A 53,570-nucleotide genomic window follows, 5' to 3' on the forward strand; every position below is an offset into this window, starting at 1 on the left:
TAAATCGATATCTTGCTGATGTTCCTCCGCAAGAAACCGTTGCCACTTTTTTAGCAAATCAAGCTCCTGCTTTAATTTACGATTCTCCGCCTCCAAACGCTTTACCCTAGAAAGTTTCTTTTCTTTTCTAGAGACTACATCAGTAAGCTTTCTTCGCTTATCTGCCAAAATCTTCCCTTCCTGAAACGCTTTTCACCATCATGACAGCATGAAAGGGTGAATGTCGAGAGTTTTAGCCACTTCCTTAACTTGAATGCCCTCTATCAAGCTAAGCATTACCGCTTTCACTTTGAATTCGCTTGAATACTGCCAAGTCTTTCTAGGTTTGTTATATTTTGGTATAAGACACCTCGTCTATTTGACTTTGGTGTCCGTTAAAACGGGGCAAGATCACAGTCCGAGCAGTTGCGCTTGTTAGCCATTATTGGCATCGTAGCTCCAGCTGGAATTGATTTTTATGCTCTGGACATCTAAAGAAATAAACCAGTCTAACATATTTCCACCTGATACTCGCTTCATCTTCAGCATCCACTTGAGCGTAAAATATCATCTCTGAGTTACACTCAGTACAGAAACCTTGAACGAAGCGAGGGTAACCGCCTAAAAGCGTCGCATAGTCATTTAGGCAACCGGCTCTCTCTACAGCTTCTTCATACTCTCCCCAAGACGAATCGTCATTGATCTTGCAATATAAATCACTTACTTCTTCGGAGGCAGAATCAAGTCCTTCCCGGTCAGGGAGAACCTCAACAGATGAATATTTTACCTTACAGGGTGTGGGCGCGAACTCATCATTCTTAGTTCTAGTTATTTCGTTAATTAAAGATTCATTGTACAGCTTCACTAACCATTATCCCTTTTCTTCATCGCCAAGCTCCCATGGAAAGCATTCATTGCAATAATAGAAAACGAAGAGCTGTTGTTTTGCTTCACTGTGAATTTGGGCGATAAAAGTCAGCTCTTTCTTTCAGGTCGGGCATGACGGCCTAGTATCTCTTGTCTCAGCATAGGGTAACCCATCAGACTTAGTTTGACAGGAAACAACTGAAGCAGTCTCATCAATTATTTACAGCAGGTTATATATCTTTGTCTAAATAGTAACCAGAGATAGTGAGCCATTGACTAAAATCGGCTGGTTCAACTCCCCGCTCTTGAACACATTTTACCCATAATTAAATCAATAAATTAGAGGAGGGTCTTTCTGTCGATGTCAGCCATGGCTCCATAGTTTGGTCCTTCGTACCGGCGATACGGCCATTCCACCACTGAATACGACGGCCGGAAGGGAAAGCTGGGACACAAGGGCGCCCCAGCCTGCCAGCGGTTTAAAACTTAGTCAGCACTTTTTGTGAAATGCAGGCTGTCTTTCACCCGAACCCCGGTATTTGGGTCAGTTACATACCAAGTCAGCTCATAATCTCCAGCCTCAAACCAAGCAGGTATGTTTAAATAATTTCGAGTGTAGTCCTTTGCCTCAGAATAATTCAGCACGACATCCCGTGATTTATGAATGGGATAATTATCGCCGTCAGGAAATTTGAGCACACTCCATTGCTCAAGTGTCACCAACGATTGTGAAGAGTCTAAATTACGAATACTTGCATCATAATTGACTCTTCCTCCATAGGAAGGAACTGAAAATCCGGCAGGTTCATCAAGCACAATCGCCAACTGAGTGGCAGAGACATCACCCTCTATAACCAGCTCAAAATCCCAGAACTCCACATAACCACCGGACACATTGAATGTAAATTTACCTTCTCCATCAAGAAAATTTTTCGCCAAAATGCTAGTTTCACCTTCACAGAAGCTAATGTTTACCATCTGCTTGACAGGATTGGGGTTTTCCGGAGTTGGAGCATCGATAAAATAAAGGAGTGGCTGCGCATACGCTTGAGAGATAGGCATAGTGAAAGGTCCTGCTGGTTCACTTTCTACTCTGAAAAATGCTGCGCTTGCATCTCCATCTTTAACTTCCGTGTTGATACAAATTTTTTCAATACTATCGAATTGATAGCCAACATCTAATTTAACCTCGTATTCAATTCCATCTTCCATTTTAAATGGAAACGGCTCACCCAGGTCTATTTTTGTACTAATCGCTTCTGCCTGAACTAATGTCGATGTGCAGATTAAAGTGAAGCCAGCGATGGAATTTTTAAATACAGTCCTTTGCAAAGAACTGTTCTTATTTAGTTTTTTCAAAATTACAATCCATTACATACATTATAAAGTACGACAATATTTAGGACAGTTTTTTAGGACCAAATGCTGATAAATCAATACCTGTTCCTTGACAACCTATATTTTCCGTATGTCTTGGTAACTCCAATCTGCGAAAAATTACTTTTATAGGTTTACTGGACTAATACTGTCGGAAGCATTGTATTTCACCCTTTCATACCCATCCAAAATTTTTTCCTCTTTAACCGTACCAAATAAAACAAAAATAAAGAAAACCTACTAATTAATCGGTTATTCCATTAAGAATTATTTAACGCGGATAACAATTGTGTAACCATCTCGGCTAATTCGCTAACCGTATCCCCAGTAAAACGATGCTTTTAATCACCCACTCAGATAGCCATAGCTGCAATTGAACTATATACAGCCAGACGATTTGCCACTTCGACAATGCAGTCAAATACCTGGCCTGCTACATGATCGGCAACATATACCGGCTGGCCTGCATCGGTCTGCAGAGTTTTGGTGGTTACATAAATGCTGAACATCAGATCACCGGCACCATCGGTCTGTACATTGTTCTGATCATCAATAACGGCAATGGTGCATTTAAGCACTGCATCCGCTTGAGCATCGCTATTGACGAGCTAGATGGACAGCGTTACCGTTTCGCGCACAATAGTGCCGGAACTGTGGCCGTCGCCGATGGTGTAGGCGAATTGCCAAACCTGAAGATTTTGTACGGTTATTGGGGAAAGCTGGACATTATCTATTCCTTTGCTTAATCAGATTTATGCACGCCGTGAAGTGAGCTAGCTGCCCTGAACAGCCAACCCAGATCTTTCCAGACCCGGAACCTGCGACGTAAGCACTGTACTTATGCGGCAGGTTTAAAAACTGACCTTGCGGAACATTAAAGCCGCTCTCATTTCCCTCCCGCGTTCTTGCATCCTTGACCTCGAATATGACTTCTGTCGGTGGCATGTAGGCACCGTCACTGGCTTGGTCAGGGTTTCGTTGCCACTTTTCTCTTTGCCGGTTATGAAGCCAAGCTAAGCAAGCAGTTGTATCTGGTGGATAATGCTCAGTATATTCCTGAACAATGGGGTTGCCGTTGTGCTGCATTATCTTTACAGCTTCATGGCTATAGCCGCAGGCCCTTCGAAAGAGACTCTCCGTCACGTTAGCATCTGCCAAATTTTTCCCCTTTTTATGGACTCAAAAAATTCGGAATGCTTATTCTTCCAATTGTTGATTGTTTGCTCTGTTACCTCGAAGAATTCGCCTAACTCTTTGTCAGTCAGACCCAGCTTCTCAGTCTTCTCAGTCTTCTCAGTCTTCTCAGCGAATTCCTCCCTATAACTGATTCGCCTTGCCACTACTCCCCTCTCTCAATTAACCGCTCCAACTTGCTATCAATACACTGGAGTCGGGTTCTGATTTCATCCTTGAACTCAGCTATATGCTTTTGCTCCAGGGCGAGCATGGCTGGTTCATGTTCTATTGCCTGAGTATTTGCAGTTATACCTTTCTCTACATCGGAGCCCCATATGAATAAACCAGCCACCAATAAGATAATTCTGGCTATCTGAGTAATCGATATGTTTTTACTAAGGTGTCAATATTCTGCTGCTTGGGTCATAGGCTTTACCAGGTAGAATTAATTTTTAACAAAATCTGATCGATATAAGGCTTGTTTTGGGATCAAAGAGGGCCTCAATTGCAGGCCTTCAGATGTCGAAATTTCCGGCAGCTCTCGTTCTAAAACAAATGGCCAAACTCTAAAAATTTATGTCCAATTCATAAAATCAACTAAGCAATATCCAAGTACATTCCTCATGTTAGAGCTAGGTTTGGGAAGTAAGAGAGAAAGCCTACTATTGCCACTTAGTTTTGCTTTACATAGGAGAATTACTATGCCATTCAGCGAGCCATGGAGAAGATACTGTTCCGGAGACTTTTTTTATGGATTTTCGGGAAGTAGAGCGAGGCTAATTCAGCAGCTAACGCAAAGAACCATGCAGGATTTTGCCAGTAACAACACGGTCGCATGGCTTGACCAATTACTAACCGGTACTGCTGTACACGATTGTCATTACTTAAATGAAGACTTTAATAATTTCTGTCGTAGTAAAGAGAAATATAAATGTGTTGTATCAGATGATTCCAGTATAGAGCCACCCCAAACAGGGGAGGAATCTGTAGACAACAAAAGATTCAGAAGAAAGAGCAAAGCTGGAATCGAATTCTTAGTAAAACACCATCACTTCATACATTTTGCAATTGACTATGATATGGATTGGAATGCCGTAATTACCAAACCCGGACAGGGAGAAGGTATGGTAGAAGCAAAATTTCCATTTGAAAGAAAAACAATGTATCAGTATGACTTCGGTGAAGGTTTAAAAAACCGTGTTATTACATATGCAGAAATAAGATTTATCTTTAGAAACAGGAATGACGCAGATTTCATGAAACGAATACAGTTTTGGTATCGAGATACCGCTAACCCTGATAGCGCGTTCAGTCCTGAAGCCCCTCCTTGGGAAAGATACCCTGATATCTGGCAAAACTATAAACCAAAAAGTGAAGCTTGATTAACTGACAACCCTTAAAAATCACTATTTATGGTTTGTCCGTCTGAGTACCATGCGTTTTGTGATATGAACGCATGGCACCTATCCCGAGCATGGCCGTTATCATTGAGAACAGCCCACCAGTTTCTAGCACTCGCGGTCGAGTCACCCCAGTACGTATTGAGCCCTTAGCGCTGTAAATAGCCCAGCCCCAACAGAGCAATGGATATAAAACAAACTGATAAGCGAGAGCCAAGCCCCAACCCAGCCAATACAGGGATGCCAGCCAGCGACAAATACGCTTTTGTGCTGGACTCCAGCTTTGTCGACCTCTAGCTGCCCTTTAGCTTGAGTTCCTCCAACTTCCGCACTTTCTCAGTACGTTTAACCGGGTCAGGCCATATACGCTCAATAGCCAATGAGCCGGTTTCAAGAATTGCGGTTAATGGGGCTAAAGCCATCAGTAGCTCCAGACAGTTAGTCGGGTTAGCTCGCCAGTTATTGCCTAATGGTCATCCAGGTGAAGAAGTCGCCTTTTAAACTGTCCCTTTTGCTTTACCCATATACCAGTGAAGCCTTCCCCTGGGCGATTTGAATCAACCGGTAAGCTCGACCCAAGGCCACTTGAACATCAACAGCCTGCCCAGTGATATGTGTCATGGTGGCGTTTTACCAAGCGTTATGTGCTGGGCAGCGATAACCGGAATTGATAATCATTGGCTTACCAAAACGCTTCTTTAAAATGATATCTCCACAACAACGACAATCTGATTCCGACACTGTGATGTAGCCGTTTTGGAACATGGGGCCTCAGGATTTTTCAGACACAAAAAAGCCCGCATTGAGCGGGCCTTGAGATTATAGGGATATTTAACTAGCCAAAGATTATTGCGGCCCTCCAAGCGCTGAGTAGGCGTTCGCTACAATCTTGCCATATTTTTCTCCGAGAGCCATACCAGTAAAAGTTTCCGCCACAAATTCAAGAGCATTCGTGGTCGCATATTGGCTTACATCAAAAGATGCATTTATCCATCCACAAGAGTTATAAGCTTGAGCTGTCGACTCTCTCTTCAAGTCCCAAAAAATTTCAGGATGAAAATGTTCATGCAATGCATGTCCCATTTCATGTATCACAACCGTTTTTATCATCGCAGATTCTTTAGGGTTTTTGAAAAGCTGTCGAGAAGTAACATCATACATATAGTCCGCAATACCACGAGCACGCCCCACTCCAGCGGTAACTCCACCTTTAACTGAAACAATTGGAGGTTTTTTGCTTGGCTTAGCTGCCGACATATGATTCTTGATTCTTGATCCTAGAAAAATAGTGATATTTTCACCGTTCATGAAGGCAATATTTTTTACCATTTTATGATCACTAAGATATATTATGATCTTCTTATTAAGACCTTTATGAAAATCAAATGAAGAAAGTATCTTAAAGGCATCACTGATAGCTGATACATACTGCCCCCTTGATCCTGAAATACTTCCTGTTTTTATAGTTACAGAGAAACCATGAAGGTTTTTAATTTCTGAAAGAACAGACACTCCCCCCTCATACACAAAGTGCCTCTGCTTTACAATTTCAGTAAGCTCATATTCTCGCCCACTTCTAATATCAGACAATCCTGCCATATTCACCACTTTCTATTTTTATTATCTAAATATACATCTCGGCAACACACATATTCAGTGTTTATACCGTGACCCATCATTCAATAACTATACATTTAAATTAGCAACACCCAGATTGCCATTTGGTGACACGCCGACCGCGAAAAGTGCTTACTTAGTTCCCAGCTCAGAAAGCACTGATGCCGAGGCAGACCTGAAGGAGGCTTTACTGAAGTGCCCTTTAGGCGCAAAGTCCCTAGAGTCAATCTTATTAGAGTGAATGACTAAGATATTCCAGATTAGATTTAGTCCACTTTCGCTACCATTTAGCTATAGAGAACAAGTTCAGACATAGAAATTAAGACATCATTTTTTCAGATGGATTTGATGCCTTACCCCCCCCCCTCAACTATCAGCTCCTGGCCCTCCCAGATGGGAATTGGTGGGTATTTCTAATTTGCAGACAACAAGTGTCCTCGCCCTCTATCCAAGATTTTGCTTGCCAGCTGCCCATCAAGTACCACTACCAAAACGTTTCCTTCTACTCGTGCCAAAGATCCGTCAGCAGCACGAAAATGGCTATCGTCCATCTAACATCAGTCACCTACAGGAGTGCGCATAATTTATTCAGCGATAATTGTGGCCGATACAAGAGGCTGCTTAAAATACTTTTCAATATTTACTGCCACTTACTACTGCATCGTAGAGCCCATATTTACACTGCCAATTTGAACGACAATAGCTGTTTGCCCTACTCCTGTCTGTGTAGTTAAATAACTATTATTACTACCTATTTGAGATGTTATCGCTGTACTCAAGGTAGCTCCCATTTGAGAAATTTCTGCAAAATTCACAAAACCAGTTTGATTGATAACAGCCGTACTGGCAGTGGTGTTCTGCTGTAGTACTTCTGCACCATTCATTACGCCTATCTGATTGGCCACGGCGCTACTTAAAGAGGTTAGCGACTGACCAATAATGACATCATTTCCTAAACCTAATTGACTACTCAAGGCACTAGCCCCAACTTCCCCCCCTTGAAAAATCGAACTAAAATTATCTGACCCTATTTGATTGCTAAAAGTACTGCCTGCACTAGCTTCAAGTTGTTGAGAGACGGAAATATTCATGGAGCCAAATTGATTTATTACATGACTACTTCCAACACTCAAAGTTTGTACAGTTTGAGCGGCGTTCATAAGACCGACCTGATTAGTAAAGGATCTTGTATCTAGAGACTCAAATTGGCCATTAGTAGAAAAATTCGTAGATCCCAGTTGGTTTATGAAAATAGAACCCAAAGTAGTATCAGTTTGAAGAGAAAACCCAATATTTCCTTGGCCCTGCTGGCTAATCGAACTAAGGCTAAAAAAGCTGTTATCTTGTTGGAAAGATTCTGAACTATTTAACTCCCCAACTTGTGTATGGTTTACTGTACTATTGTTGGTGCCTATGGTTTGAGATACATCCGAATCATTAGAAACACCAATCTGTGTTTGGGTAATGAGATTGTTATGAGTAGTTGGATCTGCTTGATCTGCGTTGGCTGTATTATTGGACCCAACTTGAATTAATATCGCTGTATTGTTTCCCGCAAAGGCATCTAGGCTAATTACAACAGATACGGCAGTAGCTAGAGAGATTAACTTCTTCATTAGTAATCCTTATACAACAGTTGCACACATATATACTTCTTGTCGCCATCGTTGAGCACGGCAGTCATTTTCGTACAATTTTATACTACGTATCGAAATGATTGATTTAGTAGCCAGCGAACTAAATACTGTATTCATCAAACAGTAAAATCATATATTGCTATGGATACTATCAGCGCATAGAAAGAGTCTGGAAAGAGCAAAACCAACCCATACTTCAATTTATAAGGTTGGATAAATCTATCTCTGAGTTAACCAAGTAATTCTGACACCTAAAATCGTACTCAAACAAAACCAACGGGATAAGTCTTGCAGGGTACTAGGCTAGGAACCATAGGATAAAAATCTTAATTTACTAGGAAATAAGTTCATAAAAATAGTGGTTAAATAAGTATATTGATGGAAGCCTCATAAAAGCATAATTACAGCTGGAAGCGATATACTGCCACCAGCTTCCCTCAAGATAAAGGCGCTCTCACCATAAACTTCTGCACTTAGATGGCCTGAACAGGCTTATAGGCTGGCATCCACTCATCGGGGCTCTTGTCGCCTTTATTTTGGTTGCGACCATCATCGAGCAACTATAGATTTTCAGGGTCTTCTGTAAACTGACGCTTTAGCTCAACGGTCTAGTTGGCACCACCGTGCTCATGCGCCCATGAAAGTGGGACGATGTGTTCAACATCCAGGTCAGAAGCCAGGGTGTAAAAGTTGCCGGTGTATGGGTCTAGCCAGAGGCCTGTATCTACCATGCAGCGCTTTTCATTTGTGGAGGTAACCGGGGCGCCTGGGAGAACTGAACTAGCAGCTCATGGCGGGTGCTCTGGCAGTCGCCGTCAGTGTCGAACCACTTGAGTAGCCACTCGTGGCGATCATAACCGTGCTCCTCTTTGGCCTCAACTACGGGGCAGCCGGACAACAGCAACGGATAGGATGATAGGCAGAATCAGGCGTATGACGACCCCTCAGTTTGTATTGAGAGGTCGTACTTGAGGCGGGCAAAGGTAAGCTTCTATTGGGTAATCGTGCCCATATTACCGCTACCAATCTGTAGGACTATAGCGGTTTGACCAACACCGGTTTGAGTTGTTGTATGCATATTATTGCTACCTAGCTGGGTGGTAGAAGCAAGGGAAATAACAGCGCCCATTTGGGTAATATCTGCCATATTCATGGAGCCAGCCTGATTCATAGTGGCAATACTTAAGACGGTTCCATCGTCTTGATCGATGTCAGCATCATTCATTTCACCCAGCTGATTAATAATGGCAGTACTAAAGGCGGTTCCATCGCCTTGTTCAATGCCAGCATCATTCATTGTGCCCAGCTGATTAATAATGGCCATACTTGCGACAACAGGTCCATTTTCTTGTTCGATGTCAGCATCATTCATAGAGCCTGTTTGATTTATTATTGCCGTACTTGCAATAGTGTCATCTTGCTCAATGTCAGCTTCATTCATTTCACCTATCTGAGTAATAATGGCAACACTTGAGACAACACCATCGTCGTAATCAATGTCAGCGTCATTCATTTCACCTATCTGGTTAACAACGGCAATACTTAATACAGCCCCATCTTCTTGTTCGATATCAGCTTCATTCATAGTACCCATTTGATATAGTGTTGCTATATTTGCAGTGCCTCCTTCTTGATCAACATAACCATCGTTCATCGAACCTACTTGGTTGATCGTAAGGCTACTAAGTGAAGAATTATCATCCTGGATAGATCGCGAAACATTTAATTCGCCAATTTGTAAATGTGTTGCCAAATTGCGACTAGCGCCTAAAGCTTGAGAGGCTTCTGAGTCGTTAGAATCTCCAACTTGAACCTGTACAATTAAATTATTGTGAGTAGAGGGATCCTGGGTTGTGACGACCATATTATTAGAGCCAGCCTGAAACAATATCGCGGTATTATTATCCGCAAAGGTATTTCCGCTAAATGCTACCAACATAGCTACGGCGATGGAGGTTAATGCCTTCATAAGTAACTCCTTTACTTTCTACTGACAAGCCCTGACTGATCCCTGTAACAGCTTCTCATGCGAAACATCCTTATGTTTATACGCAAAAGGCAACAGAGGTATGACATTTAAAGCTTTGTTCTTAAAACGGCTACTAACTGGAGACTTAAGTTTTACCGCATGCTGATAAATTGCCATAAGATGAAATAACTAAACTACTAGGAGTAAAGTTTGAAAAACAACAATTGTTGCTTTTTACGATAAGAGGTACTTCTAGTTGAATCGATAAACTTGCAGAGCCTGACATCCTCCCCGCCTTCTCGGACTCAAGTGGGAGCTCCAATCACCCACTCGGAATCGCCATAGCCGCAATAGAACTATGAACGGCTAGGCGATTCAATAGCAAAGGTCTCTCTAACTCTCGGGCAAGTCCCATTTAACAGACTTGGTCGCACTAATAACCTCTATGCCTTTTTCACCCATATAGTTTTTAAGGCCTAAGCTAAGAGGGAATTTTTACACGTTCTTTGAAGGAACATCACCTGAAGGAACTCCTATTACTTCTATTTCATAGTAATCAGGGTTTACTACGTATATATGCGGTTCTAGGGACGGTATTATATCAGGGTCGTTTTTACCCCATACAGTTAGTACGTAATCCCCTGAATGACCTTTGATAACTTTAAATTTAGTGAAGTCAATTAATTTGTGTTGCTCAGATTTATTCCCTGACTGAGTGATAGACTGACCAGATTTTCCACCTTTAATTGGAAAAGGGCCATCGCCACCTTTTTTCGATAAAGGATCTGTACCACTTTTTACATGGACCATAAGTACTTCCTAAATATGAACGATTTCAGCTCGACCTTAAGGGCCAAATCTTAACAGAGTGCAACTGGCCCCAAATGTACATCTCGCTTTTAGCCTAGACCAATCAAGCAAAAACCTGCCAAAAAAGATAAATTTACACCAATACCGCAACAGTATGACTAAATTAACACCTTCATCCACATTCAGGCGCTCGCTATGGTGCTACTTCATCTATTTTTTCGGACTTGCACCTTGGGCATTTTATTGTCTTTCATTTCTTCTTGCTTGATGCATAACGTCCGCTACAGTCGGGCCAAATACGAAGCGGTTTTTGTGTTATTGTTTGAGCCCAGCAAGTAACGCAAAAAGTACGTAGTATTTGGCCACGGCTGCAAGCGTTTGTTAGGTACCGTTCTGCGCGATGCATCACCAGCCTTCGACTTCAACACCATTAATTCACCAATGCGAGTCATAAAGCCTGATACGCAAAGCAGGATGTTTTGAGTTACAGACATATCTATTAGTACTTGCACCATGTATTGCTGCTATTCATCAATAACATTCGCTGCCCCGTACTGAAAATCACCCAGAAAACCCGCTACAGTGTCTGCTTTTTCTTTGCTGTCGTATTTGAAGGTGAAATCTACCTCTCTGAATTTACTAAAGTCATCACCGTTGGAATCTAAGCGGCGAAGAACATCAGTATCCGCTTCTGTAGCTTCCATTAATTTAGAAATTACTGACATAGTTCGTAGGTTACCTAACGCCAAGTTTTGGTGCGCGCGTTAGCGCGTCCCAGCCAAAGGCGACAACACCGCCTTTTTATGTGCTTCACTCTTGATTGAAAACATTTTTATCGTACCAAGCCTCAGAGTGAACTTCCGTTTCTGCTGTTAATAGAAATTTCTTTACTGCTTCAATTGGCAGCTGAATAAGTTGGCCCCCGGATGAAATCTCAACGTATTTCTCTTCGGTTTCCTCATCGGCATAGACTTTGAACAAAGGATAATCGACCCTCTTATCAATAGAGGCATTACCAGTTTCAATGTAAAGCTCCATGGTCATGCCAAAATCTGAAACAACTTGGGTCTTTACTTCATCATCTTTAATTCGTTTCATATTTTTGGTGCTTTTGACACATGACGCCATGCTCTGGGGCAAACCGGAGCTCAGCGTAGGTTTGTCCCTAGCAGCATTTTGTTATGCATTACTTCACCATACGAAAATCTGGATGTTTTAACCATTGTTCAAACAGCTCAGGGCTAATTATTGACTCATGCTCATATTCAACAACCCCAGGATGTTCCAATATTTCTGGATCAGATGTGTATCTGCTAAGTACATGACAGAATGCAATACTACCATTTACAATCTCGGCAATACCAAGCGTCACTTCTCCGAGAGATTGATGGTCTCTATCTCCATTACACATCGCATATAGACCAATTATATCTTTAGGAAGCCAACCCAATAAATTGCTTACCCCGGCATATTCCTCGATCTCTTCGGGATAATCTGGGCCAAACTCATACCCAAACGAACCGCCATAAACCCAAAAATCGTTTCCTCGAATTTCACTAGAAACAGATTGAATGAAAGCCAAGATCTCTCTCTTGGCGTCATCGCCCAACTTTTCTTTTAATAGTATTCCTACAGTTGGTCCGGCCATAGTCCTTTTTTCATAACGCCCGCCGCACAGGCGAGCAACTTGTTGCGAGTCCAGCGCATACAGTGCGCGATTATGCCGGCGCTCGTTAAGCTCGGCGCTAGCCAAGAACACCGGAACTGTATGCCCAATAATAGATTGGCCCGCATACAATCCAGCCAACGAGAACAAACTTGAAAAAGCTATCCTTTTCTTGGACTCCAATACTTGCAAGCCCAGAGAGTTCCTGCTTAGGGAAAGGTCGAAATACCCTATAGACCTTCACTAGAACCCAGCCCACTAAAATTGGAATGACGGTAAGTAATATTATCGTAGTAATAGCTAATAATGCTTCAGGTGATGACTTTCTCATGCTTTTCTATTTCTTTGCTTAACGACTACAGCAGGGGCGGCTGGAGCGCAGAGTAGGCCGTCCCGCGAAGGGCCAAAGGCCCATAGCAACCTGCTGGTATTTGTTATACGTAGTTACGGCCACACTACCCACCCGATTATGAAACCCAAAACTAGGCACGTAAAACCTACTTTTACTACCGTGTTCCTCTCTGCGTTACTTTCCATGATAGAGCCTTGTATATAGAGCTCTAGAGCTGCTTTAGATGCAGAAAGCTTTGGCCTTGAACTAAAACATGCTAATAGAGCCGCTTGAACATTTGGAACCCAGCATGACGGATGATCATCTAAACGATCGTAATCGAGAGCCTGCTGAACTTCCTTCGCCTCACCAGTGTCGTGCAGCTCGGGACTCTCAGCTATCTCTTTAGCTTTTCGATAATACTCGCTTACTTCCATAACTCGATATGCGTATAATACCTCAAACACCGACTTGGTGAAATTGGCGGTTTTTTCGCAAGCGAAAAAGGTGACAGCTTTACCAAGTCCGCGTGCTTTGACTTGTTAGATGCGGCCTGCTTAGAGCCACCAATTAACTGGTTTGTTCTCCGAATCATATACATTGCCATACCACCAAACAGGCTCATTTAGTAGCTCACAGGCTTTTGTTATGGATGCCTCTATAGCCTTATAACCTGAGTTTGCAGGGATAGTCCACACAGCGACATGCTCAAGATTTCCGTCTCGGCGTCCGCCTACTTCCGATAATATGCCATCAATCTCAGGAAGCTTCTCAATTATGCTGGAAGCAGCTGAAATTTTTACTGAAACATTGCCACCATATTCGATTACTTCAAATTCACCCGTTTCTTCATCGGTCACTCGGATAACATCGCCAGCGGCTATATCTTCTACAAACCCCGGAGAAAATAAGATTCGATACACGCTCGGTGAAATCAATTCGACTTCTACTGGCTGTGTTCCACCTTCCGAACCTTCGACTATGAGATTAATGTGATTACTCATGTGCATCTAACGCTGCCATAAACGGCTGCCGAAGCAAAGCGTAGATAGTCCGGTGGAGGGCGCGCCATTTGCGCCCGGAACGCATTTAATGGCCTTGTTATGTTTTACCATACCTTTCGTTAATTGCTCCTCTTTCTTGCTAAAACGAAACAACCAAAAGCAACCAATACACCGAAGCCTGTCTTGGGCTGCCCATTGTACGCACCTACAACCGAGGCTAATGCGATGAGCGAACCAATAACATAAAGGGTTAATGGCGAAAATATTCCATTCCCACGCTTTGCTTTACCGAAGAGTAAAGACAACCCAACTAGACCTACAGGTAAACCTGCAACAAAACTCAAAATAACAACAACCATTTCACCTGTAAGCCAAGCAGACAAGGCAAGAGCCAAACCAATGAGCGTACAAGCAACTCCGAGTACTTTTCTCGAAGCTGGAGACACTTCATTCGCAAAATCATTAGGATTCAGCATATTGCTCCAGAAACATAACGCTGAGCTAACCGGCAGCCAGTGCGGAGCACACTTTTGGTTGTCCGACGGAGGCCACTTGCGGCCGGGGTGTAGTTGAGAGTTTTGTTATGTGTTTTCATAGTGCTTTAGTGCCTTACACTCACTGGTGGCTGAAGGCCACAGAATGACTTTATATAAATCATCTGCATCTTCCCACTCCTCGGTTATTGATCCGAGGCCCTTCGCGAGTGAAATGGCCGAATACTTACCGGGAGCCACATCGATTTTGGCTACATCAAGTAGATAGTCGGTGCAGCCAGAAACAACGCACTGCCCCGATGTCACTGTGAAATAACCTATAGAAGCATGATCCCATTCTCCGAGGCTAATTTCAGGCTCGCTATCGTGAACCTCAACCTCTAGAGGAACATCAACATTTCTGTACGTGCCGATAGCAAGAGTGTTTGGTAGGATGCCAAGCTTTATATTTAATGCTTCGTCTGTCCAGATATCTGAAGTGTCGTCATCGGCTTCAACATCCAGTAAATATATCTGAAAGTAGTCAGCGAAAATTTCAAATTTATACTTCTTCATCGGTACATTCGTAACACATAACGCCGTTATAACCGGCCGAAACGTGGTTGGTTTGTTTGCGCTAGCGTAGCGACTAAGCGCAAACGAAGCAACGTAATGACGGTCAGGTTGATAACCTTGTTATACCTTTTTAACCACATCTTCTTGCTCTTCCTTACACAACTGAATGTACTCTTCCATATCTGCTGCAAGCTCTAGATCACTGATATCTCGAGAGTCAAATTCTTCCTCGTGATCAGCAAAATAGATTGTTTTGTCATGCTCTTTTAAGTTTAAGAACATGAAATTTCCAAACCCATCATGGCCAATCGCTAAAAAATGAGGCGGCCATAGATTTCCATAAAAGTGACATTTTCGAAGCTCTAGATTAGTTATTGTAATCCACTCTAGCTCCTTCACTAAATTATCTTCTACACAATCAATTTCATCCAATGGCTTAAACGGATAGTTCAGTAAAGCCGACTTGTAGAACTCTGGTAAAATTAGGCCTAGCTTATCCTCAATTTCCTTGAAGTGAGTTTCCATCGCCATCTCTCTTGAACGTATAACGCCTCAATAACCGGCGCGTGCTTTTTGCACGTCCGGCGCCGAAGGCGCGAAGTTGATTGACTTGTTAGCTGCCTCTGCCTGCATGCGAAATTTAGCAAAATAGGCAACCATTGGGTGAGAGTCTTTTTGCATTTCCTTAACTTTGGCTTTTCCTAGCTTTCTATGGAGAACGCCAATGACTCTTAGCAAAGGATGCTCTGACTTGATGCAATCTTGCGCTGAGATGTTTAATGACTCAAAGCACATAATTTTAAAATCATAACTGCTGAATTCACCCGCTTCATATAGATTACCTTCAGTTCTTTCGGAGTCGTTTACAGTTTTATGAGTTAGGCAATCAGTAGGCGTGAGCTCATGAAAATATGCTCCTTGCTCCCACCAAGAATTACAATCAGTAAGACTTACTTCTTGCTTTCCATCAATTACAACCCAACTTCTAGCCGTCTCATCTTGTCGCCTGTATGCGGTTGTAAAAACCTCGATTCTACCTTTGATTGAGTCAGCGAAATTTTCTTCTATTCGCTTCTTCAATTTTGACCATTGCATGAGATTTACTCTTTGCACAGAAAAAATAAGAAACAAGCCAGTGGCTCACTATCCATTTGGCCACTATTTCTGGGAGGGAGCCTCCAAGCTCCGCAGAAAAGCCTTTATTTACAGCAGGTTATAAACTATTGCCTAAATAACAACCAGAGATAGTGAGCCATCGGCTCAAGTCGCCTGGTTCGACCTCCCGCTCTTGAACGCATTTTACCCATAATTAAATCAATAAGTTAGGGGGGACTTTCTGTAGATGTAAGCCATGGCTCTATAATTCGAGCTTTCGCACCGGCAATATGCCCACTTCAATACTGAAAACCACAGCCAGTATCACCCACTCGGTATCGCCATCGCCGCAATAGAACTATGCATAGCTAAGCGGTTGGCCACCTCAACAATACAACTCGCTACTAAATCAGCAGCGTGATCAGCAACGTTTACCGGCTGGCCTGCATCAGTCTGCAGAGTCTTGGTGGTTACATAAACGCTGGACATCAGATCGCCGGCACCATCAATCTTTACGTTGTTCTGGTCATCAATGACGGCAATGGTGCATTTAAGTACTGCAGCCGCTTGAGCATCGCTATTGGTGGGCTCGATGGCCTGAGTTACCGTTGCGCGTACAATAGTGCCGGCGCTGTGGCCATCATCTATGGTGTAAGCAAATTGCCAGGCCTCCAGGCTCGGCACTGTTACGGGGAAAAACTGGGCATTATCTATTCCTTTGCTTAATCAGATTTATGCACGCCATTGTGAGTGATTATGCGGTGTAATGGATTTTCGCCGGCAGCGTAGCTCTTACCACCTACAGATATTTTGTACACGGTGTGCAGGCCGGCACATTCGACCCGCCGACGGTTTCCCATATCAAAGGCTCATCTTCATGCAGTACACCCAGCTCAACCCCCTGACAGTTTTGAGCCTCGTACACTTGGCCAGTACGATCAGTAACGGGGGTTTCACGGCTGCAAATTACCTGGGCACCGCTTTCTGTGGTGAGCAATACACGGGGTATTTCTGGTTCTGCATCTACCCCGCCAATAATGGAGCTTAAGTGGGTATCGCTGTCGCCAGTATCCCAGCAATCGATCAGGTCGCCGCTTTCACAGTTATCCGCTAGCAAACCCTCGCGCAGCCAACTGCCTGCGGCAACGCACCAGGGATCTCTAGGGACCGTAGTGCCGCCGCCATTGCTCGGGGTTGTAATAGGTAACAGCGCCGTCCTGAGTGCCCGGATCATCGCAGTACACGTAGTACCTAGTGTTGAAGAACAACCCAGTAATGCTGCCACTGTTGTATTTAACAATGCCGAAATCAAACTGCACAGAGTGCGCGGCAATCGTAATTTTTGCGGTACTGCCATCATCCGAGCCGGACAGCGCGGAACTGGTAGGCAGGCTGGCAATACCAGCTTGAATCATTGGCAGGTTGCGCTAGTCCTGCACTTCCACCACATCGATTTTTACATAATCGATTAAGGTATCGCTCGTTTTAGTCGGGGAATTACAATAAGAAATTGGGCAATAAACCGTACTTTGTCCTGCATCTTGGCCGGATTGCCAATATGGTTTGCCCCTCTAGCGCCACCGTACTCAGCGTTACCACTAGCATTGCCTTTGACATAGGCCACTAGGGGCTGCCAACTCTGCCCCACTATGTTTAGGCCAGCGGCAAGGACATAGTGCTGGCTACTCATGGTATCTGCACCGGCACATTGCAGCGTTTACCAGTATTATCGTAACCAGCCAAACCCACATATATGGTGCGATCCGCATCACCTGCGACATACACATAAACCCGAGCCTCTATCCGGTAAAGCTTACTGGGATCAAAGGGTATTTTCTCTGCGTGATACATCGATACATGATTGATAAGGCGAGCCGCGCCACCACCAACTTTTAGGTAACTGCTGATATAGAAATTCTGGTATCCGCCGGAAAATTAGCTCTTGGGCTTCCGCCGTGGCCCTGTTTAACCGCGCCTATTCCCGCATCGGATCCAGATCGCCAACGGGTTAGGCTGGGCGCTCAAGCTACATTTTCTTAACTAGTGCCTCTTCCCGGTTATCCAGAACGCCGCGCAGGGTGTAGTAATTTTTGTTTCCCTAGAGGGAAGTGGACTCCACCTTCCACTTGTCAAAAGCAGTTGCGGTGATACCTAGCGAATCACACACCTGCCGCTTGTTTAGCCAGTAATCAGGAACGGGGGTGAGTTGGTCATTGCCGGCTTTTTTTCCTGCAGCAGAGGCAGCCGTTTGAGTCTGTTGTTTTTTTGGGTTTTTGTTTGGTTTCAGCCATGCCCTAGTACCTCAATGACCAACCACCAACTCCCGCCTAAAATGCCTCATAAATATCGAAACCTCGCGCAGCTGCGGACCCGTACGGCTCAGGGCCCAGGAAGGACCCGCGTAGGTGTGTGGTGCGAGGTGTTCACTTGGGTTTGCGCAGCTAATTGTTGATTGATCGGGTGAGTTCGACGCGGACTCTGCCGCTGGCCTGGCATTCCATAATCTGCTGCAGTCGCTGGCTAATGAATGCACCGCGAGGGCTTGGCCCGGTGATGCCCTTCAATGGTGTACGGCCCTTGCCTTTGCGTGCGCAGACCAGTAACTGGCTTTGTGGTGCGCTGCCGATCAATGTGTGCTTATAGATCTTACTCTTGCCCCAGGCCTTGGCCTTCACGCCTGGCGCTTTGTGTGCGCCACGCTTATTGAGTGCATTGAAGTGGCCCGCCTTACGCTGGTTGGGGCGTACAAAGTTGATAAGGTTTCTTGCTCCCGCTTTCTTTGCATCAATAGCTACGCGCAGTCGGTCACGCTTAGCCAGGTGTAACTGGTAGGCCTGCCTAATCTCTTTCTGTTTGATGTTGGTCTCGGTTGAGACCTCTTTGATAGCGGCGCTAATCACTGAGCGCACCGCCCTATTGATTGCTTGGCTTGCAGCCTTGGGTATCATGCGGCATTCCATCTTGCCCAGCTTCTTCTCAAGCTTGGCTAAATCATCTTTGATTGTGATCATGTTGGAACGCGCAACGCTTTATCCTTGTCTTTGCTGCCTTAGCTGCTACCAAACCAAAAAGACATAATGCGGGGAATCTCCCCCTTCATAACGCCCAGCAGACAAACGGCGATATCTCGATGTGTCCCATCCAGTGCTACCTCGCCCCCAAATAGAAAAAACAACAGGGCGAAATAACCACCGATAAATAAGACTGACAGCGCCACTTGGGGCAAAAGGCTAGTTTTTGAAGCCAGGCCGCGAGCGCTATCTCTGTCGCGCACCTCCAGCTCAAAAACGTCTATATCTAGTTGACGCATCTGCAGACGAAATTTATTGTCGAGCGCGCGCAACTCCGCCAGCTGCTCCGGGCTACTGCCCAGCACAAAATCGGCAATTTCTTGCTCGCCGGCCAGTCCATCTCCCAGAAGTTTCTCAGCCATAAATTTGACGGCAACCCCAGCAGCGGGGCCACCCAAAGCCATGCCAATGGTGGGGGCAATGGTTTTTACCAGAGCTTTCCATTTCATGCCGTTATTCCAAATAAGGGGCCACCCGGTGCCGGTGGTATGGGGGAGGGAGCACCGGGTGGCGAAAAAAGTTAGGGGGGTATTGCCGTCTGATTTGTCGCGCTTCTCGCGCATATATCGGTTGTGCTGGTTGCGGGTAATCACCGCATAGATATTCCAAATCAGGCCCAGGCCGGCGATCAGAATGCCAACCACCTGTAACCAATCAACAGGGGTTTGCGTTAGACCAATTCCGGCACCGGTTACGCCTGCACTTCCGGCTACCTGCTCTTTCATTCCACGGCGATCTCCTTCTAACAGGCGAAAAAAAACCGGCCTGGGGTGGACCGGTTAAGAGGATGACATTCGCATTGCTCGTACAGCTCGTTCCCGGTAGAGGCAACAATCGCAACGTGCCCTATTTATACCTCCCAAACGCAAAAGCGCCTAAAACGTGTCACTCCAAAATAGTAATGGGTTAGACTTGGGAGCAAAACTAATTTATAAACCGTATTCAACGCTTATGCTTATATAGTAATTAGCCATAAGTGTGCACTAACAATACCTTTGTTCATCAAGTAGTAAATTAGCAACAGTAACGTAATCATTCACCCATAACGTTATTAAATTCTTTATATCTCACACGCCTCCAAATAACCTTTATTTGCAAAGCTTGCATAAGGTATTTTTGCTGCCGCTTCTTTATAGAGCTGCAAATCAGTATCAAACCAGCTAAAAGTTCCCCACCTATCAGCCATTACATCATCGCAAATTACATTTTCACCTGTATAATAGACTCTAAAATAGCCTTCGCCTGTCACCCTTCTCCCATCAGCATACATGACTAATGAGAGGTTTTCATAACTACAAAAGGTAACGTCATAAACTGTCTTGGTTGGAAATGCTTGCTGACAGTTTACCTCCACACGATCTGTAGGGCCTGTAGGCTCACCATCCGGCGAAGCAATTATCACTGGAATTTTAATATCCTCATACGGTATTAAGAAAACTTCCTCTGCTGAAGCTTTAGCGCTAAAGCATAAGGTTGCGACTATTGCCTCAAAAAAATACTTAGAGTATATATATTACTTTCCATTGATTGACGAAAAGTCCAAGCGCGAATTTTTCGTGCATATTTCAGCATTCATATTTATGGGGTATTGCATCCAAGTTTTTTCCATTTCATGTAAAAAGAAGCAAAACCAATCCCCCTTAGAAATATCTATACTCTTAGTCTTTTAGCACGCTTAAATAATTAAGTGTATCAGAAATTGGCTGATCTACACAGGCACCGTGAGTACGAAAGTTTACTGTCTTTCCTGAGGCGTGCGCATACATAATTGCGCTCAGATATTCCTTGGCCATTGGTCTATCCATACTAAATGAAATGTAATCTCCATTTGAACCATGACATGCAGGTGGATTTTTGACCCCGCCCTCTGGATAGACATAGACAAGTTTCGTGCTATCAACCAGCAAGAAAGAATATACTTTGGCTATAGTAGTGTCAGCAAATGAAACCTGAGAAAAAAGAACGATTGCAGAAACGGCAAGATATTTAAACACTTAATAATCCTCAAAACTTTATAAGATACAAAAAGCGCGCAATTTATAATCCAATAAAATCATATCGCCAAACTAGTTTGACAAATAATTCCAATAAAATAAATAGTTTGAGCTAAATTACCATTGGCTAGATTGGGTTTTGAGCGGCAGCAATGCCCAAAATTTATGTACCATATTCCTAAATCTATTATTCTGTTTGGTTGAAGCTATGACTCTCCTCATAAATGATCATGCCCGCGATGTAATTGATTGCCCCAAGCAATTCAACCACGCGGCGCTCTAAATCTGGCAAACGACGACTTTCCTGAATCTTTTTGATCGCCTGAAAAGCCATACCTCCATCGGTATCCAATAGCCCGCTAATTATTTGCATGGGTTGATCTTCGAAGCGCTGCCCATTCGCATGCCGCTCCACGCCCTTACCCCGTGCGGCCTGATCGTGTGCCCGCTCTAAAACGCCATACAGGCGCTGATAATTTGGGTCATTCAACTCATAAACCGGACCACCTTCGGAATAGCCGCTCATTTTCCTGCCCTCTTCTTCTCGCTTTTCACTTTAATCTGCTGTTTGTTCTGCACCTTCACCCAACTACGGCGGGTACTGTCGGAGGTATTAGGGACTACACGCAGGCACAGACCGGACTGGCCGCGCGGTATCTGTTCAATCTCTCCGCCGCCGGCCAGAAATTCGGCCACCTTGCTATCGATATTCGCCTGCGCCTTGCGCAAGGCCTCAGACTGGGGGCAGTTTGTTGCTGTCATATCGCACCCGCAGGCTAAAACGGAATATCGTCATCAAAGGATGTACCACCCCCAGCCGGTGCAATTGGTTGACTTGGGGCCTGTTGCTGGGCGGGCTGACCTGTTGCACCTTGGGGATAGCCGCCCTGCTCTCCCCTGCCGTCTAACATCTGCATTTCACTGGCAACGATCTCGGTGGTGAAGCGATCCTGGCCCGTTTGCTTGTCCTGCCACTTGCGCGTGCGCAGCGAGCCTTCAACATAAACTTTTGAACCCTTGCGCAAATACTCGCCGGCAATCTCTGCCAGGCGGTTAAAAAACACCACCCGGTGCCACTCGGTGCGCTCCTGGGGCTGGCCGGTTTGCTTATCCTTCCAGCTCTCACTGGCGGCCAAGCTGATATTGGTTACCGCCCCACCGCTGGGCATGTAATTGGTTTCCGGATCGTTACCCAGATTGCCAATCAAAATAACTTTATTGATTCCCCTGGCCATTACTCGCCCCTATCTTCCCTTGCCTCACCGTTAACCACGCGATAAGTGGTCAAGGTGTCGGTGGCTTTATCAAAGACCTGCAGCCAGTAGATAAACGGCTCACTGCTGGCAACTTCTTTTACCCTTGCCTGCGCTGCCTCTTTAGTGGGGTGGGACTCTATAAAATCTTTAGCCCCGTCCATCATTAGATTGTAAGTATCGCTAAATATGGCGAATCAGTTCATTGTTGCTCTCCCTGACTTAAAAAAATTGGTGTGTCCTACGCTGTAGCAGTGCTGCGATATTCGATCGGCTGGCCTGGCGGGCACGGTAGTCTCTGCGGTAGTCGGCCTTATAGCGCTTGGGCCGCAGGGGCTTAGGCGAATAGGGAAAAGATCTTGGGCTTTCCACTTACTGCAGCCACCGCAAAAGAACTCCCCGTGCTCAGGGGTTTTACGGCTCACTGATTCCCCCCCATTCCGTCAATCATTCCGTCGATGTTTTACGTTGCGATAGCCGGCCCAAACAACAGGCCAGCGAGAAATAACCGCCCCTTGTGCAGGTGGGATTGATAAGTGTGCAGGCTGATAAACAGATAGCGAGCGCTTGCCCTTTGTTCGTCCAGACCTTCGTGCAGCAGCAGCGAACGGGCCTCCACTTTCAGCACCTCGTACAGCTCCGGGCTTTCGCGTTTGATCGCTGCCATGGCCCACTCTACCGGCGCCGCAATTTCGTCGCTAATACCCAGGCCGTTGCTGGGGTTGCCCCGGCTGGCGTTGGCTAATGCAGTGCGCTGTTTTTGTCTGAGCCGTGAACCACTGCGCGCGGCGTGAACCTCGATGGAACACAACACGCTGCTGCCACTCACCCCGCCCAGATCCAGGGCCACCGAGCCCCAGAGGTAAAGCTTGTCTTCCAGGGCTTCTATCAATTCAGGGCTGATACGCTCCCCCACTTGCAGCCCCTCAATAGGTCCACAGCCAGGGACGTGGACGCCCTGGGGCTAAGTTGTTACCGCCGATATGAATAAACCGATCTTGTGTGAGGCCTCGCTGGTGCGGGCAAATGGCAGTAAATGGCTGCGGCTGGTTTTTTTGGAGGTGGAACCAGTTGTAAACATGCAGTGATCGCATTAACACGTGCGCAGCGGCACCATGAAGACGTTCTCGCGCTCTCGACGAAGCATATTCGTGAAGAGGAGGCATTAATTGTTCAAGCCAAGACGGAAAAGCAACAGATAAAGTTATCGTCACACCGGCTAAAAGAGGCCGTTGAAATGGCCCTGTCTACCAATACTCAAACCAAGGTGCAGACTTCCCACATACTAAGAGGCCATACCGGTCGCGGATATACACGCACTGGCTTCAATGCGGTATGGCAAAGGGAACAGCGTGCAGCTCTGGAGAGTGAGGCAATCAAGGAGCGCTTTCGGTTTCATGACCTCAAAATTAAGGCAATCTCCGATTTTGAGGGTGACACTCAACGCTTCTCAGGACATAAAACAAGGTCCATGGCTGAGCGCTACAATCGCACTCCAGACCACGTAAATACACTCGATAAAACCAGAATTGGCACCAAAGATTGGCACCGCAAGGCCCAAAACGAAAAAAACCCGCACTAGGCGAGGTTTTTAGTCCTTGAAAAACAAGGAAGAATCTGGAGTGGCCGACGGGGATCGAATCCGCGACCTCAGGAGCCACAATCAAACTTAAATCTCTACAACTATCATACATTTACAGACCTTTGTGTGTAAATATCAAGGTGGTTCAACATCACAATAAACCCCATGATTACTCAGCTTGTCAGTTTTTGACACACTTGAAAGCTGTACACTTACGCAGCAACTAGACTGCAATCACGGGTTCTTGATCTCAACGAAGGATATAGGCAAGCAATGTAAACGCCTGCCTATGCCACTTTCCTGTACACTTTCAACACCCAGACATGGTAATCCGCAACCAAACGTTTTGTTGAATCGGTCCTGCGCTTGTATCGTTCCCAAGCTAATTCTGGAGCAGTAACATGTTCTACCGCTATTCATAGTTTACAATTCCGCTAAGTGGCTACGCCGGCACAGAGGTTATTGAATGAAATACTGGTCGATGTATGGCTTGCGTAAGGCGGCATGGACAAACTTTTCCGAACTGACCGAGCCCCATATCGCTGAAATTATGCTGGGACACAAGCTGTCAGGTAAAATTAGATCCGCTGCTTATAAAAAAGGTATAAGGGATGTTGAATGAATAAAGTACACGTTACATTTTTAATTGGCCTTTTCACTTCAGGTGTGGCCGTTGCGGAAAGTTTTCATGAAGATGTTGGCATTGGGGTTACAAGCCCTCAAGCTACATTACACATTAAAGATTCAGGAACAACTAATCCAGCAATTCTTATTTCTGGTGCCAGCTCTGAAGAAGGTGATATAGCAGTTCTGAATAATGACACATTGCAAATTGGCAATTGGATAGATTCCACTGAAACTTATATTGAGTGGCTATCGATTGACACTTCAAATGTTAACCCCTCTGCCAATAATAACTATGCGGATGAAACCACAAAGACCAGAATGAAACTTATTGGCGACAACAGTCATTCAACCATATTTCATTATTCAGGCTATGACTCTGGCATATCTATAATAGAGAGAAAAAAGAACGAGGACAATTGTGAGTCTGATAAGGAGGAGGATAGGGAGAAATGTTATTACATCCCTTATCGAGAAGAACTTGCATTGAAAGCGCATTCTGACAGCGTTAGCGATGATAGTAATGGGGCCGGCGCTCACTTTTACGGAGATATGGATAGCCAGCATGCCGGTTGGATTGGTTTTTTTACAGGAGGCAAGACAAGGCTGAGTATAAATCAGCAAGGGCGAGTAGGTATAGGTTCTAAAAATCTCCTTGTGGATTATGAAAATCATTATAAAGGACGCTTTAATATCATTATTGATGATGAAAAAGAACAAGAAAAGGTAGAAGAAAATAAAGATGAGCCTGCACTTTATATCGAAAGAGATGATTCCACTAAAGGTTATATTGCATGGAAGCCTGAGAAAGATCTCACGATGGGAACATGGGAAGCTTCAGCCGAATCAGTAGATGCCGACCTAAGTATTGATGGTGATTTCAATGAAATCGTAAGAATTACGTCTACAGGAAATTTTTCGGTTCAAAATCCTATTAAAAATGATGATTCACCGGGGTATATACAATTAGATACTTCAGAAGGAACTCCTCCTGACTCTGATTGTAATAGCTCATCAGATGTAGGCCGCATGACAATGCACAAATATGATTCGTTGCTATATGTTTGCGCATCATCAGGCTGGAAAAGCTTGCCCCTCTAAGAAGTCAACAATTAAAGATTATTAGTTATACCTTTAAATCAGGTGAGCCATAAGCCTCACCTGATTTAGGCGTTACTTGCTAAAAGTTAAACTTCCACAGTCGCTTCAAGTCACCACCCTAGGGAAATCCCCCACCGAGTGGTATAGGCAGGCGATGTAAAGGCCTGCCGCATCTTCCATTTCTTCTGAATGCCTTCAGCCCCCAGGAATAGAGTCCCCCGTCCAAACTTGCGGTTGATGCTATCAATGGCTTGCATAGTCTCCCTAGCCCTTGCCGATTGGCCTGGTGTGAATAGATCACCTTGCCCTAGCGCGTGCGGGATAATCTCGACAAGCCCCGCTCCTGCATTCATAAAGCGGCACCCTGACCGGTACCGGCCAGCAACAGCCTTTCTCACCAGCCGCACGATTATTCGCGTATCGTCGGTAGGGTATGGTGTCCGCACAACTGTGCTGCGGCTGTAGTAGTTGGGCTCATGGGGCGAGGTATGCAGAAACACATGAATCGACTTTACGAGCGATTTCTGAGCCCGTAGCTTCTCCGCCGCCCTGCTTGCGTACAAGGTAGCAGCCTGCAGTATCGGCTGTAAGTCGGTGAGCTTTTCGCCAAAGGAGCGGGTGCAATAGATCTGTTTCTTCGCCGGGGGGCTCTTCCTCCAAGCCAAGGCAGGGAACCCCGTTCAACTCCTCAATCGTTCGCTCAATGTTCACATTGATATGGCGGCGCAATATTTTCGGATTGGCCTGTGCCAGGTCATAGGCTGTCTGTATGCCAAAATCCGCCAAGCGCTTGGATAGTCGCCACCCTATGCCCCAGACGTCATTAACGGCGGTACGGCGCTGAATCCATTACCACTTTTCTGGTGTATCCAGAGCGCAAACCCCATCACACTTGGGGATTTTCATTGCTGCTCTGTTGGCTAACAAAGTACCACTTCGTGCAGATTCCATTTCCTCCCTTTATTGCCAGACTTTATGCTCAACTTCCACTGGAGTTTCGACGGCATATCCATAGGGTTGTAGAGAGCAGCTATGGAAGACTCGGCGATAACATTCGCGGCACGAGCCGGAGCTGCAAAGCGGCGGAGGTCCAGCAAATACGCAGTATTTGCGGTCGTGCCCGCACTTATTATGTGTTATTACGATTAGCCTTAACTTTATACATGACAACATGAGTTAAGCTACGTACGAATACTACGATAGCAAAGACCAAGATTGAAATACCTAACGCAGCACTATCACCTACTATACCTGAATCATAAGCCGGATTACTTTCGCGCTCCGCCTGCAAGAAAAACATAAGCCACAATAAAAACTATACGGCAGCAGAATAGATCAGTAGTTTTTTACCCCAAGGCAATACTAACGGGGAAAATACTATCAACGATAGAAGGCCCAATACGAAAAGTGCCATAAAATCCTCTTACACATAACGTCGTGCCAACCGGCGAATTGTAGTTGCTTTTGATTTTTGCCATTTAAGTACAAATTAAAAGCAACGGAAATGGAGCAACCATAGTCACTTGTTAGATGACGCTTTCTGGAGAAGAACTTCATTGACTTTACACTCAGTTGCTGGCTGTATTTTGTTACAAGTTATTTGATATTTTTGCATAGGGCCACTATCAACAAGTGCGTATGACTCCCCTTTTGCTAAAAGAAACCATGTATCATCCTTTTTTGCACAAACAGACCATGGAAAGAAACTATGAGCCATAATCACAGAAGTGAAATTAAATCGCTGAAGCGGTGCTAGGTAAAATTCTCCTTGAGCATTTGTAGTTGTTTCGGCACTTTTACCCTCACAGTGATCCGAATCATTCCCTGATATGACATGAATTGGCAGATTATTTGCTGGTACTCCATTCTCCTTTACCTCTCCTGTCATTTCAGGGGTCAGATTACTGTAATGGGGCATTGGTACACATCCAGTCATGATTAATGCTAGAACTATGATTACACTCCGCACTTTAGTCACCTAACGCCCCGCGTAGGGGCAGACAAATAAGCACAGCGTTTTGGCTGTCCCAGCGATTAACGGGAGCGATTGCTGCGGCTTGTTATGTTTCATCGATGGGCTCTACTAGCCATCGGCCTTTATCTAAATATGCCACATAGCCGGGCCTCAGATCTTTAAATCCAGCTATCCATGGAAATTTCGTAAACAGGCACCCCATACACACAATCATTCCGTCAATTGCATCTTCGATGGTATTGCACATGAACTGCCAATCACCATCCTTCCAGTGGAGAGCCTCAAAAATGGGCTGCTCTCCGCTCATGACGAACTTGGTGGTAACTGCCCCTACATTGCCATCAAAATCGAATGGCGAGTCTTCTGTGCTGAAGGAATGCTTATGTGCTTCCACTTCTTTCATGACAAAACATAACGCCGTGCTAAGACGCGCGCGCATTTTGCGCGTCGGATCTTGAGCACATTGTTATGCATTTCCTTCATCATCAAAGTAGATATCCCATGAAACCCCTAGACCCAACCTCACTAGCTCTTTCATCATCTCTACGCTCAAAATTGGTCCGCCTTGACCCGTGGAATCCCAATAACAAAAGATATCAGTTAAACAGCCCTTTTCCCTAAGGCTAGATAGAATAGTGTCTTTATCGGACACTAATGACACTACAAATTCCAAATGTTCTACGTTATTTGTCGAGTCAATATCTTCTTTTGTAGTTCTGGACCAGAAATTTTGCTCTCTTCTCGACTTGTACTTTGAATTAGGATCTCTAGGTATCGAATCAGTTGAGCTTATTCCAAGCGCCGAACCAATATCATCAGGATGCATTACTTCTGAGAATATCCTTAATGTCGCGAATGTTTCAGTACAGGCCATTCTGTTTCTCTAGTTTTGCATAACGCCGCTATTTGCGGAAAATTTGGAGTGGTTCGCTTTGTGCTAGCGTAGCGTTAAACCATAAACAAAGCAATGCAGTGAAGGTCGGGTTGATGACCTTGTTAAATTAGAGAAGCCCACCAACCGAATATATCCCAACATGCTATAAGGATACCGGCCAAGCCCGTATATATTATGAAGTACAGAATGTATTTTGTGTTTACGAATTCGTTTCGATTATTTAAAACTTTAGGACGGAAGCTTTCGTCATAAAGCGCTCTAAAAGCGACAACTATTAGAAACATACACACGACCAAGAAAAAATGAAGCCCTAAAGGGAAGCTAACAAAGCGGTCTATGAGAATTGCCGGAACACCTAGCAAAATAGTGTATTTAAAATAGAGCCGAAGACTTGTTTGATTAATATTTGAAAAGATTAATCCGGTTCCAAAAGACGAGCTAGCTAGATCTAGGTAGCGATCTAAGTATTTACCTAATATCTTCATTTATTTCTTCTTAAAGTTAACCATGTAGCCATGAAACTAGGGATAAATTTAACGTCTTGGTATGCGGCAGACTGCGCGAAGCGTGGGTCGTCCGGTGGAAGCCACGCAGTGGCTGGAACGAACATCACCCACTTGTTATATTTCGTTGCTTCGAGCAATTTCGAACTTTGATACCGATCGTGGTGCCCGTGGCAACCGCCCCGATAGCGAAAATAATAGGAATGACAAAGGTAACCGGATCGAATGCTATTTCAAAATGACCCTTTATCATCAGGCTTAGAGGCGCATCGACACACCACATCGTAAAAGCGACCATAGAAGAATACACATATGGCTTTGCGGTTTCTCTATAGCCGACAAGCGCATATACCAGAATCCCCAATATAAAACTGAGGAGATAACTTAGTCCTATATATGTTCTGGCCGTATTTTCTAGATCATCAACAAATAACATAGCCAGCACAGTACTTGTCATAATCCACAACAAGTAAAATGATATCGCGTATTTTATTACTCGAACGTAATTCATGTTCAGAACCTGAAATATAACGTCTCAATAACCGGCACAGCTTTGCTGCGTCCGGCGCCGTATGCGCGAAGTTAATTGACTTGTTATGAGCATGAGCTAGCTCTTAACACCGGAGTCTCAATACGTAGCTTTTTTGCCGAATCATGTTCTAGTTCATATGGTGATTGTGGGTAAACCCATATAGGTTTGTCCCACACCCAGCAAGATGGTAATTCGACATACTCCCCTTTTGTATCAATGTTCAATAACTCTGCTTTAACTATCCAACAACGGCCAGCTGATCCATATGGGTAGTTAATAACCTTTCTAATCTTGAGTTGTGTTCCAGGCTCTAATACCCTCACCAATTCGTCGCCGCCATTACTTTCGCGATGATGGTCTTGGCTTTCTGCGCTAAGAAACAAATAAGACCATGTGAATTTCATGACGCGCTCCTTGTCGGAACCTTCGGTTCTGAGTAGCTCGCCAGCCTCTCGGAATTCATAACATTTTCCAATGAGGTCCCTTGCTAGATCAGTTTCAGAAACATCAATTGCAGCACATCCGGATAGCAAAATTATAAGTGTGAGAGTGATTGCCTTCATGGTGTGCTCATAACGCCCACGGCAGGGGCGGATTACCTTATGCGCGATTTACGCGAAAATGGGAGCGAAGCGACCCGCGTAAAACGTGCATAAGGTAAGCCGTCCCGCAGAGGCCCTAAGGGCCGGAGCATCACTGTCCGAGATTGTTATGTGCGCCCAACGCTCGAAAGAGGACTAAGAGCTGAAGGACTGCAATTCCCACAAACACGAAACTCCAGAAATAGTAACTTGACTGAATCAACTCAGCCCCAATTGATATTTTCTTCTCAGCTTCCGCAAGCGATTTAAATTTCTCTGCAATCTGCGCGTTTGTGTATTTCCCCGACTGAATTTCGGATGCCCAAGTAACGTACGAGTTCTGAATCTCACCATTAGCTGAAAATGCATTCCAATTTTCAGAGCTTTTGATACATAGAAAAAGAACTAAGATTAGCGGTAGAAGTACCACTGCTACAATTATCGATTTTTCTCGCTTCATGGCTCTATCACATAACGCCCAAAGCAGTGGGCGCTTAAGCGGTCCGACTGCCTTTGCTTGTTGACCCTTTCATCCTTCAATGCACTTTCATAAGCTGAAACTCAGATCTGCTTTTCTAAATTCGCCATATAATGTTTTTGAAACTCATCTATCCCGCTAATCCAGGCGTGAATTCTTAGAGGTGCTTTGGCTGTAGCCTTAATAGTAAACCACATCGATACCGGTGAATACGTTATCTCTTCTATTTCGCTCCACTTATATTCTCTGAGCCCTCGCCATCCTGATGTTCCTGCAATGCCACCGGCTTTCAGGGTGATCTTTACCGTAAAAAATTCAATATAAAAATAAGCTGTAAAGATAAAAGCTGCCGAGAATAGCCAAATAACTACTCGCGCATCTGACTCTGTCTTTATTGGAACGAAGATAAGAGTAAGAAATAAACCACCTATAGATATAATGGAAAGGGCGAGACCGGCACCTCTAATTGAATTCGCATACGTAAGAAAAACATCCCCATTCTCCATAGAGATTGGCTTGGCATTCTTTGAGGCTCCAAGCATCAGCACAAGTACAAAACCAGCAATTGCTGAAATCAACACATAATTCACTCAATACCCCTCTGGATTAACGCTTTGCTAAGGGGCGTTTTTAGTTGTTTTGATTTGTGCTATTTAAGCACAAATTGAAGCAACTAAAAATACGTCCCACTTGCGCAACTTGTTACGCGTTCGGACATTTAACACCGCTACAAAACTCTTGCACACCGGATGAAAGACTGCTTACGCCACATTGTTCTTGAAGCCGATTTTCCATTTCAATAATAAATGGATAAATTGTGTCTATTGCTTCCTGCGGTGGGTAACAGTTTAAACAACCGTACCCATGCCTGAATTCTACCTCACCATTGTACGATTCGACGAAATAAAAGTCGTTTTCAATGCCTTTGTAAGTGTACCAGTAGCGATGAATTACATTCGCCTTCTCAATGCCATGGAGAGTCAATGGTCTTCCTCCGCTCTCTGTGACGTACTCTATTTCTGTGAGGCCTTCAATGGACTTGGCTGAAGTGATGACGCACTCACTGGCAGGCACAGGTTCGAAGTAGGCGACCCTGGTGACACCTCGTATAGTGTCACATCCTATGGCAAAGACAGCCGAAATTAAGATCACTACAAGCTTCATTGCAATAGTTCGCATAACGCCCCGCACGGGAGCAGACAAATAAGCGCAGCGTTTTGGCTGTCCCAGCGACCAACGGGAGCGATTGCTGCGGCTTGTTAACTGCGATCATCCTCAGATGCAACCGCATTGAATATTTTGGCTAGCTCAGAACAGACGGACATAGGTACTCCCGTAGTTAGCAATGCTCCTTCTTGGAAACAGATATTGCCAGCTTTCTCACCACCCTCGCAGTAGAATGCCACCCCTACACCAGAAAATATTACTTCTTCATGAGTAAATGGATTGACTCCCTTTCTATCCGGGGCTTGCTCAAGAAGTTCATGTTTAGAAATAACCTCGCTCCACAGATCAAGATCGATTCCTTCAGTATCTTTGACAATCTTGCCGAAGTCCATCAACTCTCCTTAGCAGTTAACGCTGCCCACAAAGGCGGGCGCTTTTCAGCGCGTCCTTTTGCTGGGCCTGGTTATGTGCTTGACTTTCCATTGGAACTACCTATTTTCAGTTTATAGCATTGACGCTAAAGATCTTTGCATCGGTCTGGCGTTATCTATTTTGATTCCGGGTTTGATACTTTCTTTTTTTTCCAAATATTCCTACCCAGAATAGGCCCTCGAAAGTTACCCCGAGAATGACAAAGAATATGCCTCCTACGGGAACACCGAAGACATAGCAAGCTACTGCTGTAAAGAAGCAAGCGACAATGAGTACTACCCTAAATATCACGTTCATTGAATATTTCTCTTTCTAATTTTTTAGGAGCACATAACGCTCGCAATAACCGGCCGGAGCTGCACAGCAGCGGAGGTCTGAGTTAATTGCCTTGTTCTGTGCTACTTGCACATGGGTACTTAGTGTAAAAAGCTTTTCGGACTAAATCAGCAACACCTGCGACACCACTTTCACGATACTTAGTAACAGTTTCAGGATTATTGTTGATGTATTCGACAACCACACTAACCATCTCTTTATTTGAAATATCTTGCTCAGGAAGACAAGTCAGAGGATTGTCAGAGTTACCATTAAAAAAATCTACTCCTTCCACGATGCCTGAGATAAAGCCGAAACAAAATCCTACACCAATCAAATCTGCCTCATTTGGAACCCTAGACTTCAATAAATAAATCGAGCTGTAAGCCTTACATCCGTTGACTAAAGTATCGAAGTTACCAGCAGCAATTGAGCTATGAGACATTAAAACAAGTACCAAAGCTAAAAATACATTCTTAAATCTCATATCAGAACTCTCAATTGCACAGAACGCCTGGCGCAACGGCGAAGCACATAGTGCTGAGTCCGGCAGCCAAAAGCTGCGTATTTCCGCCACTTGTTATGAGTTTTTGCCATTTTCATAGTGATAATGCTCTTGAGAAGCTGATGTAAAGCTGGCAATGAATTTTGATGATGACTGATGTTCTTTTTTAGGCTCAAAATACTGGTTTTCAATTGCCCAGTCATATGCTGATTGATTAAGCGGATAAAGCGTAAGCATTCCTGTTAATTCATTTTCTGATATCCATTGCTCTGCTTTGGGGAGATCACTAAATACAGCCGAAGTGTACCTCGCAGACTCTCCATGAAATACGTATATCTTATCTTTCATCCGAATACTCATTTTTACACATAACGCCCGCAACAGGGGCGACCAATGCTATGCACATTTTGTGCGAAACTGGGAGCGCAGCGATCCGCACAAAATGTGCATAGCGTTAGGCGTCCCGCGGGGGCCCGAAGGGCCGGAGCATCCTGCTTGCGTTTGTTATGCATTTAGCACGCCACTTCACGAATCTCTTCAATTGCAGGTAACCCAGAAAAAATGCCGACTAGCCCAGACACATAGGTAGTCTTACCAATACACCCTTCCATCTCTGAGTGAACGCTGCCATTTCTAATTGCTGTGTCGGAGAATAATAGTAAACTCAATATGTTAGCTGGAGGCTGTGTCTGTAAATTAATATGATCTTTTGACGGGATTAATACTAAAACATTGCCTCTAGGCGGTTTGTACATATAACCGACAACTTGAACATGCTTGCCATAGTAATTTTCAAACATACCGACAACCATAGGCACATCTCCTCGCATAAACCCGCCGAACGGCTTATTACTACAAGCGGTCAGCCCCAAGAGAACTAGTAGTAGTATTGATTTAGTATTTCTCATGAATTCATAACGCCACCGGCAGGGGCAGCTTACCTTGTGCGCGTTTTGCGCGAAAATGGGAGCGAAGCGACCTGTGCAAAAGGTGCACAAAGCAAGCAGGCCCGGAGCAAATTGCCCGGCCTTGTTATGCTAGCGAACCTCGAAAATATAAAGTTTCTTGGGCTTACCTTCCATAGGGACCCAAACCTCTTTGACTCCTTTAAAGTCCAAGACTAAATCTGCTTCTTCCAATATGCTTTGGCCTTGAATGAGCCCATCCCAGTAAACTCCACCACAGGTCCAGTAAAATGATGCTTCTTTTTCAGGGATATTTACTACTAATTCGCCACTTTCCGGCCTGGTGATACTTAATTCGTGTTCTTTGAATGCAGCCGCGGAAATGAAATTCTTTCCTTCAATACTCATAATTTTAGGGAGTTCTATTTCCCTCACCTCTTGGGACGCACAACCGCCAATGGTAATCAAAATTATTGCGAGAAATATACGATTCATTTCATTCCTACTTGAGCATAACGCCTTACTCAGTCGCCACCGGAATGGAGCCGCTTTGTGCTAGCGTAGCGTACAGCACAAAGGGAGCGTAGTATAGGTGGTCGGATGCAGTAACTTGTTATGTGTTTTTCTCGTCACTATTTTCGTAATACGACACAGACACTTTTACTGCTTTTGTATACGCTTCAAAATTATCGAAAAGCACATAGCTTCTAACTTGCGCCCATTTAGCTGCGCCAACATGACCAGCATCCCAACCTGACTCACCACATCCAACTGGAACCTCACCAACAATAAATAGTTTTCCACCTTGATATTCAAAGCGTGGATTATCCAAATCATGTCTGCATTCCGAGTCGGTCAAACACATTGAAATACATTTACCAGAAAAGTCTGGAATATCTTCTTTATCTATACTCATTATTACTTCCCTACTTTACACATAACGCCGCCAACACGGGCCGAAATGGAGCAGCGAAGCTGCGGAATGTAGGTCCAGCCAGCTTTGCTGGCGTCCGTGCTTGGCTTTGTTAAGCATTAGACTGTAACGTACCCCTCGGACCAATGATCTTTGCCTATCTCATATTCATCAATATAAAACCCACTTTCCTCATCGTCCTCAAGAGGATCAATTAGCTTTGGGCAACCAGAGAACCCTGGTTGAGAAGCTAACCTTTCAATGGCGCCTAGGGCATCCTCTTTACTTGCGTAGAGACCAATGACTTTTACACAGTCATTATCTTCTGCGATGACGTGTAAATGCTGTAGTAAAAATGCAGATTTCATATTGTGCTTAACAGTTTATTAATGAGCCAGTGGCTCACTATCCATTTGGCCACTATTTCTGGGAGGGAGCCTCCAAGCTCCGCAGAAAAGCCTTTATTTACAGCAGGTTATAAACTATTGCCTAAATAACAACCAGAGATAGTGAGCCATCGGCTCAAGTCGTCTGGTTCGACCTCCCGCTCTTGAACACATTTTACCCATAATTAAATCAATAAGTTAGGGGGACTTTCTGTAGATGTAAGCCATGGCTCTATAATTCGAGCTTTCGCACCGGCAATACGCCCACTTCAATACTGAAAACCACAGCCAGTATCACCCACTAGGAATCGCCATCGCCGCAATAGAACTATGCACAGCTAAGCGGTTGGCCACCTCAACAATACAACTCGCTACTAAATCAGCAGCGTGATCAGCAACGTTTACCGGCTGACCTGCATCGGTCTGCAGTGTCTTGGTAGTGACATAAACACTGGACATTAGATCGCCGGCACCATCAGTTTGTACTGTATTCTGGTTGTCGATTACGGCAATAGAGCATTTAAGTACCGCAGCAGCCTGAGCTTCGTTGTTGGTAGGCTCCGTGGTCTGGGTTACCGTTGCGCGTAAATAGTGCCGGCACTGTGGCCTTCGTCGATGGTGTAGGCGAACTGCCAGGCCTCCAGGCCTGGCACTGTTATCGGGGAAAAGCTGGGCATTGAGGGTTCCTTTGCTTAATCAGATTTATGTACGCCGTTGTGAGTGATTATGCGGTGTAATGGATTTTCGCCAGCAGCTTAGCTCTTGCCACCTACAGAGACCTTGTACACAGTACGCAGGCCGGCACATTCGACCCGCTCGACGGTTTCCCACGTCAAAGGCTCATCTTCATGCAGTACACCCAGCTCAACCCCCTGACAGTTTTGAGCCTCGTACACTTGGCCAGTACGATCAGTAACGGGGGTTTCACGGCTGCAAATTACCTGGGCACCGCTTTCTGTGGTGAGCAATACACGGGGTATTTCTGGCTCTGTATCTACTGCGCCAATAATGGAGCTTCGGTGGGTGTCCTCGTCGCCTGTATCCCAGCAGTCGATCAAGGCTCCGCTTTCGCAGTTTTCCGCAAGTAAACCTTCGCGCAGCCAACTGCCTGCGGCAACACACCAAGGATCTCTAGGGACCGTAGTGCCACCACCATTGCTCGGGGTTTTAATGGTGCCAACACCTCGGCGCCAAGTGTTACCGGCCAGCTGGTAAATGTTGGTAGTTGCGTAATAGGTCACCGCACCGCCCTGAGTACCTGGATCATCGCAGTATACGTAGTACGTAGTGTTGAAGGACAACCCAGTAATGCTGCCACTGTTGTAATTAACAATGCCGAAACCAAACTGCACCGAATGCGCGGCAATCGTGATTTTTGCGGTACTGCCATCATCTGAGCCGGACAGCGCGGAACTGGTAGGCAGGCTAGCAATACCAGCTTGAATCATCGGTAAATTGCGCTGGTCCTGCACTTCCACCACATCGATTTTTACATAATCGATTAAGGTAACGCCCGTTTTAGTCGGATAATTACAATAAAAAATCTGGGTAATAAACCGTACTTTGTTCTGCAGCTTGGCCGGGTTGCCAATATGGTTTGCCCCTCTGGCGCCACTGTATTCAGCATTGCCACTAGCGTTGCCTTTGACATAGGCCACCAGCATCTGCCAACTCTGCCCCACTATGTTTAAGTTGGACGCAAGGATGTAATGCTGACTGCTAAATGTCTCGGCACCGCTAGCATTACAAATGCTTGCCAGCACCATCATAACCAGCCAAACCTGCATACATGGTGCGATCCGCATCACCGGAAACCCCGCCGGGCGCTTTCAGCGATGACAACATGCCGGCAATCTGCACCCCTTGAGTGATAGCGCCGGCGATCATTGGAATATTTTGCGGATAACCGATCTCAGAAGCCTTGGCAATATTCTTTACTAGCGAAACCCCAGTAGAGAAAACAGCCATAGCCATTTCAGCTTTTGCCGCTTTTTGGTTGTAGGCAGCGGCTGCAGACAAGATCTGCCCGGCACCGGCAGTAAACATTTTCAGCTTGCTTTTGTTGGAAGCCTGTTCGAGCTTTTCGCGCTGCTTTCGGTGTTTGTTTTCTAAAAGGGTGAGTTTGCATTCATATTCATCATGAGCGAATATTTTGCTGGCATAGGCCTGATCCAGCAGAGCCATTTCATCATCCTGCTGCACCTGCAGTTGTTCCATCTCGGTGAGCCAGGAAAGCTGCAGGGTTTCCAAACGGGCCACCATACGCTGGCGCTCAGCTTCGGTAAGGCCATCGGCGCCGGCTTGATTATCATCGCCTTCACCACTCTCCGAGCGCGCCTGCTCTTCGGCCAGAGCCATTTGATAGCGTGCTTTCTCGCGCTCGGCATACTCAGCCCGCAACGCCTCAGTAGATTCAAAACCTCGCTTTCTAAGCTCCTGTTAAGAAATTTGTAACGCAGCTATTTGTTGCAGTCGCTGCTCATGATCCAGTTGAATCTTGCCACTCTGGTCGGCGAGAAATTGATCCAGCTGACTCAACTACAGAGAGCTCGCATCCTGCTGACACTTCAACTCAGCCGCCGCGCGGTCCCGCTCTGCCTGATCCCTGGCCGTCGCTGCTGCTTCTGCCGCTTTTTTCTGTTCCTCTCGCCGCGCCATTGCCGCTTTCAGGTCTGCGGCTTTGAGTGCCTGCAGCTGTGCGCGGTATTTTTCGACCCAATAACTCTGTTGCTCAATTTGTGCCGCTACACCTTGAGCAATCGCTTTCTCCAGTAGCTTCTGATGCGCGACATACTTATCTTGCAGCTCGAAATATTTATCTGCGCTCTTCTCGGCTTCCGTTGGCATCAACACGGTGCGCCACCAGCTCACAGTGTCGGCGACAAAACCCACACTCTTGGAGGCCTCTTCAGTCCTGCCCATTGCCTCAAGAAACTCTTGCCAGTTCTGGCTTAGAGTATCGACCTGCCCGGCGAGTCCGCCCGCCTCACCAGAGCCAGCCCCGCCTACCTGTTGCGCCAGCTTGGCCAGGATGAAGCGCTGTGCTTCGGCAACTTGGCCGCTCGCCTGCATGGTCCTGATCTGTTCTTTTTCTGTCTCGGTAAACGAGACACCAGATCGTTTCAGTGCTGTTAGACCGCTTGCTGGATCTTCCAGCGCCTTACCAAGTTGCAGCGCTGCACTTTTGGCATCGCCACCCATTACTGCTGCCAGGTCTTACGATAGCACAATGGCTTGGTCGAACACGTCGGTTTGCACTGACTTAAAGGTAAGCAGCACACCCTGCGCATCGCGGATACCGGCAACGCTGGCCAGGGTATTGCGAGCCACTGAGCCCGCCTGCTCATCCAACTCCTGCGCGGTGCGTCCACTGGCGTTACCTGTGGCCCTTAACAGCGCCTCAATCTTGAGCTGTTGCCGCTCCATCGCTTCGGCAGCGCGAATGCTCTTGTAGAAAACAGCGGTAACACCGGCCACCCCTTCACCAAGCAGTGCCCAGCTGGCCGCACCAGTGGTCAGCAGACCATTGAGCGCACCGACTCGACCGGAAACCCCACTTAAGGGGCCATCAATCGCGGCGACGCCCTGAGCAGCACCGCGCATCGAGCGACCAAACATATCACCAGCGGCACTGGTGGACTTTATCTCGCAGGTGAGCTGCTTATTGCGTGCGGCGGCCTGGGCCATCTCCCGCTTATATTGAGTGGAGCGCAGCTCCAGGTTTGCCACCATGGTGGCCATGGAAGTTTGTTTTGCCATTGCTCAGCTCATGGAGCTCCAGATTGCGATTTGTTGCTGCACGGTTTTTGGCTTGTGCGGCTGAGGTAGGAAGTTAGAGACTTTGCCCCCCAGTGTGCCGGCGGCAATATGGGCGAGTTGCCACTGCCGGACTTCGGTGTTTAAGGGACGCTCAGAATGATATTCATACCAGTGATCCAACTCGGTAGAACTCATGGAGCGCAACATATTGAAATAGTCGGGACGGTTAAAATCCCGCGCGAGCTGCCGGGCGAAATAGAAACCCGGCACTAGCCTTTTTTTTCGTTGTCCTCGCTCTCTGGTTCGCCGCTCTCTCTTTCAGTGGATGCTTCTACATAGAGACCAGATAACTTGGCCGCAGGTACATAAAGCACATCAATTAGCTTAGGGGTAACGCTGCGGATCAATCCCTGATGAATATCTTCCAGTGATTCCTGACAATCCGGCTTCATCCAAATCGCATAGGCAACCAGTAGCAATTTCTTGCTCACCTCTCCCAGCTGGAAAGCCCAAAGCTGACCGAAGTTTTCCAGTTCAGTTTCCGGCAGCTCTTCATTCTGTGGCAGTGGAATATCTTCGGTGGTCTTTTGCAGGTATTCACAGCGGTGGTAAGCGCTCAGCTCAAACAGCTCTACTTTCTGCTGGCCAAATAAAACAGTTTCGGATTCTAAAATAGGCGCAGGAATAGAATTCATGATCGACCACCTGCCATTACCGAAGGCTTGCCGGAAATCTTGAACTTCACGGTGCGGGTAATCTTGTCATCCTTGGGCACCGCCTTACCCCAGCCGGTAATGTGGGCGGTGAATTCCACCGTTGTACCTTCGGGATACTCGATTTTGTAATGTTTATTGGTATCGGAGTCGTAATCAGCACGCAGGGCCTGCTGGCCACTATCACTCTCTTTCCAGATCAAGGTAATGGAGACCTCACCGGCATCACGTAAGCCAAAAGGGTCGTAATCCATATACCCGCTGGTACCATCAATCGGGGTCATCTCAACAGAACCGCGCGACTCCTCGCCGGGGTCGATATCCAACATGCCCGCCACTGGCGTATAGGAGTTGCCATCATCGCTGCGGGAAAATTTTGTTTTATAACCTTGTGCCATCGTTGTGCCTTCTGTGGGTTGCTCAATTAAAGGTCTGTGGGTTCGGTGGAATACTGGGCGCTATAGGTAAGCCGCACTTCGCCCAGTGGGTGATCCTGGTCCAGCGCAAACTGGGTTTGACTGAGTAGGAATAAGTCACAGCTGCCACCCAGAGAGGCATCCTGCAGGGCACCCTCAATATCTACAGCTGCCTGATCCAGTGCGACATAAATGTCTCCGCTGCTCCTCACCACAGCGGCAATAGTGAGATCTAATTGCCGACTGGTGCCGCCGTCCATTTGGTGGTCGATCGGTTCATTCGCAAAGCTCACAATAATCGCCGGTAACTTTTCCGGGCAGATACTCTCTGTGGTACCGGCCGGGGGGAAGTTGTAGCAGGATAGAGTTTTTAGCTTACTTAGTACCGCATCGCGGATGGTGATGCGTTGGGTCATTGGGATGGCTCCAGGAATTTCGGGCATAAAAAAACCCGCTGGTGCGGGTTTGAAAAAACTACTGTAGTTTTAACTAGCTATCTTTTTGATATCGACGATTCAAATATCTATGTAAAAAAAATTAAAATTTACTCTTTCACACAACCGTTAAGACTCGCATTCTCTACCTTTTCGCCTTTCTTACCATCAGTAATATCGTAGATGGAGACGAGGCAAAAATGACGAACTGGAAATATATCCGCTTCATAGTGTTTATTACTCTCTAGGCTCATAGCCTCAGTGCCTCTACAGATTGTTCTACCTGATTTATTCACATGAAGCACAATACTTTTGTTAGCTTGAACATATACATTTTCGCTATCCAAATAGCTTTCAGCCCTTACAGTTCTAAAGTTGACAGCACAACCTTTCTCGTTTAGCTCACCTAGCTTGTATAAAGTATTGTCATCTTTTGGCAATTTCAATTTAGTCAAATTACTATTTTGAGGTGGCTTATACGTTACAAGGACAGAATTACAACCCACAACGGAGAGTGAAATTATAATAAGGAAAAATTTTTTCATATCTACAGAAAGTTACCACTTTTAAAACTTGAACACAAAACGCCCGCCGCAAAGGCGAGCAACTTGTTGCGAGTCGAGCACACATAAGGAAGCTTCTTTATAACATTTTAAGAGGAGCACATAAAACACAATTTATAGTCACGTGTTAAATGCCGACGAGCCACCGTGCCCCGACCTCAAAAGCCCCGAAAGTTACTATCCAATATGAAGATACAAACGAGACCAATACTACCGTCAATGCCACCTTAATCTGGCTATACTTCCAGCGCTCTCGGACGCCGAAGAAGATTAATATACCTAAGGTAACAAGCATCATTGGCTCGTAGAAATACCTAATCGGAGCGTTGAATGGATAAAGAAATAACCCATAGATTAACCGACCCAGGCCTGGCGGAAATATTGCCACTAAACTTAGCAGCATACAAAGCATGTGCTTTTTTGGGGATTTTCGATACACAAAGCCGGAAACCAAGAAAAATACGAATAGAGGTATTAGGAATAGATCAACCCAATACACATATTGAAAAATAATCCCTTTCTGAACAGCTAATTCTATAGTACTTAAATATAGCCTTGACGAAGTGATAATAAAAATGACTGCTACACCAAGGGAGGACCAACCCAAATACTTGTGAATCAGGGAACTTCCTCTATTTATCAAATATGACTGAATACATAGCAGTGAAATCCAAAGAAATGCAACCAGTCCATGAATATGGTGCAAAGACGATAACGTCTCGTAAGCCATAAAATGGCTTGGAGCAAACCCAAGAACAATTACAGTAGATAGGATACAAACCCAAGCAAAGAGAACTTTAGAATTCAAGTATTTGCCCTCATGATACTTATCGCACAAAGCAAGCGAGCATTTATGCGTCGATTTTCCTTTGCTTGTTATGTGAGCTTTTCGAGAGGAAACTAAATATTAATACTGAACCCATATAATTGACTATGCTAGCCAATATGATACCAATTTCACCATCTACTTTATCAGAACAATTCTCGAAGCAGCCATTATATGCAAATGAGAACAATGCAGAACAGGCAGCAACTGTGACACCCAAATAAATACCGACGAAGAAGCGCGCCAGTTTAGATACTGCTGATAGCCCCTCCAATCTTATAGGAGCTAGAAATGCGGATAACAGCAGCGCTACCAAAGAAGGGTAAAATAGATACGAAATTATACTGTCTAGAAATTCTATGCTCATTTGGCCCTAACTCTCATATAACGCCTCAATAATGGGCCTGAGCACGCAGTGCGGAGATCCAGCCCCAACGGGGTGACATTGATTGATTTGTTAGGGTCTTTCTGGGAGTAGGTACATTTCACGAACAAGGACCTCCGTTGCTTGAGCTGTTGTATACGGCGAACTCTCGCACCTTACTACGCCCTCAATTCTTGGGGCACCAGCCATTGTTACAAATGGCAGAAAGAATGTTTCCGCATCCGTGACCATGTAATGATGCTCGCCATCCTGATAAATCATTTTCTCAAACTTGCCGCCACAGAGCCCCGCTGCTTTGGACTCCCAGTCTAGCTTTACCTTTTTAGAGTTTTCAAAGACTCTGCCAGCTGCGACTTCCCTAACATAGAACAACCCATCATCGATTCTGATGTGATGATTATTGTGGCCATCAAACTCATTTGTGCTCGCACACCCTGAAAGCAGAAGAATTATGACGATAGTACTTGCTCGAATCATTGTGAACCTTAACGCCGCCGGCAGGGGCAGCTTACCTTGTGCACGTGTTGCACGAAAATGGGAGCATAGCGACCCGCGCACCACGTGCACAAGGTAAGCTGCCCCGCGGAGGGCCGAAGGCCCGAAGCATCTTGCCCGGCATTGTTATACGTTGGGCCTGATACTCAGACTAAAAATCGTATCAACCTCTTCTCTAAACTCCGGAATTCCAAAATAGACAACTACGACTATTAGGGATACCGAAATGAACGCGCCAAGCAAAGAAAACCAATAGTAGCGAAGGAATGGTTTTCCTTTCTCTGTTAAAAAATTACCTGAAAATAGAAACAATCCAGCTGCTCGGATGAACCAACTATTACTACATTCTTCATTCAGTAAACGAAACAAAATCACAAAGTTGGAGATGAGACACACCAGAAATGCGCTGCTTAAAATTGTCAATAGTACGTTTGTAATCATACTCTACGTATAACGCTCGCATTTGTGGCTGGTTTGGAGCGCAGCGGAAAACCAGTCCGACAACATGCACTTGTTAGGTGATTCACTCAAGTGTAAGGTCATTTGATTTACCGAAAGCACCACATAGACAACATCCTTCCGGATACCAAAATACTTGCAAGAATGGAATATGCCCTTCAATCTTTTTTAGCTCGAAAGTAGAAACATACTCAGTACCTTTTTCTTTTAAATGAACTCTTTTTGAATATTCACCGAATCTGTGCTCAGAATTAGCCGGATAGTACTCTACAGTTGCTTCAGCTCCGTAATTTAAACCCTCAGCACTCATAGAAATAGTCGTCTGAAACGTATTCGATGCAACTTTTTCTACCTTGATGAGCTTATCAAACTCAGGCCCCATTTTAGGGGCACTACAGGCGAACGCCAAACTAGAAGCAAATAGAAATACAAGACTGATAAGAACTTGATTCATAGTTATTCACCTAACGCACAAAGTAGGACGTCCCGCGGAGGCCCGAAGGGCCGTAGCAAACTACCTGTGATTGTTATGCAGTGGCAGCACTGAGCAGGAGATAGAACAGGGTATCTACCGCTACTACTACAAGCAAAACCAGTAAGCCATAAAGTGCCGACTGCTTCCATGAAAGCTCGAACTGAAGCCGCAACATGAGTGTTGGCACGATAAAGTACAGCGCTACCAGGGCGACCAGAAATTGCTGATTAATTCCAGCTATGCCCGTACCAATTGTTGCCAGAAAAATCAGCAATTCAGGAACAAGAACAAAGGCAATAGAGGTAAACCCATCTAAGCCACGATCTTTACCCCGCTCAAATAACTTCAATAGGCCGAAAACAATACCGCTGGCCAATAATGCTTGAATCATTTTTTTCCTCGATTACTGATTTTACTGCATAACAGTTAATTCAAAAGAAGCTTCTTTATATCACCCTGCTATATAATTCTTGGCCCCACCTTCCTGAAAAACGAAATAAAGCCTATTAAATCAATAGGTTAGCTTAAATTGGCACAAGTTTACAAAAATAGATATAAAGCAGCGTCTTTATATCTCTGTATTTTCGCTGCTTTATATCACTTTGGGAACCCTATATATTTCAATTAGTTACCCATTTTCACCCAGAAATAGAAGAAGCTGCTGCTGATCTTTGTCACCAAATGCATAAGTGTGTATTTTTCAACCGTCCACCTGCACCCTCCGCACGATGCCATCATCTTCCAGCAGCTTACGCACCTTGTGTTCCACACTGTTAAAGCTGATTAAGGCATCCGGGCTGTGAGACCCAACCTCACTAATCAGCAGGCTGAACTCATCACGCGGCGTTCGCACCCGATCATCAGCAAAGTCATCAATACTCTTATCGGGTATCACGCGGCACTCTATAGGCTCAGCGCCGCTACCATCGTCATAGGTAGCGGGCTTACCCCATTTACGAAACGCCCGCTCTGCGGCTCTTTGGTCCAGGTCCATAAATCACCTAGGCCTTCACTGTGCCAGGTGCTTCGGTGAACTTCACCGCTAAGCTAGTAGTTCCATTTCTGGCTGGCTCTGCGACAGGGGGTAATCGAGTAGAGTTCACTGTAAATAGAATTTGTCGCACTTATCAAGCTCCTCCTCAAGATTCAGAATACGTTCCTGCTTTATCGTAAGCTCATAGGCAAAAGCATTAGCATTTATGTAAGCTGATATAGAAATGAGAAAGAATATGAAGAGTACCCGCATTTTAAATATCCTTGATGCCTAACACCGTGAAATACGGCGGACTAAGCGTGGCGTGCGCCGTCCGGTAGCGCGCTGTAGAGATGGAACGAGCATCATCAACTTGTTAATTTTTGTGCAGAGACAAAAATTGTTTCAGAATCATACCTACCAATTCTGGTGACTCCTGATGAGAAGCGTGCTCCGTAAATGGAATATTGGCAAAACTGGCATCAGGTATTTTTGCCTTCAGCGCAACAGCCTCATCTAATGAGAAAAGGAAATCATTGTCACCTCGAATAATTAAGGTCGGACACTTTATTCTTTCGACCAGGCCCCATGGATAACCGGCCCCTGTAGTATCAAGCCACACTTTTTTTACTGATTCTACAAGGCTCTTGAAATCCGGGTTGGGATTGGAAGCATTATAGGACTCCACATCTACAGGAAAGCTTTCACTCCAAAACTCAGCAGTCAGGCCACCCAGGGCCTCGATAGATGGGTCATTAGCCTCCAATCGCCATTGCGAACCAAGTGTGACTAAGCAAACAACATTTTTTGATTGTTGCGCCGCCAACCGGTAGCCCACAATTCCGCCATCACTAAAACCAAATATTGAATACCGTTTAACGCCTAAATGAGAAAGCACTTCTTGGATATCTCTTTCATATTGAGCATAACTCAACGAGGGCCCTGCTAATGGTGACCTTCCATGACCACGAAGATCGATACTAATCAAATGAAAGTCCGGAGCAATATATTCATGCAAAGGAGCTAGGTCTTTCCCCGAACCTAAGCCTCCATGCAACATTAGTAGCGGCTCACCATTTGGATTACCAGATAGTTCGTAAAAAATTGGTGATCCACAGATTTCTATGTAACCACTTTTTTCAATCATCAAAACTCTCCAACTATATATCAATCTTTGACCTGCTAAGCCCTCTTAGCAACCAATGGCCGATGAAATGCAAAATACTTTTGCCTGCCTCTCGACCGATTATTAAATAGAACTTCCTCCATAATCTGGGAGGCTTCAGTTTCTCTTTCAATTATTTCACCAATACACTCCACTCTTCATTCTTGGGTTTATAACATTCCCACACGAACATAAAATCAAATCTGTCACCGTACCTAAGCAATCTTGCAGGAATTCCTTTAAGGTGCCTATGAATTTCTACTGCTACCGTTTTGGCCCACTCTTGTTCTTTCACTTTCTCTCCTGTGACTTAACAGTGAGTTCAAGAGAAATTTCTTTATATCACCCTGTTTTATATCAGTTTGGGGCCCTATAAATATCAATAGATCACTGATTTTCACCGATAAGAAGAAGTGCCTTTTGATCTTTGTTATTAAAAGCACGACTGTATATTTTTTACTCCACGCCAGTCTCCCTTAATATCCCCAAAACCAAAGATCTCTGGGTTTCAACTATCCACCTGTACCCGCCATATAACTCCATCATCCGGCAACCGCTTGCGCACTGTATAATCCACACCACCAAGGGTAATTAGAGTTGTAGCCACCACTTCATTTACCAGTAGACCCAACTCGATGCGCTGCAAACAAGAGATTTTCCGCCGCCTCCATCACTACTGGAAGTTGACCTCCCCCATCAATGGTTGCAAAACCTACTTATTATTACCCTGGGTATTCATTATTGCTTCAAACAGCTTTACTCTTCTTTGCCACTGAAGACTATTCACACCAAGACTCTTAGCATACATATCTTTTGCCTTTAGATGGAACCCCATCGCTTCATCCATTTTGTTTTTGCGTGCAAGCATACGAGCAATTCCTGCTAAGTCAGCAGCTATAAACGAAAGTCGCGCATCTTCAATTTTTAATTTTCTCTCTAAGGAACTCCTATACAACAATTCCGAACGCTCATAATTCTCCAACAATTCCTCAGTTCTTGCCAGGTTACTTTCTATTAAAACTATATCACCATCATCCGATTGCTCTTTCGTACTCAAAATTTCGTAGGCTTGAGTTAATAAAACTCTGGCTTCATCAGACTTATTATTTAGATTCTTTGCGGACGCCAAATTATTCATCTGTATAACAAGCCAATCAGGACTAACTGACGAGCCCTCCCACATTTCATTTAATACTTTTTGATGGTAGTTTTCAGCCAGCACGAATTCCCCATGATTTTGGTGCTTTGCAGCAACTTTAATTGTATTTAGATATGCTCTTTGGGAAGGAACCTGGGAACAACCAACCATTAATACTGATACAATCAGGAAAACCTGAAAAATTTCATGAGGAGCACCTAAATTTTATATTGATTTGTTTTTCTAGATTTTCTCCTGAATTAATCAGAATAAAAAAGCTTTATTATTTGACCCATTAAGTTAAATAAAAAAATTGGTTGATGAGCAGTTTAAATTCTTTCCTTTATACACTTTATGTGACTATGTCGATTTATACAATTATTTAACCTACCACCTGCACCCGCCTCACAATCCCATCATCCTCCAATAAAGTACTCACCTGGTACTCTTTACCAGCGTGGTAAATCAGATCCCCCACGCTATGGGTCCCAACCTCACCGACCAGTAACGGGGTATCCGCACACGTCCCTCATCCTCGAACTCGTCAATCTCCCGCTCAAAAATCACCTTGCAATCAATAGGTTCAGCACCGCTACCGTCTGTATAGGTAGCGGGCTTACCCCATTTACGAAATGCGCGCTCTGTGGCTCTTTGGTCCAGGTCCATAAATCACCTAGACCTTCACGGTGCCCGGCACCCCGGTAAACTTGACTGCTAGGCTGGTAACGCCATCACCGGCAGACTCTGCGGCAAAGGCGGTGGGGCCGGTGATATCGCCGGTTGCGGCTGTTGCGGCGCTGTTATTAAAGGCTGCTACGGATACATCCCAGGTGAGGGTTTCCCCCTGCCTGATCTCTGCGGCGGATACCTTGGGCACTATAAAAACGCCTTCAATAGCGATCTCACCAGATGCGCCCACGGCGATATCATCCATCGCCACACCCAGTACTGCGCCTACTGCTAGCACCCGGCCAGAGGTAATTACCGCGCTAGTGCTATTGGTGTAATCCAGCATGCGCCCGTCTTGTACAAAATTAGTAGCCATTCTCTTTCTCTCAATTGAGTAAATTACTGAAAGCAAAAAGGCCGCTATGTGCAGCCCTTTTCGGATTTTTTAAGGTTTGGTTCGGTTTGAGCTGGGTATTAGTTCTTGGGTGTTTTCACCATGCCTTTTGCGTCCCAAGCTTTGGCTGCGGCATCGAGGCGTACTTTGAACTCCACCCCGTCGGTACTCCAGCCGTTTTGCTGTTCCAGCACTGGAGCTTGCTGGCCGTCCAGGTAAAGCACTTCGATAGTGTCTTGCGCTACCGGATCGGCATTGAGGTACCAACCATTGTGTCCGCTAAGGCGACCATCGGAGATCACACTGGCAATATTGCGCACGCTGTTGGGCACAGTGTTGGACTTCTCAGCAGCACCCACTTCAAACCCTGACTCTAGGGCAACCTTTGCAGCACCCTCGTCGGCGATATCACACAATAGGAATTTGGGGCGAATATTCAGGAAGGCGGTGCCGTCCTTCTGCTTGCCCATCAAAACTCGTGCGGCGTCGATGCTGGCGGTGTTGATACCAGACTTGGTGGCGAGGTTGCCATGATCGGCATGGAACAGGGCTTTGCCATCGGCCATTTGTGGGTTGTTGAGCAGGATACTAAACACCAGGTCTCCAACGGTGCGTACGGCGGCGAGGCCCAATTTTTTGTGGGATTCGGGTGAAGGCTCCGAGGTCGTCATTAATAATTGCTTGACAGTTAATGGAGAACATTTCCCCGTAGGTGGCCAGTGCGGCTGTTTCGGCACGCTCTCCGATACTCACATATTTAAATTCTGCCCCGGGGGCCACTTGACGTAGAGAGGGGAAGGTACCGAGGTCGGTGCGGGTCGCTATCTTAAAGTCACTCAAGTTGCCGGTGGCGGTAAACTGCGGAAAGACTTCTGTCGCTTCCGAATACCCTTTCAGCATGGATTTATTGGCAATATTGCCGAGGACAGTCGCGAAGTCACCAGAGCTATGGGTAAACGCTGCGGCGACTACACCCATTTTATCCAGGCCCGCTAAATTCTGGCCGTGGGCATGCATTAACATGCGGACAATTTCCAGCATGGTATAGCCTGCCAGGCTGTTACCTTCGGTGCGCTTTTCGCCGAGGGCGCGCATGGCAATGGCATTTTCTGCATTGGCTTTAATGCGTTTAATACCCTCACCTTCCTGCACGACCACACTGTAGCTTTGTTCTGGGGTTGGGGTTTGATTACCCAGGGCTGTAAGCAGCTTGTCTTTGGCGCCCTGCACTGAGCAGTCCATATCATCCAGGCAGGATTACATTAGGGTGCTGTGTGCTTCGAAGCCCTTAAAAACGGCTTTGATATCGTCTTTGCGTTTTTTCTCATCGGTTACAAATTGTGCTCTGGCATCGGCGGCAATCTGGGCTTTCATTTCCGGGGTGACCTCGATCGCAGCGGTTGCAGCTGGCGTGGTGGAGGTGGTTGTGGTCATGGCTTGCGTCTCCTTGGTTTTGGGTGGGTTGTCTGCAACCGCAGGCGGGAATCTAAATTCAGTGGGCCCCTGAATAACCAATGCACTATTAGCTTGCGGGGTATGTTTGAATTGGTTTAAGTGATCAGCACTGAAGCTTGCAGCCATCTCCACTGCTTCTGTGGTATCGGTAGCAAAGCCGGCTTCCACTGCCTCTGCGCCGGTATACCAGGTCTCGTCATCCATCACTTGGCTGATTTCCTCATCGGACATGCCGGTGCGCGAGGAGTACAGACTTTTCATGGTGGTTTTGACTTTGGCCAACAGGCTCTTGGTTTTTTCCAGGGCACGCTCGCCACCACGAACACCCGCACTGGGGTTGTGCACCATGTAATAGGCGTTCTCGGCAATATGGACGGTATCCCCGGCCAGAGCGATCACACTGCCCATACTGGCTGCAATGCCTTCAATCCAGGTTTCCACCTCGGCTTTGTGATCTTTCAGCAGGTTGTATATGGCGGTACCGTCGAACACATCCCCACCGGGGCAGTTAATGTGCAGATTGATCTTGCTGACATCCCCGAGTGCTTTGAGATCTCGGGCAAAATCTTTTGTGGTCAACTCCCAGTAGCCGATGGAGTCGTACAGATAGATATCGGCTTCCGTGTTATTTGCGGCAGCGGTAATGCTGTACCAAGATTTTTTGGGCATCGCTGCCTCCTATTCAGGTTCAGATTGAGATTCAGGCTCAGGCTCAGCTTGTTGTGGGGGAACAGCGGTGCGTTTGGTTGGGGTGGTGATCTTGTTTTCTCGCAGCTTTCTTTGCCAGGCAGCGGTCTGCTTAATCACATCGTCAGGCTTCTTGCCGCGCCGACGAATGGTCTGCTGTGGGCTGGCCAGAACATTTTCCAGTAGGGTTTCATCGGCGCTGGCTTCATGGGCTGGATTAATCCAGGGCATCACCGGGGTAATAAAATCGACGTGCATCAGGGTTGCGGGGTCCACATCAGCGGACACTTGAAAGGCGTCTGCTAAGACCCATTTGCACCCAGCGCCTGGTGACCGGCTCTACAATCTCCTCACAGAATTCCAGGCTGAGGGTTTCGTAGTTTGTCCATTGCTCTACTAATTCCTGGCGCTGAGAACTGTAGGTGCCGTTGTAGTTTTTGCTAATGCTGCTAAAGCTGGCCATGGTGCCGGCAGCAGTCATACGGTGCATGGTTTCTAAAATACACAGCATATGAATACAAGAACTCCTCAATCAAGCAAAACTCCTGACCAAACAGCTTTCATTACTCATGCAATCATGTAGTGACTGTAGGTTACCGGCTCTCGGTGGCCCTTTAAGAACTCCTGCCAGTCATCAGCTGACTGAGACTCTGCATCTAACCAGGTCAATATATGGTCTGTCCCTAAAAAGATTGGGCTTCGATCATGCCCGACAGCCTTAACTTCAGGTGCTGGGTCATCAGTAATCAAGGTACATGAAAAGTAACCAACCTCACCTCCCAAAGATTCCCAGTAGTCCCAAAGGATAGGTGCCCACATCAAGTCTTTCCCCTTTGGCGTAAACTGGACTTGAGCCTTACTACCCTTGTGTTCGACCCACTCAAAGAAGCTAGTGAACGGCAATATTCCATGTTGGTGACCTATCAGAGGCCGCCAAGTTTTTGCTTCAAGCAATTTATCTAGTCGAGCATTATAAAGGCTGTATTTTGTTGCCAGATCCCAAACTGAGTTAGACGGGCGTATCGAGTAACGTAGCGGACGCAACCAATTCTTACCCCCATCGCTCACAATGCCTGGAGCAAAGTACCGCGGGTATACACGCTGACTAGGCCCCGCTAGCCGGAATTGACTCACCCGGGGTTGCCCCTTTAGTCCCAGCACATGTTTAACTTCATCCTTACTGGAGGACTTTTCCCACTCTTGATCTAAACGCAGCTGCTCCCACGACAATCCATCATTCTGGAAATTAATTGGTAGTTCCGAAAGCAATCTATTGCTGGGCACAGCAAAGGAGTAACACATGAGAGCCCTCTACGCTGCAAGATTCAAGCTGGGTTTGAAAATCTAGCAACAATGATAGCAGGCGTTTAAATCAGTTATTCTTCCAGGAGTGCCATAATCTTGGCTGATTCTTCCTGTGAGAACTTCAACCCATACTTCTCCATTATCGCCATAAACCGCTGCACGTAGATCGCCTGGACCAGTTCATAGGGGGGCATCCATTCATCGGGGCCTTTGTCACCCTTGCTTTGATTTCGACCATCATCGACCAGCCACAAGTTTTCAGGGTCTTCTGCAAACTGCCGCTTTGGTAAAAGTAACCGGAGCCAGGGAGAACTGAACTAAAAGCTCGTGGCGAGTGTTCCGGCAGTCCCCATCAGAATTAGACCACCTGGGTAGCCACGCCTTTCTTTGGCTTCTGCCTCAAGACAGCCGGTCAGAGCGGCGGATAGGGCAATAGGCAGGATTAATCGCATGACGCCCCCTCAAGATTATTTTGAAGGATTGTACCCAATATGGGGAGCTTAAAAATATCCAACTTTAATTTCAGTTATTCTTTAAATTGCTCATCTTCTATCAAGTTACAGATTCTTTAAGTCCGCTTCCTTTTGATTCAGGCTTGACTCTATACAAGCTAACATTTTCAACTGAAGCCGATTCTGCTCTTTCAGTCTCCTAAGCTCCTCTGTCTTTAAATTATATTTTTTAAGGTGTGATTCCTGTAAATTCTGAATCTGATTCAACGTATGCTGACCCATCTGAATATCGGCATAAGCCTCAAATTGATCGAGCTGATTTTTTAAAGTTAATACTGCCGTTGCAGCCATGCCGTATGAGCTAAATGCAATCAATTTACTCGCAAGCTCAATAGGAGTTTTTGGAACTCTGGGCAGCATAGAGAGAGGAGAGTTTGATTTAATCGTCTTCAATCTGGCCTGACCCTCATCAAGCCTACGCCTTTGCCTCTCAAGATCTTTTTGATCAGTCTTAATATGATCATCCAGAATATCGATCTTAACTAAGACGTCTCTTTTCCTAGCCTCCAGGTTTTCACCCACATGAAGCTGCCTCTCTCTACCCGCTCTCAAGTCCGAGATATCCCTCTCGATTTCACGGTAGGCGCTGCTCTTACCTCGGATGAATTTATCAAATGGAACACCAAAAGTCCTATGAAAAACACCCTTATTTTCACCTTTAGGATCTGGCATATCCTCCCCCTCTAATTTATAAAGTTTGAATAATTGGAAATACGATTCTTATGAGAGAAATCACAACTATTCATTGTAATTTAACTGAACTTAATTCACATGTCGGCATGCAAGTTTGACACAAAATTATTCTCCAGGGACATCCTCCCCGCCCAGTCGGACGGGACTTCCTCATCGAACCCCAGTCACCCACTCGGAGAGGAAGTTGGCACCATTAACCCATTAAATGGCGTAAAAGTTAACACGATGTCAACGGCGATACGTGGTATTCGTGATATAGCTATTGCGCTGGAAGAGGAAAATCAAGAGAATTTCGCCGCCGCTGTTACAGCGCTAAGCAAGCAACCCTTGATTCACTGAGCGGAGACCAGCAGGCTCAAATGAAACATCCAAGCATAGCTCTACTAAAACGCCTCAAAGAAGGGATGGAGCAAATGGGCGAAACCCTAAATCGTATTGAAAAAGATTTAGAGGTCTGGGCAAAATAAAAGAAAGCCGCCTAACCGCGCGTCCTGTGAGATACAAAACCTCGTGCTTTGGTCCGAGGTTTTTTATCATTACACCTCCATCATTAAAACACCATACTGTTGGCCTACTACTCCGATTGGGGTTTGAACGACATTGTGTATGACCGCAGCGCTGCTATATAGCTTTCCACTAACAAATAATTACACAGTGCATCTATTTGATGATGAATCCTTTCATCCTTTACAGATTTTGCGTACAAATCAATCAAATAAAGATAGATCCCTCTCATCCTTTACAGATTTTGCGCACTAGTCAATCAAATACATTTGCTGAGCACCTTTTACCCAAGCCATAATTATTAAGAAAACGCCAAGTACAAAGGCCAAAAAGGCAAAAAATATAGATTCTAGATTTCTTT

General features: G+C 45.5%; 83 protein-coding genes. 7 read left to right on the forward strand and 76 right to left on the reverse strand.

Annotated features, from left to right (window positions below; all coding sequences use genetic code 11):
* Positions 1-198: 198 nt before the first annotated feature.
* The 3 genes from G367_RS27030 to G367_RS0100985 all read right to left on the reverse strand — a co-directional run bounded on the left by G367_RS27030 (position 199) and on the right by G367_RS0100985 (position 2,205).
* Positions 199-342, reverse strand: a complete 144-nt coding sequence (locus tag G367_RS27030) for a transposase (protein ID WP_157533293.1) — start codon at positions 340-342, stop codon at positions 199-201.
* Positions 343-421: 79 nt separating this feature from the next.
* Positions 422-844, reverse strand: coding sequence for a YwqG family protein (locus tag G367_RS0100980; RefSeq protein WP_020411225.1), 423 nt, complete (start codon positions 842-844; stop codon positions 422-424).
* Between the two features lie 488 nt (positions 845-1,332).
* The gene (locus tag G367_RS0100985) at positions 1,333-2,205 is read right to left on the reverse strand and encodes an RbmA family biofilm matrix protein (RefSeq protein ID WP_245556637.1); all 873 of its coding nucleotides are present in this window, start codon (positions 2,203-2,205) and stop codon (positions 1,333-1,335) included.
* Between the two features lie 455 nt (positions 2,206-2,660).
* On the opposite strand from G367_RS0100985, the gene G367_RS25895 reads away from it, so the two are divergent.
* Positions 2,661-2,969 carry a hypothetical protein gene (locus G367_RS25895; protein ID WP_157533282.1) on the forward strand — a complete coding sequence of 103 codons (309 nt, stop codon included), beginning with the start codon at positions 2,661-2,663 and terminating at the stop codon, positions 2,967-2,969.
* Positions 2,970-3,562: 593 nt separating this feature from the next.
* Here G367_RS25895 and G367_RS0101005 read toward each other — a convergent pair.
* On the reverse strand, positions 3,563-3,751 hold the full coding sequence (locus tag G367_RS0101005; RefSeq protein ID WP_157533284.1) for a hypothetical protein: 189 nt from the start codon (positions 3,749-3,751) through the stop codon (positions 3,563-3,565).
* Between the two features lie 349 nt (positions 3,752-4,100).
* Here G367_RS0101005 and G367_RS0101010 point away from each other — a divergent pair, with 349 nt between their 5' ends.
* A complete protein-coding gene (locus G367_RS0101010; RefSeq protein WP_020411230.1) occupies positions 4,101-4,781 on the forward strand; it encodes a hypothetical protein in 681 nt (226 codons plus the stop codon).
* Between the two features lie 311 nt (positions 4,782-5,092).
* Here G367_RS0101010 and G367_RS26905 read toward each other — a convergent pair whose 3' ends face one another.
* The 29 genes from G367_RS26905 to G367_RS0101160 all read right to left on the reverse strand — a co-directional run bounded on the left by G367_RS26905 (position 5,093) and on the right by G367_RS0101160 (position 23,211).
* On the reverse strand, positions 5,093-5,221 hold the full coding sequence (locus tag G367_RS26905; protein WP_020411232.1) for a hypothetical protein: 129 nt from the start codon (positions 5,219-5,221) through the stop codon (positions 5,093-5,095).
* A gap of 208 nt (positions 5,222-5,429) precedes the next feature.
* Positions 5,430-5,564, reverse strand: a complete 135-nt coding sequence (locus G367_RS27035) for a D-Ala-D-Ala carboxypeptidase family metallohydrolase (protein ID WP_157533285.1) — start codon at positions 5,562-5,564, stop codon at positions 5,430-5,432.
* Positions 5,565-5,645: 81 nt separating this feature from the next.
* Positions 5,646-6,398 (reverse strand): hypothetical protein, encoded by a 753-nt coding sequence (locus G367_RS24770; RefSeq protein ID WP_020411233.1) that lies wholly within the window; start codon positions 6,396-6,398, stop codon positions 5,646-5,648.
* 671 nt (positions 6,399-7,069) lie between these two features.
* Complete coding sequence (locus G367_RS0101030; RefSeq protein WP_020411234.1) at positions 7,070-8,032, reverse strand: hypothetical protein; 963 nt, start codon at positions 8,030-8,032, stop codon at positions 7,070-7,072.
* A 629-nt stretch (positions 8,033-8,661) separates the two neighbouring features.
* The gene (locus G367_RS26910; RefSeq protein ID WP_020411235.1) at positions 8,662-8,784 is read right to left on the reverse strand and encodes a hypothetical protein; all 123 of its coding nucleotides are present in this window, start codon (positions 8,782-8,784) and stop codon (positions 8,662-8,664) included.
* Between the two features lie 260 nt (positions 8,785-9,044).
* Positions 9,045-10,022 carry a hypothetical protein gene (locus G367_RS0101040; RefSeq protein WP_020411236.1) on the reverse strand — a complete coding sequence of 326 codons (978 nt, stop codon included), beginning with the start codon at positions 10,020-10,022 and terminating at the stop codon, positions 9,045-9,047.
* Between the two features lie 495 nt (positions 10,023-10,517).
* On the reverse strand, positions 10,518-10,832 hold the full coding sequence (locus G367_RS0101045) for a hypothetical protein (protein WP_020411237.1): 315 nt from the start codon (positions 10,830-10,832) through the stop codon (positions 10,518-10,520).
* 524 nt (positions 10,833-11,356) lie between these two features.
* Entirely contained in the window at positions 11,357-11,557 is a 201-nt protein-coding gene (locus tag G367_RS26540) for a ribonuclease E inhibitor RraB (protein WP_020411238.1), read from the reverse strand.
* A gap of 85 nt (positions 11,558-11,642) precedes the next feature.
* On the reverse strand, positions 11,643-11,930 hold the full coding sequence (locus G367_RS0101055) for a hypothetical protein (RefSeq protein ID WP_026304867.1): 288 nt from the start codon (positions 11,928-11,930) through the stop codon (positions 11,643-11,645).
* A gap of 88 nt (positions 11,931-12,018) precedes the next feature.
* Positions 12,019-12,690: a DUF6368 family protein gene (locus tag G367_RS0101060; RefSeq protein ID WP_157533286.1), complete on the reverse strand. Its 672-nt coding sequence runs from the start codon at positions 12,688-12,690 to the stop codon at positions 12,019-12,021.
* Between the two features lie 696 nt (positions 12,691-13,386).
* A complete protein-coding gene (locus tag G367_RS0101070) occupies positions 13,387-13,833 on the reverse strand; it encodes a DUF4265 domain-containing protein (RefSeq protein WP_169337088.1) in 447 nt (148 codons plus the stop codon).
* Positions 13,834-13,952: 119 nt separating this feature from the next.
* Positions 13,953-14,309, reverse strand: coding sequence for a hypothetical protein (locus G367_RS0101075; RefSeq protein ID WP_020411243.1), 357 nt, complete (start codon positions 14,307-14,309; stop codon positions 13,953-13,955).
* Between the two features lie 105 nt (positions 14,310-14,414).
* Positions 14,415-14,882, reverse strand: a complete 468-nt coding sequence (locus tag G367_RS0101080) for a hypothetical protein (protein ID WP_020411244.1) — start codon at positions 14,880-14,882, stop codon at positions 14,415-14,417.
* 120 nt (positions 14,883-15,002) lie between these two features.
* Complete coding sequence (locus G367_RS0101085; protein ID WP_020411245.1) at positions 15,003-15,407, reverse strand: SMI1/KNR4 family protein; 405 nt, start codon at positions 15,405-15,407, stop codon at positions 15,003-15,005.
* A gap of 27 nt (positions 15,408-15,434) precedes the next feature.
* Positions 15,435-15,977 carry an SF0329 family protein gene (locus tag G367_RS0101090; protein WP_020411246.1) on the reverse strand — a complete coding sequence of 181 codons (543 nt, stop codon included), beginning with the start codon at positions 15,975-15,977 and terminating at the stop codon, positions 15,435-15,437.
* A 324-nt stretch (positions 15,978-16,301) separates the two neighbouring features.
* A complete protein-coding gene (locus G367_RS0101095; RefSeq protein WP_020411247.1) occupies positions 16,302-16,661 on the reverse strand; it encodes a hypothetical protein in 360 nt (119 codons plus the stop codon).
* Positions 16,662-16,776: 115 nt separating this feature from the next.
* Positions 16,777-17,211 (reverse strand): hypothetical protein, encoded by a 435-nt coding sequence (locus G367_RS26545; RefSeq protein ID WP_211214856.1) that lies wholly within the window; start codon positions 17,209-17,211, stop codon positions 16,777-16,779.
* Positions 17,138-17,392, reverse strand: coding sequence for a hypothetical protein (locus tag G367_RS26550; protein WP_211214859.1), 255 nt, complete (start codon positions 17,390-17,392; stop codon positions 17,138-17,140). The genes G367_RS26545 and G367_RS26550 overlap by 74 nt, the downstream gene beginning before the upstream one ends.
* Positions 17,393-17,445: 53 nt before the next feature.
* Positions 17,446-17,667 carry a hypothetical protein gene (locus tag G367_RS26555; protein WP_020411250.1) on the reverse strand — a complete coding sequence of 74 codons (222 nt, stop codon included), beginning with the start codon at positions 17,665-17,667 and terminating at the stop codon, positions 17,446-17,448.
* Positions 17,664-17,828: a hypothetical protein gene (locus G367_RS26560; RefSeq protein ID WP_020411251.1), complete on the reverse strand. Its 165-nt coding sequence runs from the start codon at positions 17,826-17,828 to the stop codon at positions 17,664-17,666. The genes G367_RS26555 and G367_RS26560 overlap by 4 nt, the downstream gene beginning before the upstream one ends.
* Positions 17,829-18,418: 590 nt before the next feature.
* Positions 18,419-18,988 (reverse strand): phage tail protein, encoded by a 570-nt coding sequence (locus G367_RS0101120; RefSeq protein WP_020411252.1) that lies wholly within the window; start codon positions 18,986-18,988, stop codon positions 18,419-18,421.
* 38 nt (positions 18,989-19,026) lie between these two features.
* Positions 19,027-19,773 carry a hypothetical protein gene (locus tag G367_RS25500; protein WP_020411253.1) on the reverse strand — a complete coding sequence of 249 codons (747 nt, stop codon included), beginning with the start codon at positions 19,771-19,773 and terminating at the stop codon, positions 19,027-19,029.
* A 335-nt stretch (positions 19,774-20,108) separates the two neighbouring features.
* Complete coding sequence (locus tag G367_RS22805) at positions 20,109-20,450, reverse strand: hypothetical protein (protein ID WP_040627931.1); 342 nt, start codon at positions 20,448-20,450, stop codon at positions 20,109-20,111.
* Between the two features lie 256 nt (positions 20,451-20,706).
* Positions 20,707-21,042: a hypothetical protein gene (locus G367_RS0101135; RefSeq protein ID WP_026304868.1), complete on the reverse strand. Its 336-nt coding sequence runs from the start codon at positions 21,040-21,042 to the stop codon at positions 20,707-20,709.
* Between the two features lie 187 nt (positions 21,043-21,229).
* Positions 21,230-21,568, reverse strand: coding sequence for a hypothetical protein (locus G367_RS24780; protein WP_020411255.1), 339 nt, complete (start codon positions 21,566-21,568; stop codon positions 21,230-21,232).
* The gene (locus G367_RS0101145) at positions 21,565-21,804 is read right to left on the reverse strand and encodes a hypothetical protein (RefSeq protein WP_020411256.1); all 240 of its coding nucleotides are present in this window, start codon (positions 21,802-21,804) and stop codon (positions 21,565-21,567) included. Before G367_RS0101145 ends, G367_RS24780 begins: the two co-directional genes overlap by 4 nt.
* A 14-nt stretch (positions 21,805-21,818) precedes the next feature.
* On the reverse strand, positions 21,819-22,277 hold the full coding sequence (gene ssb / locus G367_RS0101150) for a single-stranded DNA-binding protein (RefSeq protein WP_020411257.1): 459 nt from the start codon (positions 22,275-22,277) through the stop codon (positions 21,819-21,821).
* A complete protein-coding gene (locus G367_RS0101155; protein ID WP_020411258.1) occupies positions 22,277-22,462 on the reverse strand; it encodes a hypothetical protein in 186 nt (61 codons plus the stop codon). Before G367_RS0101155 ends, ssb begins: the two co-directional genes overlap by 1 nt.
* Before the next feature lie 296 nt (positions 22,463-22,758).
* Positions 22,759-23,211 (reverse strand): hypothetical protein, encoded by a 453-nt coding sequence (locus G367_RS0101160; RefSeq protein WP_020411259.1) that lies wholly within the window; start codon positions 23,209-23,211, stop codon positions 22,759-22,761.
* A gap of 168 nt (positions 23,212-23,379) precedes the next feature.
* On the opposite strand from G367_RS0101160, the gene G367_RS22815 reads away from it, so the two are divergent.
* The 3 genes from G367_RS22815 (at position 23,380) to G367_RS0101175 (ending at position 25,602) form a co-directional block, all read left to right on the forward strand.
* Positions 23,380-23,877: a site-specific integrase gene (locus tag G367_RS22815; protein ID WP_157533287.1), complete on the forward strand. Its 498-nt coding sequence runs from the start codon at positions 23,380-23,382 to the stop codon at positions 23,875-23,877.
* Between the two features lie 466 nt (positions 23,878-24,343).
* The gene (locus G367_RS25910; RefSeq protein ID WP_020411261.1) at positions 24,344-24,499 is read left to right on the forward strand and encodes a hypothetical protein; all 156 of its coding nucleotides are present in this window, start codon (positions 24,344-24,346) and stop codon (positions 24,497-24,499) included.
* The gene (locus tag G367_RS0101175) at positions 24,496-25,602 is read left to right on the forward strand and encodes a hypothetical protein (RefSeq protein ID WP_020411262.1); all 1,107 of its coding nucleotides are present in this window, start codon (positions 24,496-24,498) and stop codon (positions 25,600-25,602) included. The genes G367_RS25910 and G367_RS0101175 overlap by 4 nt, the downstream gene beginning before the upstream one ends.
* A 110-nt stretch (positions 25,603-25,712) precedes the next feature.
* Here the strand turns inward: G367_RS0101175 and G367_RS26715 are convergent, their stop codons facing one another.
* The 8 genes from G367_RS26715 to G367_RS0101225 form a co-directional block, all read right to left on the reverse strand.
* Positions 25,713-26,183, reverse strand: a complete 471-nt coding sequence (locus G367_RS26715; protein WP_245556638.1) for a DUF4113 domain-containing protein — start codon at positions 26,181-26,183, stop codon at positions 25,713-25,715.
* Positions 26,077-26,388 carry a hypothetical protein gene (locus tag G367_RS26720; protein WP_026304869.1) on the reverse strand — a complete coding sequence of 104 codons (312 nt, stop codon included), beginning with the start codon at positions 26,386-26,388 and terminating at the stop codon, positions 26,077-26,079. The genes G367_RS26715 and G367_RS26720 overlap by 107 nt, the downstream gene beginning before the upstream one ends.
* A 733-nt stretch (positions 26,389-27,121) precedes the next feature.
* Complete coding sequence (locus G367_RS0101190) at positions 27,122-27,520, reverse strand: hypothetical protein (RefSeq protein WP_040627934.1); 399 nt, start codon at positions 27,518-27,520, stop codon at positions 27,122-27,124.
* Between the two features lie 142 nt (positions 27,521-27,662).
* Positions 27,663-27,980, reverse strand: coding sequence for a hypothetical protein (locus G367_RS0101195; RefSeq protein ID WP_026304871.1), 318 nt, complete (start codon positions 27,978-27,980; stop codon positions 27,663-27,665).
* 63 nt (positions 27,981-28,043) lie between these two features.
* Positions 28,044-28,451 (reverse strand): DUF4279 domain-containing protein, encoded by a 408-nt coding sequence (locus G367_RS0101200; RefSeq protein WP_020411266.1) that lies wholly within the window; start codon positions 28,449-28,451, stop codon positions 28,044-28,046.
* A gap of 630 nt (positions 28,452-29,081) precedes the next feature.
* Positions 29,082-29,486: a hypothetical protein gene (locus G367_RS0101210; protein ID WP_020411268.1), complete on the reverse strand. Its 405-nt coding sequence runs from the start codon at positions 29,484-29,486 to the stop codon at positions 29,082-29,084.
* An 83-nt stretch (positions 29,487-29,569) separates the two neighbouring features.
* On the reverse strand, positions 29,570-30,070 hold the full coding sequence (locus G367_RS0101215) for a hypothetical protein (RefSeq protein ID WP_020411269.1): 501 nt from the start codon (positions 30,068-30,070) through the stop codon (positions 29,570-29,572).
* A gap of 579 nt (positions 30,071-30,649) precedes the next feature.
* Positions 30,650-31,156, reverse strand: a complete 507-nt coding sequence (locus G367_RS0101225; RefSeq protein WP_020411271.1) for a hypothetical protein — start codon at positions 31,154-31,156, stop codon at positions 30,650-30,652.
* A gap of 274 nt (positions 31,157-31,430) precedes the next feature.
* Here G367_RS0101225 and G367_RS26405 point away from each other — a divergent pair, with 274 nt between their 5' ends.
* Positions 31,431-31,613 (forward strand): hypothetical protein, encoded by a 183-nt coding sequence (locus G367_RS26405; protein ID WP_169337089.1) that lies wholly within the window; start codon positions 31,431-31,433, stop codon positions 31,611-31,613.
* 212 nt (positions 31,614-31,825) lie between these two features.
* Here G367_RS26405 and G367_RS0101235 read toward each other — a convergent pair whose 3' ends face one another.
* From G367_RS0101235 to G367_RS0101325, 17 genes are all read right to left on the reverse strand, one after another.
* Positions 31,826-32,125 carry a hypothetical protein gene (locus G367_RS0101235; protein ID WP_020411273.1) on the reverse strand — a complete coding sequence of 100 codons (300 nt, stop codon included), beginning with the start codon at positions 32,123-32,125 and terminating at the stop codon, positions 31,826-31,828.
* A gap of 419 nt (positions 32,126-32,544) precedes the next feature.
* Entirely contained in the window at positions 32,545-32,967 is a 423-nt protein-coding gene (locus tag G367_RS0101245) for a Rap1a/Tai family immunity protein (protein WP_157533288.1), read from the reverse strand.
* Between the two features lie 93 nt (positions 32,968-33,060).
* Positions 33,061-33,333 carry a DUF7710 domain-containing protein gene (locus G367_RS0101250; RefSeq protein ID WP_020411276.1) on the reverse strand — a complete coding sequence of 91 codons (273 nt, stop codon included), beginning with the start codon at positions 33,331-33,333 and terminating at the stop codon, positions 33,061-33,063.
* Between the two features lie 164 nt (positions 33,334-33,497).
* The gene (locus tag G367_RS0101255) at positions 33,498-33,797 is read right to left on the reverse strand and encodes a hypothetical protein (protein WP_020411277.1); all 300 of its coding nucleotides are present in this window, start codon (positions 33,795-33,797) and stop codon (positions 33,498-33,500) included.
* Positions 33,798-34,022: 225 nt separating this feature from the next.
* Positions 34,023-34,385: a hypothetical protein gene (locus tag G367_RS0101260; RefSeq protein WP_020411278.1), complete on the reverse strand. Its 363-nt coding sequence runs from the start codon at positions 34,383-34,385 to the stop codon at positions 34,023-34,025.
* Between the two features lie 118 nt (positions 34,386-34,503).
* A complete protein-coding gene (locus tag G367_RS25915; RefSeq protein WP_157533289.1) occupies positions 34,504-34,806 on the reverse strand; it encodes a hypothetical protein in 303 nt (100 codons plus the stop codon).
* Positions 34,807-34,922: 116 nt separating this feature from the next.
* Positions 34,923-35,171, reverse strand: coding sequence for a DUF7336 domain-containing protein (locus G367_RS0101270; protein ID WP_020411280.1), 249 nt, complete (start codon positions 35,169-35,171; stop codon positions 34,923-34,925).
* A 312-nt stretch (positions 35,172-35,483) separates the two neighbouring features.
* Positions 35,484-35,648: a hypothetical protein gene (locus G367_RS26725; RefSeq protein ID WP_020411281.1), complete on the reverse strand. Its 165-nt coding sequence runs from the start codon at positions 35,646-35,648 to the stop codon at positions 35,484-35,486.
* Positions 35,649-35,944: 296 nt separating this feature from the next.
* Positions 35,945-36,997 (reverse strand): hypothetical protein, encoded by a 1,053-nt coding sequence (locus tag G367_RS0101285; RefSeq protein WP_211214861.1) that lies wholly within the window; start codon positions 36,995-36,997, stop codon positions 35,945-35,947.
* Positions 36,933-37,589, reverse strand: a complete 657-nt coding sequence (locus G367_RS26565; protein ID WP_020411284.1) for a hypothetical protein — start codon at positions 37,587-37,589, stop codon at positions 36,933-36,935. The genes G367_RS0101285 and G367_RS26565 overlap by 65 nt, the downstream gene beginning before the upstream one ends.
* 138 nt (positions 37,590-37,727) lie before the next feature.
* Positions 37,728-38,390 carry a hypothetical protein gene (locus G367_RS0101295; RefSeq protein ID WP_020411285.1) on the reverse strand — a complete coding sequence of 221 codons (663 nt, stop codon included), beginning with the start codon at positions 38,388-38,390 and terminating at the stop codon, positions 37,728-37,730.
* A 15-nt stretch (positions 38,391-38,405) separates the two neighbouring features.
* Positions 38,406-38,948 carry a hypothetical protein gene (locus tag G367_RS0101300; RefSeq protein WP_020411286.1) on the reverse strand — a complete coding sequence of 181 codons (543 nt, stop codon included), beginning with the start codon at positions 38,946-38,948 and terminating at the stop codon, positions 38,406-38,408.
* A 3-nt stretch (positions 38,949-38,951) separates the two neighbouring features.
* Entirely contained in the window at positions 38,952-39,218 is a 267-nt protein-coding gene (locus G367_RS0101305; protein ID WP_020411287.1) for a phage tail assembly protein T, read from the reverse strand.
* Positions 39,218-39,643 carry a phage minor tail protein domain-containing protein gene (locus G367_RS0101310; RefSeq protein ID WP_020411288.1) on the reverse strand — a complete coding sequence of 142 codons (426 nt, stop codon included), beginning with the start codon at positions 39,641-39,643 and terminating at the stop codon, positions 39,218-39,220. The genes G367_RS0101305 and G367_RS0101310 overlap by 1 nt, the downstream gene beginning before the upstream one ends.
* Entirely contained in the window at positions 39,640-40,059 is a 420-nt protein-coding gene (locus G367_RS24785; protein WP_020411289.1) for a phage tail tube protein, read from the reverse strand. The genes G367_RS0101310 and G367_RS24785 overlap by 4 nt, the downstream gene beginning before the upstream one ends.
* 26 nt (positions 40,060-40,085) lie before the next feature.
* Positions 40,086-40,493, reverse strand: coding sequence for a hypothetical protein (locus G367_RS0101320; protein ID WP_020411290.1), 408 nt, complete (start codon positions 40,491-40,493; stop codon positions 40,086-40,088).
* A 128-nt stretch (positions 40,494-40,621) separates the two neighbouring features.
* The gene (locus G367_RS0101325; RefSeq protein WP_020411291.1) at positions 40,622-41,056 is read right to left on the reverse strand and encodes a hypothetical protein; all 435 of its coding nucleotides are present in this window, start codon (positions 41,054-41,056) and stop codon (positions 40,622-40,624) included.
* A gap of 348 nt (positions 41,057-41,404) precedes the next feature.
* Here G367_RS0101325 and G367_RS25925 point away from each other — a divergent pair, with 348 nt between their 5' ends.
* The gene (locus G367_RS25925) at positions 41,405-41,587 is read left to right on the forward strand and encodes a hypothetical protein (RefSeq protein ID WP_157533290.1); all 183 of its coding nucleotides are present in this window, start codon (positions 41,405-41,407) and stop codon (positions 41,585-41,587) included.
* Positions 41,588-42,357: 770 nt separating this feature from the next.
* Here G367_RS25925 and G367_RS0101340 read toward each other — a convergent pair.
* The 18 genes from G367_RS0101340 to G367_RS0101430 form a co-directional block, all read right to left on the reverse strand.
* Positions 42,358-42,762 carry a hypothetical protein gene (locus tag G367_RS0101340; RefSeq protein WP_020411294.1) on the reverse strand — a complete coding sequence of 135 codons (405 nt, stop codon included), beginning with the start codon at positions 42,760-42,762 and terminating at the stop codon, positions 42,358-42,360.
* Between the two features lie 541 nt (positions 42,763-43,303).
* Positions 43,304-43,693, reverse strand: a complete 390-nt coding sequence (locus G367_RS0101345; protein WP_020411295.1) for a hypothetical protein — start codon at positions 43,691-43,693, stop codon at positions 43,304-43,306.
* Positions 43,694-43,766: 73 nt separating this feature from the next.
* Positions 43,767-44,105 (reverse strand): hypothetical protein, encoded by a 339-nt coding sequence (locus tag G367_RS0101350; RefSeq protein ID WP_020411296.1) that lies wholly within the window; start codon positions 44,103-44,105, stop codon positions 43,767-43,769.
* Positions 44,106-44,414: 309 nt separating this feature from the next.
* The gene (locus G367_RS0101355) at positions 44,415-44,708 is read right to left on the reverse strand and encodes a head-tail joining protein (RefSeq protein WP_020411297.1); all 294 of its coding nucleotides are present in this window, start codon (positions 44,706-44,708) and stop codon (positions 44,415-44,417) included.
* Positions 44,709-45,063: 355 nt separating this feature from the next.
* The gene (locus G367_RS0101365; RefSeq protein WP_020411299.1) at positions 45,064-45,834 is read right to left on the reverse strand and encodes an alpha/beta fold hydrolase; all 771 of its coding nucleotides are present in this window, start codon (positions 45,832-45,834) and stop codon (positions 45,064-45,066) included.
* A gap of 526 nt (positions 45,835-46,360) precedes the next feature.
* Positions 46,361-46,498 carry a hypothetical protein gene (locus G367_RS25930; RefSeq protein WP_020411301.1) on the reverse strand — a complete coding sequence of 46 codons (138 nt, stop codon included), beginning with the start codon at positions 46,496-46,498 and terminating at the stop codon, positions 46,361-46,363.
* A gap of 66 nt (positions 46,499-46,564) precedes the next feature.
* Complete coding sequence (locus tag G367_RS0101380) at positions 46,565-47,074, reverse strand: tetratricopeptide repeat protein (protein ID WP_157533291.1); 510 nt, start codon at positions 47,072-47,074, stop codon at positions 46,565-46,567.
* Between the two features lie 381 nt (positions 47,075-47,455).
* Entirely contained in the window at positions 47,456-47,656 is a 201-nt protein-coding gene (locus tag G367_RS0101390; RefSeq protein ID WP_020411303.1) for a hypothetical protein, read from the reverse strand.
* 7 nt (positions 47,657-47,663) lie between these two features.
* The gene (locus G367_RS0101395; protein WP_020411304.1) at positions 47,664-48,035 is read right to left on the reverse strand and encodes a capsid cement protein; all 372 of its coding nucleotides are present in this window, start codon (positions 48,033-48,035) and stop codon (positions 47,664-47,666) included.
* 98 nt (positions 48,036-48,133) lie between these two features.
* The gene (locus tag G367_RS24790) at positions 48,134-48,649 is read right to left on the reverse strand and encodes a phage major capsid protein (protein WP_051089452.1); all 516 of its coding nucleotides are present in this window, start codon (positions 48,647-48,649) and stop codon (positions 48,134-48,136) included.
* The gene (locus tag G367_RS24795; protein ID WP_051089453.1) at positions 48,642-49,295 is read right to left on the reverse strand and encodes a phage major capsid protein; all 654 of its coding nucleotides are present in this window, start codon (positions 49,293-49,295) and stop codon (positions 48,642-48,644) included. Before G367_RS24795 ends, G367_RS24790 begins: the two co-directional genes overlap by 8 nt.
* Positions 49,296-49,310: 15 nt before the next feature.
* Complete coding sequence (locus G367_RS24800; RefSeq protein WP_051089454.1) at positions 49,311-50,177, reverse strand: head maturation protease, ClpP-related; 867 nt, start codon at positions 50,175-50,177, stop codon at positions 49,311-49,313.
* A 9-nt stretch (positions 50,178-50,186) separates the two neighbouring features.
* Positions 50,187-50,483, reverse strand: coding sequence for a hypothetical protein (locus G367_RS0101405; RefSeq protein ID WP_020411305.1), 297 nt, complete (start codon positions 50,481-50,483; stop codon positions 50,187-50,189).
* Positions 50,473-50,706, reverse strand: a complete 234-nt coding sequence (locus tag G367_RS0101410) for a phage portal protein (protein ID WP_020411306.1) — start codon at positions 50,704-50,706, stop codon at positions 50,473-50,475. Before G367_RS0101410 ends, G367_RS0101405 begins: the two co-directional genes overlap by 11 nt.
* 56 nt (positions 50,707-50,762) lie before the next feature.
* Positions 50,763-51,497 carry an SOS response-associated peptidase family protein gene (locus G367_RS24805; protein WP_020411307.1) on the reverse strand — a complete coding sequence of 245 codons (735 nt, stop codon included), beginning with the start codon at positions 51,495-51,497 and terminating at the stop codon, positions 50,763-50,765.
* A gap of 74 nt (positions 51,498-51,571) precedes the next feature.
* Positions 51,572-51,754, reverse strand: a complete 183-nt coding sequence (locus tag G367_RS22840) for a hypothetical protein (protein ID WP_020411308.1) — start codon at positions 51,752-51,754, stop codon at positions 51,572-51,574.
* A gap of 63 nt (positions 51,755-51,817) precedes the next feature.
* On the reverse strand, positions 51,818-51,952 hold the full coding sequence (locus G367_RS26915; RefSeq protein ID WP_020411309.1) for a hypothetical protein: 135 nt from the start codon (positions 51,950-51,952) through the stop codon (positions 51,818-51,820).
* 105 nt (positions 51,953-52,057) lie between these two features.
* The gene (locus G367_RS0101430; protein ID WP_020411310.1) at positions 52,058-52,684 is read right to left on the reverse strand and encodes a hypothetical protein; all 627 of its coding nucleotides are present in this window, start codon (positions 52,682-52,684) and stop codon (positions 52,058-52,060) included.
* Positions 52,685-53,570 lie beyond the last annotated feature (886 nt).

The organism is Microbulbifer variabilis ATCC 700307 (assembly GCF_000380565.1).
Lineage (GTDB): Bacteria > Pseudomonadota > Gammaproteobacteria > Pseudomonadales > Cellvibrionaceae > Microbulbifer > Microbulbifer variabilis.

Bases quoted from the DNA above. Each gene is read 5' to 3' on its own strand.
- G367_RS0101235 (WP_020411273.1), bottom strand. From the start codon at position 32,125: ATGGACTTCGGCAAGATTGTCAAAGATACTGAAGGAATCGATCTTGAT.
- G367_RS0101070 (WP_169337088.1), bottom strand. From the start codon at position 13,833: ATGAGTAATCACATTAATCTCATAGTCGAAGGTTCGGAAGGTGGAACA.
- G367_RS0101365 (WP_020411299.1), bottom strand. From the start codon at position 45,834: ATGATTGAAAAAAGTGGTTACATAGAAATCTGTGGATCACCAATTTTT.
- G367_RS0101010 (WP_020411230.1), top strand. From the start codon at position 4,101: ATGCCATTCAGCGAGCCATGGAGAAGATACTGTTCCGGAGACTTTTTT.
- G367_RS0101075 (WP_020411243.1), bottom strand. From the start codon at position 14,309: ATGCTGAATCCTAATGATTTTGCGAATGAAGTGTCTCCAGCTTCGAGA.
- G367_RS0101210 (WP_020411268.1), bottom strand. From the start codon at position 29,486: ATGAATTACGTTCGAGTAATAAAATACGCGATATCATTTTACTTGTTG.
- G367_RS26545 (WP_211214856.1), bottom strand. From the start codon at position 17,211: ATGATCCGGGCACTCAGGACGGCGCTGTTACCTATTACAACCCCGAGC.
- G367_RS0101040 (WP_020411236.1), bottom strand. From the start codon at position 10,022: ATGAAGGCATTAACCTCCATCGCCGTAGCTATGTTGGTAGCATTTAGC.
- G367_RS0101325 (WP_020411291.1), bottom strand. From the start codon at position 41,056: ATGAAAAAATTTTTCCTTATTATAATTTCACTCTCCGTTGTGGGTTGT.
- G367_RS0101295 (WP_020411285.1), bottom strand. From the start codon at position 38,390: ATGGGTGGCGATGCCAAAAGTGCAGCGCTGCAACTTGGTAAGGCGCTG.
- G367_RS25915 (WP_157533289.1), bottom strand. From the start codon at position 34,806: ATGAGTATAGATAAAGAAGATATTCCAGACTTTTCTGGTAAATGTATT.
- G367_RS24805 (WP_020411307.1), bottom strand. From the start codon at position 51,497: ATGTGTTACTCCTTTGCTGTGCCCAGCAATAGATTGCTTTCGGAACTA.
- G367_RS0101090 (WP_020411246.1), bottom strand. From the start codon at position 15,977: ATGCAATGGTCAAAATTGAAGAAGCGAATAGAAGAAAATTTCGCTGAC.
- G367_RS0101045 (WP_020411237.1), bottom strand. From the start codon at position 10,832: ATGGTCCATGTAAAAAGTGGTACAGATCCTTTATCGAAAAAAGGTGGC.
- G367_RS25895 (WP_157533282.1), top strand. From the start codon at position 2,661: ATGATCGGCAACATATACCGGCTGGCCTGCATCGGTCTGCAGAGTTTT.
- G367_RS26915 (WP_020411309.1), bottom strand. From the start codon at position 51,952: ATGCGATTAATCCTGCCTATTGCCCTATCCGCCGCTCTGACCGGCTGT.
- G367_RS0101395 (WP_020411304.1), bottom strand. From the start codon at position 48,035: ATGGCTACTAATTTTGTACAAGACGGGCGCATGCTGGATTACACCAAT.
- G367_RS0101190 (WP_040627934.1), bottom strand. From the start codon at position 27,520: ATGCCCCATTACAGTAATCTGACCCCTGAAATGACAGGAGAGGTAAAG.
- G367_RS0101390 (WP_020411303.1), bottom strand. From the start codon at position 47,656: ATGGACCTGGACCAAAGAGCCACAGAGCGCGCATTTCGTAAATGGGGT.
- G367_RS0101350 (WP_020411296.1), bottom strand. From the start codon at position 44,105: ATGATTCAAGCATTATTGGCCAGCGGTATTGTTTTCGGCCTATTGAAG.
- G367_RS0101320 (WP_020411290.1), bottom strand. From the start codon at position 40,493: ATGACCCAACGCATCACCATCCGCGATGCGGTACTAAGTAAGCTAAAA.
- G367_RS26405 (WP_169337089.1), top strand. From the start codon at position 31,431: ATGCCTGAATTCTACCTCACCATTGTACGATTCGACGAAATAAAAGTC.
- G367_RS0101345 (WP_020411295.1), bottom strand. From the start codon at position 43,693: ATGAATCAAGTTCTTATCAGTCTTGTATTTCTATTTGCTTCTAGTTTG.
- G367_RS26540 (WP_020411238.1), bottom strand. From the start codon at position 11,557: ATGTCAGTAATTTCTAAATTAATGGAAGCTACAGAAGCGGATACTGAT.
- G367_RS0101055 (WP_026304867.1), bottom strand. From the start codon at position 11,930: ATGAAACGAATTAAAGATGATGAAGTAAAGACCCAAGTTGTTTCAGAT.
- G367_RS0101250 (WP_020411276.1), bottom strand. From the start codon at position 33,333: ATGAAAGATAAGATATACGTATTTCATGGAGAGTCTGCGAGGTACACT.
- G367_RS26550 (WP_211214859.1), bottom strand. From the start codon at position 17,392: ATGATTCAAGCTGGTATTGCCAGCCTGCCTACCAGTTCCGCGCTGTCC.
- G367_RS25500 (WP_020411253.1), bottom strand. From the start codon at position 19,773: ATGAAAGAGCAGGTAGCCGGAAGTGCAGGCGTAACCGGTGCCGGAATT.
- G367_RS0101120 (WP_020411252.1), bottom strand. From the start codon at position 18,988: ATGATCACAATCAAAGATGATTTAGCCAAGCTTGAGAAGAAGCTGGGC.
- G367_RS24795 (WP_051089453.1), bottom strand. From the start codon at position 49,295: ATGGACTGCTCAGTGCAGGGCGCCAAAGACAAGCTGCTTACAGCCCTG.
- G367_RS0101270 (WP_020411280.1), bottom strand. From the start codon at position 35,171: ATGAAATCTGCATTTTTACTACAGCATTTACACGTCATCGCAGAAGAT.
- G367_RS0101260 (WP_020411278.1), bottom strand. From the start codon at position 34,385: ATGAATCGTATATTTCTCGCAATAATTTTGATTACCATTGGCGGTTGT.
- G367_RS0101245 (WP_157533288.1), bottom strand. From the start codon at position 32,967: ATGAGATTTAAGAATGTATTTTTAGCTTTGGTACTTGTTTTAATGTCT.
- G367_RS0101030 (WP_020411234.1), bottom strand. From the start codon at position 8,032: ATGAAGAAGTTAATCTCTCTAGCTACTGCCGTATCTGTTGTAATTAGC.
- G367_RS0101410 (WP_020411306.1), bottom strand. From the start codon at position 50,706: ATGCTGTGTATTTTAGAAACCATGCACCGTATGACTGCTGCCGGCACC.
- G367_RS0101300 (WP_020411286.1), bottom strand. From the start codon at position 38,948: ATGGCAAAACAAACTTCCATGGCCACCATGGTGGCAAACCTGGAGCTG.
- G367_RS0101200 (WP_020411266.1), bottom strand. From the start codon at position 28,451: ATGGCCTGTACTGAAACATTCGCGACATTAAGGATATTCTCAGAAGTA.
- G367_RS26725 (WP_020411281.1), bottom strand. From the start codon at position 35,648: ATGTCCAGTGTTTATGTCACTACCAAGACACTGCAGACCGATGCAGGT.
- G367_RS0101340 (WP_020411294.1), bottom strand. From the start codon at position 42,762: ATGATTCGAGCAAGTACTATCGTCATAATTCTTCTGCTTTCAGGGTGT.
- G367_RS24800 (WP_051089454.1), bottom strand. From the start codon at position 50,177: ATGCCCAAAAAATCTTGGTACAGCATTACCGCTGCCGCAAATAACACG.
- G367_RS0101430 (WP_020411310.1), bottom strand. From the start codon at position 52,684: ATGCCAGATCCTAAAGGTGAAAATAAGGGTGTTTTTCATAGGACTTTT.
- G367_RS25910 (WP_020411261.1), top strand. From the start codon at position 24,344: ATGAAATACTGGTCGATGTATGGCTTGCGTAAGGCGGCATGGACAAAC.
- G367_RS0101310 (WP_020411288.1), bottom strand. From the start codon at position 39,643: ATGAATTCTATTCCTGCGCCTATTTTAGAATCCGAAACTGTTTTATTT.
- G367_RS0101155 (WP_020411258.1), bottom strand. From the start codon at position 22,462: ATGATGGACGGGGCTAAAGATTTTATAGAGTCCCACCCCACTAAAGAG.
- G367_RS27035 (WP_157533285.1), bottom strand. From the start codon at position 5,564: ATGTTCCAAAACGGCTACATCACAGTGTCGGAATCAGATTGTCGTTGT.
- G367_RS25925 (WP_157533290.1), top strand. From the start codon at position 41,405: ATGGATAAAGAAATAACCCATAGATTAACCGACCCAGGCCTGGCGGAA.
- G367_RS0101080 (WP_020411244.1), bottom strand. From the start codon at position 14,882: ATGAAGAAGTATAAATTTGAAATTTTCGCTGACTACTTTCAGATATAT.
- G367_RS26560 (WP_020411251.1), bottom strand. From the start codon at position 17,828: ATGTATCACGCAGAGAAAATACCCTTTGATCCCAGTAAGCTTTACCGG.
- G367_RS0101255 (WP_020411277.1), bottom strand. From the start codon at position 33,797: ATGGTTGTCGGTATGTTTGAAAATTACTATGGCAAGCATGTTCAAGTT.
- G367_RS0101085 (WP_020411245.1), bottom strand. From the start codon at position 15,407: ATGGAAACTCACTTCAAGGAAATTGAGGATAAGCTAGGCCTAATTTTA.
- G367_RS0101215 (WP_020411269.1), bottom strand. From the start codon at position 30,070: ATGAAGGCAATCACTCTCACACTTATAATTTTGCTATCCGGATGTGCT.
- G367_RS24780 (WP_020411255.1), bottom strand. From the start codon at position 21,568: ATGAGCGGCTATTCCGAAGGTGGTCCGGTTTATGAGTTGAATGACCCA.
- G367_RS0101355 (WP_020411297.1), bottom strand. From the start codon at position 44,708: ATGGACCTGGACCAAAGAGCCGCAGAGCGGGCGTTTCGTAAATGGGGT.
- ssb (WP_020411257.1), bottom strand. From the start codon at position 22,277: ATGGCCAGGGGAATCAATAAAGTTATTTTGATTGGCAATCTGGGTAAC.
- G367_RS0101195 (WP_026304871.1), bottom strand. From the start codon at position 27,980: ATGAAAGAAGTGGAAGCACATAAGCATTCCTTCAGCACAGAAGACTCG.
- G367_RS0101175 (WP_020411262.1), top strand. From the start codon at position 24,496: ATGAATAAAGTACACGTTACATTTTTAATTGGCCTTTTCACTTCAGGT.
- G367_RS26910 (WP_020411235.1), bottom strand. From the start codon at position 8,784: ATGGTAGATACAGGCCTCTGGCTAGACCCATACACCGGCAACTTTTAC.
- G367_RS26905 (WP_020411232.1), bottom strand. From the start codon at position 5,221: ATGGCTTTAGCCCCATTAACCGCAATTCTTGAAACCGGCTCATTGGCT.
- G367_RS24785 (WP_020411289.1), bottom strand. From the start codon at position 40,059: ATGGCACAAGGTTATAAAACAAAATTTTCCCGCAGCGATGATGGCAAC.
- G367_RS0101145 (WP_020411256.1), bottom strand. From the start codon at position 21,804: ATGACAGCAACAAACTGCCCCCAGTCTGAGGCCTTGCGCAAGGCGCAG.
- G367_RS26555 (WP_020411250.1), bottom strand. From the start codon at position 17,667: ATGAGTAGCCAGCACTATGTCCTTGCCGCTGGCCTAAACATAGTGGGG.
- G367_RS24770 (WP_020411233.1), bottom strand. From the start codon at position 6,398: ATGGCAGGATTGTCTGATATTAGAAGTGGGCGAGAATATGAGCTTACT.